This window comes from Mycoplasma sp. 4423 (genome assembly GCF_054353855.1).
The window spans coordinates 1-42,131 of record NZ_JBTHHJ010000010.1 but is presented as its reverse complement, the minus strand read 5'-3'; the positions used below and the strand labels follow the sequence as shown (position 1 = coordinate 42,131).

General features: G+C 26.6%; 37 protein-coding genes. 14 read left to right on the top strand and 23 right to left on the bottom strand.

Going from position 1 to position 42,131, the window contains the following annotated elements:
• The 5 genes from ACXYRN_RS02470 to ACXYRN_RS02450 all read left to right on the top strand — a co-directional run.
• Nucleotides 1-332: hypothetical protein (locus tag ACXYRN_RS02470; RefSeq protein WP_458607545.1), on the top strand; the 332-nt coding region annotated here is incomplete at its 5' end.
• A gap of 177 nt (nucleotides 333-509) precedes the next feature.
• The gene (locus ACXYRN_RS02465) at nucleotides 510-1,265 is read left to right on the top strand and encodes a hypothetical protein (protein ID WP_458597824.1); all 756 of its coding nucleotides are present in this window, start codon (nucleotides 510-512) and stop codon (nucleotides 1,263-1,265) included.
• Between the two features lie 211 nt (nucleotides 1,266-1,476).
• Nucleotides 1,477-2,196, top strand: a complete 720-nt coding sequence (gene pyrH / locus ACXYRN_RS02460) for a UMP kinase (RefSeq protein ID WP_458597822.1) — start codon at nucleotides 1,477-1,479, stop codon at nucleotides 2,194-2,196.
• Complete coding sequence (gene frr, locus ACXYRN_RS02455) at nucleotides 2,196-2,747, top strand: ribosome recycling factor (protein ID WP_458607544.1); 552 nt, start codon at nucleotides 2,196-2,198, stop codon at nucleotides 2,745-2,747. The genes pyrH and frr overlap by 1 nt, the downstream gene beginning before the upstream one ends.
• Nucleotides 2,748-2,835: 88 nt before the next feature.
• Nucleotides 2,836-4,701: a GmrSD restriction endonuclease domain-containing protein gene (locus ACXYRN_RS02450; RefSeq protein WP_458597819.1), complete on the top strand. Its 1,866-nt coding sequence runs from the start codon at nucleotides 2,836-2,838 to the stop codon at nucleotides 4,699-4,701.
• A gap of 246 nt (nucleotides 4,702-4,947) precedes the next feature.
• Here ACXYRN_RS02450 and der read toward each other — a convergent pair whose 3' ends face one another.
• The 8 genes from der to upp form a co-directional block, all read right to left on the bottom strand.
• A complete protein-coding gene (der, locus tag ACXYRN_RS02445; RefSeq protein ID WP_458597817.1) occupies nucleotides 4,948-6,255 on the bottom strand; it encodes a ribosome biogenesis GTPase Der in 1,308 nt (435 codons plus the stop codon).
• Nucleotides 6,248-6,916 (bottom strand): (d)CMP kinase, encoded by a 669-nt coding sequence (gene cmk / locus ACXYRN_RS02440; protein ID WP_435129571.1) that lies wholly within the window; start codon nucleotides 6,914-6,916, stop codon nucleotides 6,248-6,250. The genes der and cmk overlap by 8 nt, the downstream gene beginning before the upstream one ends.
• Nucleotides 6,906-7,328 (bottom strand): hypothetical protein, encoded by a 423-nt coding sequence (locus tag ACXYRN_RS02435; protein ID WP_435129568.1) that lies wholly within the window; start codon nucleotides 7,326-7,328, stop codon nucleotides 6,906-6,908. Before ACXYRN_RS02435 ends, cmk begins: the two co-directional genes overlap by 11 nt.
• 64 nt (nucleotides 7,329-7,392) lie before the next feature.
• A complete protein-coding gene (msrB, locus tag ACXYRN_RS02430) occupies nucleotides 7,393-7,833 on the bottom strand; it encodes a peptide-methionine (R)-S-oxide reductase MsrB (RefSeq protein ID WP_458597812.1) in 441 nt (146 codons plus the stop codon).
• Entirely contained in the window at nucleotides 7,803-9,293 is a 1,491-nt protein-coding gene (locus ACXYRN_RS02425) for an APC family permease (RefSeq protein ID WP_458607543.1), read from the bottom strand. The genes msrB and ACXYRN_RS02425 overlap by 31 nt, the downstream gene beginning before the upstream one ends.
• Complete coding sequence (gene lon, locus ACXYRN_RS02420; RefSeq protein WP_458607542.1) at nucleotides 9,293-11,983, bottom strand: endopeptidase La; 2,691 nt, start codon at nucleotides 11,981-11,983, stop codon at nucleotides 9,293-9,295. Before lon ends, ACXYRN_RS02425 begins: the two co-directional genes overlap by 1 nt.
• A gap of 8 nt (nucleotides 11,984-11,991) precedes the next feature.
• Nucleotides 11,992-14,307, bottom strand: coding sequence for a class I tRNA ligase family protein (locus ACXYRN_RS02415; protein ID WP_458607541.1), 2,316 nt, complete (start codon nucleotides 14,305-14,307; stop codon nucleotides 11,992-11,994).
• Between the two features lie 7 nt (nucleotides 14,308-14,314).
• Nucleotides 14,315-14,941 (bottom strand): uracil phosphoribosyltransferase, encoded by a 627-nt coding sequence (gene upp / locus ACXYRN_RS02410; RefSeq protein WP_458597804.1) that lies wholly within the window; start codon nucleotides 14,939-14,941, stop codon nucleotides 14,315-14,317.
• A 203-nt stretch (nucleotides 14,942-15,144) separates the two neighbouring features.
• Here upp and ACXYRN_RS02405 point away from each other — a divergent pair, with 203 nt between their 5' ends.
• Nucleotides 15,145-20,913, top strand: coding sequence for a coiled-coil domain-containing protein (locus tag ACXYRN_RS02405; RefSeq protein WP_458607540.1), 5,769 nt, complete (start codon nucleotides 15,145-15,147; stop codon nucleotides 20,911-20,913).
• A gap of 26 nt (nucleotides 20,914-20,939) precedes the next feature.
• Here ACXYRN_RS02405 and ACXYRN_RS02400 read toward each other — a convergent pair whose 3' ends face one another.
• The 12 genes from ACXYRN_RS02400 to ACXYRN_RS02345 form a co-directional block, all read right to left on the bottom strand.
• Complete coding sequence (locus tag ACXYRN_RS02400; RefSeq protein ID WP_458607539.1) at nucleotides 20,940-21,320, bottom strand: PTS-dependent dihydroxyacetone kinase phosphotransferase subunit DhaM; 381 nt, start codon at nucleotides 21,318-21,320, stop codon at nucleotides 20,940-20,942.
• Nucleotides 21,320-21,931 carry a dihydroxyacetone kinase subunit DhaL gene (dhaL, locus tag ACXYRN_RS02395; RefSeq protein ID WP_458607538.1) on the bottom strand — a complete coding sequence of 204 codons (612 nt, stop codon included), beginning with the start codon at nucleotides 21,929-21,931 and terminating at the stop codon, nucleotides 21,320-21,322. The genes ACXYRN_RS02400 and dhaL overlap by 1 nt, the downstream gene beginning before the upstream one ends.
• The gene (gene dhaK / locus ACXYRN_RS02390; protein ID WP_458607537.1) at nucleotides 21,922-22,905 is read right to left on the bottom strand and encodes a dihydroxyacetone kinase subunit DhaK; all 984 of its coding nucleotides are present in this window, start codon (nucleotides 22,903-22,905) and stop codon (nucleotides 21,922-21,924) included. Before dhaK ends, dhaL begins: the two co-directional genes overlap by 10 nt.
• 9 nt (nucleotides 22,906-22,914) lie before the next feature.
• A complete protein-coding gene (locus ACXYRN_RS02385; RefSeq protein WP_458607536.1) occupies nucleotides 22,915-23,673 on the bottom strand; it encodes an MIP/aquaporin family protein in 759 nt (252 codons plus the stop codon).
• A gap of 7 nt (nucleotides 23,674-23,680) precedes the next feature.
• A complete protein-coding gene (glpK, locus tag ACXYRN_RS02380) occupies nucleotides 23,681-25,198 on the bottom strand; it encodes a glycerol kinase GlpK (protein ID WP_458607535.1) in 1,518 nt (505 codons plus the stop codon).
• Between the two features lie 10 nt (nucleotides 25,199-25,208).
• The gene (locus tag ACXYRN_RS02375) at nucleotides 25,209-25,937 is read right to left on the bottom strand and encodes a glycerophosphodiester phosphodiesterase family protein (RefSeq protein ID WP_458607534.1); all 729 of its coding nucleotides are present in this window, start codon (nucleotides 25,935-25,937) and stop codon (nucleotides 25,209-25,211) included.
• Complete coding sequence (locus tag ACXYRN_RS02370) at nucleotides 25,930-27,078, bottom strand: MFS transporter (protein WP_458607533.1); 1,149 nt, start codon at nucleotides 27,076-27,078, stop codon at nucleotides 25,930-25,932. The genes ACXYRN_RS02375 and ACXYRN_RS02370 overlap by 8 nt, the downstream gene beginning before the upstream one ends.
• Nucleotides 27,069-27,320, bottom strand: a complete 252-nt coding sequence (locus ACXYRN_RS02365; protein ID WP_458597787.1) for a hypothetical protein — start codon at nucleotides 27,318-27,320, stop codon at nucleotides 27,069-27,071. Before ACXYRN_RS02365 ends, ACXYRN_RS02370 begins: the two co-directional genes overlap by 10 nt.
• A 9-nt stretch (nucleotides 27,321-27,329) precedes the next feature.
• On the bottom strand, nucleotides 27,330-28,478 hold the full coding sequence (gene glpO / locus ACXYRN_RS02360) for a type 2 glycerol-3-phosphate oxidase (protein WP_458607532.1): 1,149 nt from the start codon (nucleotides 28,476-28,478) through the stop codon (nucleotides 27,330-27,332).
• A gap of 155 nt (nucleotides 28,479-28,633) precedes the next feature.
• Nucleotides 28,634-28,855: an RNA-binding S4 domain-containing protein gene (locus ACXYRN_RS02355; RefSeq protein ID WP_458597783.1), complete on the bottom strand. Its 222-nt coding sequence runs from the start codon at nucleotides 28,853-28,855 to the stop codon at nucleotides 28,634-28,636.
• 1 nt (nucleotide 28,856) lies between these two features.
• Entirely contained in the window at nucleotides 28,857-29,975 is a 1,119-nt protein-coding gene (locus ACXYRN_RS02350; RefSeq protein WP_458597781.1) for a DNA polymerase III subunit beta, read from the bottom strand.
• Between the two features lie 135 nt (nucleotides 29,976-30,110).
• The gene (locus ACXYRN_RS02345; RefSeq protein WP_458607531.1) at nucleotides 30,111-31,526 is read right to left on the bottom strand and encodes a helix-turn-helix domain-containing protein; all 1,416 of its coding nucleotides are present in this window, start codon (nucleotides 31,524-31,526) and stop codon (nucleotides 30,111-30,113) included.
• Nucleotides 31,527-31,777: 251 nt separating this feature from the next.
• Between ACXYRN_RS02345 and ACXYRN_RS02340 the strand changes: the two genes are divergently transcribed.
• Genes ACXYRN_RS02340 through ftsH form a run of 4 tightly spaced genes read left to right on the top strand, consistent with a single transcriptional unit; the run spans nucleotide 31,778 to nucleotide 37,623 of the window.
• Entirely contained in the window at nucleotides 31,778-34,174 is a 2,397-nt protein-coding gene (locus ACXYRN_RS02340) for an ATP-dependent DNA helicase (protein WP_458597777.1), read from the top strand.
• 1 nt (nucleotide 34,175) lies between these two features.
• A complete protein-coding gene (gene pth, locus ACXYRN_RS02335; RefSeq protein WP_458607530.1) occupies nucleotides 34,176-34,736 on the top strand; it encodes an aminoacyl-tRNA hydrolase in 561 nt (186 codons plus the stop codon).
• 7 nt (nucleotides 34,737-34,743) lie between these two features.
• A complete protein-coding gene (tilS, locus tag ACXYRN_RS02330; protein WP_458607529.1) occupies nucleotides 34,744-35,598 on the top strand; it encodes a tRNA lysidine(34) synthetase TilS in 855 nt (284 codons plus the stop codon).
• 36 nt (nucleotides 35,599-35,634) lie between these two features.
• Nucleotides 35,635-37,623: an ATP-dependent zinc metalloprotease FtsH gene (gene ftsH, locus ACXYRN_RS02325; RefSeq protein WP_435129492.1), complete on the top strand. Its 1,989-nt coding sequence runs from the start codon at nucleotides 35,635-35,637 to the stop codon at nucleotides 37,621-37,623.
• Here the strand turns inward: ftsH and ACXYRN_RS02320 are convergent.
• On the bottom strand, nucleotides 37,620-38,225 hold the full coding sequence (locus ACXYRN_RS02320; protein ID WP_458607528.1) for a ribonuclease HII: 606 nt from the start codon (nucleotides 38,223-38,225) through the stop codon (nucleotides 37,620-37,622). The two genes, ftsH and ACXYRN_RS02320, sit on opposite strands and share 4 nt — an antisense overlap.
• Before the next feature lie 44 nt (nucleotides 38,226-38,269).
• Between ACXYRN_RS02320 and ACXYRN_RS02315 the strand changes: the two genes are divergently transcribed.
• Together ACXYRN_RS02315 and ACXYRN_RS02310 are read left to right on the top strand one after the other, a co-directional pair.
• Nucleotides 38,270-38,803 carry a hypothetical protein gene (locus tag ACXYRN_RS02315; RefSeq protein ID WP_458607527.1) on the top strand — a complete coding sequence of 178 codons (534 nt, stop codon included), beginning with the start codon at nucleotides 38,270-38,272 and terminating at the stop codon, nucleotides 38,801-38,803.
• A gap of 7 nt (nucleotides 38,804-38,810) precedes the next feature.
• The gene (locus tag ACXYRN_RS02310) at nucleotides 38,811-39,545 is read left to right on the top strand and encodes an MAG0110 family membrane protein (protein ID WP_458607526.1); all 735 of its coding nucleotides are present in this window, start codon (nucleotides 38,811-38,813) and stop codon (nucleotides 39,543-39,545) included.
• A 151-nt stretch (nucleotides 39,546-39,696) separates the two neighbouring features.
• Here the strand turns inward: ACXYRN_RS02310 and ACXYRN_RS02305 are convergent, their stop codons facing one another.
• Nucleotides 39,697-40,059 (bottom strand): hypothetical protein, encoded by a 363-nt coding sequence (locus tag ACXYRN_RS02305; RefSeq protein ID WP_458597764.1) that lies wholly within the window; start codon nucleotides 40,057-40,059, stop codon nucleotides 39,697-39,699.
• A gap of 139 nt (nucleotides 40,060-40,198) precedes the next feature.
• Here ACXYRN_RS02305 and ACXYRN_RS02300 point away from each other — a divergent pair, with 139 nt between their 5' ends.
• Together ACXYRN_RS02300 and ACXYRN_RS02295 are read left to right on the top strand one after the other, a co-directional pair.
• Nucleotides 40,199-40,876: a Fic family protein gene (locus ACXYRN_RS02300; RefSeq protein WP_458597762.1), complete on the top strand. Its 678-nt coding sequence runs from the start codon at nucleotides 40,199-40,201 to the stop codon at nucleotides 40,874-40,876.
• The gene (locus tag ACXYRN_RS02295; protein ID WP_458597760.1) at nucleotides 40,852-41,286 is read left to right on the top strand and encodes a hypothetical protein; all 435 of its coding nucleotides are present in this window, start codon (nucleotides 40,852-40,854) and stop codon (nucleotides 41,284-41,286) included. The genes ACXYRN_RS02300 and ACXYRN_RS02295 overlap by 25 nt, the downstream gene beginning before the upstream one ends.
• A 247-nt stretch (nucleotides 41,287-41,533) precedes the next feature.
• On the opposite strand, the gene ACXYRN_RS02290 is transcribed toward ACXYRN_RS02295, so the two are convergent.
• Nucleotides 41,534-42,022, bottom strand: a complete 489-nt coding sequence (locus ACXYRN_RS02290) for a hypothetical protein (protein WP_458597758.1) — start codon at nucleotides 42,020-42,022, stop codon at nucleotides 41,534-41,536.
• Nucleotides 42,023-42,131: the final 109 nt, after the last annotated feature.

Sequence of the window (42,131 nt, the reverse complement as noted above, 5' to 3'; positions counted from 1 at the left end):
ATATGCTACCTTATGGTAAAAATAGTAATTTCGAGTTTATGTATAAGGATGCTAACGAAAAACTTAATAACGAAGTGCTGGGGTGGTATACTGTGTTAGATGAACAAGATGATAGAAATTTAAGTTCGTTCTTGCCGGGGTATGATGTAGATATAAAAAATGATAATTTTAATGTTGCATCATATAACTATTTATTTACTTATTTAAATACTATATATGCTAAAAATAATTTAGATAAGATAAATAGAATTAATTATAGTGAGTATAAAAAAGAACTAGCTAAGAATAATAAAGTAAAGGCTAAAGAAATTATTAATAAGGTGCTGGTGTAATTTGTATAGTAAGTATAAGTGCATATTTCTTTTCCATAAAATTGCAGATATAAAAAGTTTAAATGACTTTTTATATCTTTTTCTAGATTACTTTCTTCTTTTCTTATAAAATAAAAATGTAAGAAATCATATAGGTAATTAATTTCTTACAAAATTTTATGATAAGGAGATATTATATTGAAAAATAAGATTAAAAAAATATTATCTATTTCTTCTGCTTCTTTCTCTTTACTTGTTACTTCTTGCTCATATTCACAAAAAGACTCTAATAAATATAATAAAGATGATATAGGCAATTTTTATTCATATATACTGTCTTATAAAAAAGACAATATGATTAAAGATATTAACGATAATTATTTTTATTATATGTGGAAAAACAATAAAGAAGATGCTGGTAAATTTGAATATTTATTAAAAAATAAATATTCATATATTAATTCAGTTGAAGAATTAAATAAACGGTTTTTAGATAAGTTTAATTTGTCTTTTGTCAAGAAATACTATAATTTGTTCAAAGACAAGGTAGTTTTTGATATAAATAATTTAACAGAAGAAAAATTAAAGGAAATTAATCTAGAAAAGTTTAAAGAAATTTATTTAAATAACCAAGATATTGTTGAATTCTTTAAAACGAAAAATTTATTAATGTATGAGGTTTGAGTAAACGATGATAAAATTCCAAATTTGGTATTAGTTCCTGACTATAAAAGTAAAGGTGAAAATAATTTGACATTTTTTGTTGTTGATTTTTATTTATTAGGTGAAAACCTTCCTTTGGATTATAAAAATAGAGACCCAAAATTGTTAATGAACATAAAATATATTGACAAAAGCAAATCAGTAACGATTAAAAAAGCTACAAAACAAGAAATTTTGAATCTTTATAAATATTTACCTTCAATTATAACAACTGATAAAGCTGATGTATAAGTTTATTATATAAAAACATAAAGTCGTAATATAAAAAGTTGAATTCACTTGTCATAAAAATACAAATAACTTTTATAAATACCTTAAAATTTTAATAAAAAATGATAACAAGAATTAATAAAAGGACATTTTTAAATGTCCTTTTATATTTAAATATAACAATTCATAAAATTTGTTTATAATATGATAAATAAATTATATTAGAGGAAAAATGATTAAATATAAACGAATCTTAATAAAACTTTCTGGTGAAGGTTTTGCTAACAAAGAAAAACACCTAGCAATTGATAACGAACTTGTTAAGAAAATTGCCATACAATTAAAAGAAATTGTAAAGCAAGGTGTACAAGTGTCTATTGTTATTGGTGGTGGTAATTTCTGAAGAGGTGCATCTGCTGAAAAAAATGGTATTCCTCGTAATCGTGCCGATTACATCGGGATGCTCGCTACCATAATGAATGGTTTAGCGCTTCGTAGTGGTTTTGAGCTTGTGGGACTTAAAGCAAGGGTGCAAAGTTCATTGAACATTGATGCTCGTGTTGCGGAAAACTATGTAAATGAAAAAACAATGAAATACCTTGAAGATGGAGAGGTTGTAATCTTTGTCGGTGGAACTGGTCGCCCTTATTTCACCACTGATACTGCATCTACATTATATGCATCTGAAATTGGTGCAGAAGTTATTTTAATGGGTAAAAATGGAACCGATGGGATTTATGATAGTGATCCTAAAACAAATCCGAATGCAAAAAGATATGATAAAATTACATATAATGAAATACTTGAAAAAAAATTACAAGTTATGGATTTAACTGCCACTAGTATGGCTCGTGATAACAATATTAATTTAATTATATTTAACTTACTCGAAGAAGATTCAATATTAAAAGTTTTAAAAGGACAAATAACACACACAGAGGTAATTAAATAATGGATATAGAAACTTATTTATTAGAACTACAAGAAAAATCTGAAAAAGCAATTAGTCATTTTAAATTTGAGATGTCAAAAATTTCTACTGGTAGAGCCAATCCACAACTTATTAAAGGGATTCGGGTAAACTATTATGATGTTCCCACTCCACTTGATGAATTAGCAAACATCTCAGTTCCTGAACCACAACAACTTTTAGTTAAGCCTTATGATATGGCATCAGTAAAAGAAATTGCTAAAGCTTTAGATAAAGCAAATCTTGGGATTCCCCCCGTTGATGAAGGTAATCAAATTAGACTTACATTTCCATCTTTAACAACTCAACGTCGTAAAGAGATGATCAAGAACTTAGCAAAACTAACTGAAGCAACTAAAATAGGAATCCGTAATGCTCGTCAAGAAATAAATAAGATGATTAAAGCAAATGAAGAACTTTCTGAGGATGAAGAAAAGAAATACTTAGATGCTGTTCAAAAAGAAGTAGATTTATTAATTGAAAAAGTCGTTCAATTAACCAAAGAAAAAGAAAACGAACTACTAAACAAATAACAAGCTCCGGTGCAAAAATTTGTGGTTTGTTTTTTTTTTTTTTTTTGTATATAATAAAGGAAATATTCACATTTATACAAGGAAGATTATGGAAAATAATACTAAATATGAACTAAAACAAAGAACAATTAAAGATATTATTTATGAACTTTCTCAGGATAAACTTATAATTCCCGAAATGCAAAGACCTTATGTTTGAAAAGACAAACAAGTAAGTGATTTGTTCGATTCCTTATATCATGGTTTCCCAATAGGTTATATAATAACAAACAGACCTCGTAATAATGATATAAAACGGAAGAGTTATGTTTCAAATGATGATTTTGAAACTGTTTTGATTGATGGTCAACAAAGGTTAACTGCTCTAAATGCAATAATTAATGGTTTAGAAGTCTTGGATGAAAATTATAAAAAAAGAAGAATAATTGTTTCTTTTAACCCCTTCCCTAAGAAAAATGAAGAGATTTTTAAAATACAAAATGCATATACAAAAAATAGTAAAAAATGAATATCTGATATTTCAGATATATTTAAAGGTCATTCTCATTATAAAGTTTGTCAAAAATATATTAATGATAATCCAGAAATAACTATGGAAGATATCGATAGCAAAATAGATAATTTAAAACATAAAATATGATCAACTAATATTGGGGTAATTGAAATAAAAGAATATGTTGATCTGGAAACGCTTACAGAAATTTTTATAAGGATAAATTCCAAAGGGACACCTTTAAAGCTTTTGGATTATTCAATAAGTAAAATTTCTGCAAATAAAAATTACGGAACAAATATAATTAGAGTTATGAATTATTTTTCTGAAATCCTAAAAACCGATAATAATATTTACAGAGAGATTGAAAAAATTGATCCAGATTTTTTTAAAACTGAAATGGGTCAGAAAATTACTTGACTTAGTAATATAAATAATAATGATTATATTTATAAACCATCAGTGAATGATATATTATTTGTTTCATTTTCTCATATTTTTGATAGAGCAAAAATGAGCGATCTTGTTGAATTATTATCTGGTAGGGATTTCGAAAAAAGAGAATATATTCCAGAAAATATACAAAGTAATTTTGAAAAAATTATTAATGGAATTTCGAGTTTTATAGACAAATATAATTTCAATACTTTTACACAAGCAATCAAAAATATAGGATTTAAAAATATAAAAATCAATAAAAATTCTGTTGTAATAAATATTGCTTATATAGTCTTTTTAAAGCTTAGAAAACTTTCTCGTCTTGGTATGGAAGAAGTTAAAAAATACACTGTTAAATGGTATATAATGTCTTTATTAACAAAAAGATATAAAGATAGTTATGTTGATCAAGTTATTAATGATTTAAGAAATATAAAAGAATTAGGAATCGAAGTGATATTAAGAAAAATAGATCAAACAGAATTGACAACTGATTTTTGAGAACTAAGACTTCCTGAACTCTTAGATACAAGTATACAAGAAAATCCTTTTCTAAAATGTTATTATGCCGCCTCAGTTGCTAACGGCAATAAAGGATTTCTTACTCCTTGATTAACACAAGAGGATATGTTAAAAAATTTAATCAGTGACAAACACCATATTTTTCCCAAACAATATTTAATTAATTCTTCTAATGAATTTAATGAATATTCATTTTTATCTGAGAAAAAATGATACAACCATTCTGCTAACTTAGTATATTTAGAAAAGAATATAAATATTAAGATCAAAGACAAAGCACCTAATGTATATTTTAAAGAAATAATTCAAGATATAAAAACAAATAATTCTCTTTTCCTTGGTAGAAAGATTTCCTTAGAAGAATTGGATGAAAATCTCGATGAAAACTGTATTCCAAAAGATATAATAAACTGAACATATAAAGATTATAAAGATAAATTTTTGCCTGAAAGAAGAAAATTAATGGCGAAAAAAATTAAAAAATGATATGAGAATATTTAGATTTTAAAGTATTATGTAAATTTTCTTTCTTTAATACCACATTAATAAATAAAATCCTTATACTATTCATAAGTAGGACGCCTAAGGGACCACTCGGCGTCTTATTTTAAAAATATGCCGTTTTTTTTGCTAGGTTAAAAACAGCAAAAATTTAGGTTCTAATCAATGCCACTATAACCTTCTACTTTATTTTAATTATTTTTCTTAAAGAAAATGTTAACTAACTCTAGTTTTTATCAACCAATTTTACTCCAACCCATTCTTATTCTTAAAATACATCTTAATTGGACAACCTTTGAAATTAAAGGTAGCTCTCAATTGATTTTCTAAAAACCTTTGATATGAAAAGTGTAAGAATTTTTTATTATTTACAAAGAATGTAAAAGTAGGTATTTTTGATAATTCTTTACGAACATAATAAATATTTAATCTTCCACCATTAAACGGTTGTGCTGGTTGAATAAGTTGTGTTTCAAGCACTAAATTAGAAAGCAACGACGGTTTTATATCTCTTTCCATATTTTCACGAACTTCTGATAAAGTTACTATCAACTTATTAATTCTTTGATTAAATTTTGCTGAAATAAATACAAAAGGAACTCATGGAACAAAATGAAATTTATTTCTCATTTTCTTTTCATAATCAGCCATTGTATTTGTTTGTTTTTCAACTAAATCTCATTTATTTATTACCACAATTATTGGTTTTTCATTCTCTAATGCATATCCTATAATTCTAGAATCAAAATGTGATACTTCTTGTTGTGTCGCATCGATTACTATCAAAGACAAATCAGCTTCTGATAGCGAATTCATTGCTCGCATTAAAGCATAATGATCAACACTTTCAATTAATTTTGATTTTTTTGTTATTCCTGCTGTATCAATCACATTATATAGTTTATGGTCTATTTCAACAGTTGATTTAACACTATCTCGTGTGGTTCCTGCAATTTCTGAAACAATTGAACGATACTCTTTAGTTAAATTATTAAGTAGCGAACTTTTACCAGCATTAGGTTTTCCGATAATCGCTAAATTAAAATAATCATTTTGGTCTTCATCGCTGAAATCAAGATATTCTAAACACTTATCTAAAACTTCACCAACACCTTCACCATGTAATGCAGAAACAGGATAAATATGTTCAACTCCTAAAGCATATCATCCATAATCGAATTGCTGGTTGTTTTCTAGTTTGTTTGCTACAGCAATAATAGGTTTATTACTTTTTCTTAAAATATTCATTATGAATAAATCATCATTACTTATTTCGTTTGTTCCATCAAAAATAAAAACAATAACATCTGCTTCTTCAATCGCTATTTTTGCTTGAATCTGGATTTGTTCTTGAAAAGGTTTATTTTCAATTTCAATTCCGCCGGTATCAATTAATTTGATTTCATGACCTGATCAAGTAATTTTTTCATACAATCTATCTCTTGTAACACCTGGTTGGTCATAAACAATTGATATCTTTTTACCTATAATACGATTAAATAAGGTGCTTTTTCCTACATTAGGTTTTCCAATAATTGCAACTGTATTATGCATCTTTTGACCTTTCTTTAACCAAATCCATAATCTTTGCTATCACTTCTTCTATCTCTAAATTAGTACAATCAATAAATACTGCATCTTCAGTTTTATGTAACGGATCAACTTCACGATTCATATCTTGTTCGTCTCGTTTTTTTACTTCATAAAGCACTTCTGCAAAACCTGTATTATAACCTAATTCCTGATTTTGCTTCATTCTACGCTTTGCTCTTTCTTCTTCTTCTGCTCATAAAAAGATTTTTACTTCAGCATGGGGCATAATTTTAAAAGTTGTATCCCTCCCATCGATAATATATCCTTTACGTTTTTTAGTAAGTTGTTGAATATAATCAACCACGAACTCTCGCACTGCAGGAATTTTAGCTACAGACGGAGTTATTTGTGAGATATAATCGGCCCTTATAGCTTTTGATACATCAATTCCTTTTAATTCAATTCTGTCATTTTCTAGCAGTTTAATCATACCTTTTTGTAATGTCTTAATAACATTTTCTTGATCACGAGAATCAACACCATTATCAATGGTGTTTTTTGCGATTGCCCGATATACACTACCACTATTTATAAAAGTGAAACCATATCTGCTTGCTATTTGCTTACTTACTGTGGATTTACCTACTCCAGATGGCCCATCTATTGCAATATTAACTTTCATCACTACCTCCAAGTTTCTTTTTCTTTATTCTTACTTTTGTAGTATTTGATATATTGTGTTCTTCTGAAGCTAATGTATCAATTAAATATTGTGCTTTATCTTTTTCAATAAATTCTATATCATCTACATATGAGTCGTTTTGTTTATCGAATTTAATTTTTAAGTCTATATAACCTTGTAATAATTCTTTATACAAATAATTAAAATCGAAATCAAAAACTTCTTGTTTTTCTATTAATTTGGATTCGATACTAACATTTTGCTGATATTTATAAGCTGAATTAATGTTCTTTTTGAATCATTTTTGCTCTTTTTTTAGTTCATCATTTCCTGATTGAGATAGCAGAATTAGGTTATCTAAAACATCCTTATCTTCGTTTGAATCATCTACTTTTGAACCATTAAAATTCATATAGTTATTTTACTTTATTTTTTATATTTTGAAATAACAAAAAGCACATTATAGTGCTTTACAGTTATTTTTTAAATAATTCAAGGTATTCTTCATAACCTTCATCTTTTAATTTATCTACGGGAATAAAACGCAATGATGCAGAATTAATGCAGTACCGAAGTCCACCTAATTTTCTTGGACCATCTTTGAATACATGTCCTAAGTGTGAATCGGCATTTTTACTTTTTACCTCAGTTCGAATCATATTATGTGAATAATCGCTATGTTCTGTTACAACATCTTCATCTATCGGTTTACTAAATGCTGGTCACCCACATCCTGAATTAAATTTATCTTGTGATTTAAAAAGTGGTGTTCCATCAACGATATCCACATAAATTCCTTCTTCAAAATGTTCATCATATTCATTTGAATATGGATGTTCTGTATATCCTTCTTGAGTTACTTTATATTGTAATTCTGTAAGTTCTTTTAAACGTTGTTCTTTTTTCTTTTGTTCCATATTTCCTTTCAAAAAATTATCTTTTTTAAATTGTTCGGTTTCTTTTGTTTATAAATTCACATTCATTTTATTATAAATCCTATCAAAACAAATGATAGATATACAACTACAACAAAGGTGTTGGTCTCATCTCAGTTGTTACCTAATATGTTTGGTACTAAGAAAAATAAAATTAAAGTTGAAATTCATAAAATATTAACTATATATATTGTTTTTTCTCATCATGGGATTTTAGATATTTGTTTCTTTTTTTCTAAAATTAATGCTACAACAGCTGTTAAAGTATCTTCAATTAACAGTGCTAAACTATTTACTTTTATAACAGCTGTAAAGAACGGGTTATCATTATCTTTTGTTTTGCTTAAAAGGGTTGGTACTAATCATAAAACAAGCATTGCTATAAATGTAATAACTGCTGTTAAAATGATTGCATTACGGTATTCACCGTGTTTATTATGATCTGCATATTTTGGATTAATATGATTATCTAATGCAAGCGGAATTAACTTTCTTGCTGTAGATACCGTTTGTGTAATTTTATACCCTATATCATTAAATATAAATCCAATAATAAACACAATCGTTCCTGTAATATTCATTACAAGATAATAAATTTGTGAAAATTCATTGTTATTTGAATCAAACTTTATTGCTAAATAAACACTATAAAATGCTAGGTAAACAAATGCTACAATTCCTAGGGAAACAAATAAAATTCTTTTAAAATTTTTAAATTCTGCGTCTTTTGCCATAGAAGCCATATCTTCAATTCCTGCAAAAGCAAAAATAAAAACTAAAATACTTCCAAAAATCATTGTAGATGTTGCTTTTTTTGTTGTTTCATAAACAACTGTATATCCACCTGGTTTTATAACCGAAAGATATACTAAATTTACAAAACCTATCAACAAAAATGCTCATTTTACAGCAGATGTTAAAAATACAACTTTTGTATTAAGTGATAATCCTTTGGTTGATATCAATATCAATGCACCAAAGAAGATAAATGCAATGACCCTTATAATCCATATTATAGTTATATAATTTGAAATAGTTTTAGGTATTACTAATTCAAAAGTTTGCGCTAAAAACAAAGGTGACACAGATGATAAAACAGGTGATTGTAAGAATTGATTTCAACCAATGAAATAACAAAAGTTCTTTACAAAACCTTTTTTAAATTTATATCATTTGTTTTCAACATTTGACTGTTCTTCAAACAAGGTTGAATCAAGGTGTCTTGCATAAGCATATGAACCACCATAATGTTCTTTAAAAGCATTCCCTAAACGAGCAAATACTAATGCAGTTCCTATCATTGTAAGCAAACAAAGAGCGATAACTAAATATCCGTAAAATCCTATATTTAGTATTTCTGAAAAAGTTGTAAGGAAACCTAAACCAACAATAAAGTTGATAGTGAAAAAAGTAAATGATTTTTCACTAAAATGTTTTTTCACTATTGATTAAACTCTAATTGTTTCTTTGGTTTCTTCTTCTCAAAAACTACCTCATATATTTCTTCATAATTAGATACAGGAATATAAGTTAACTTTTCTTTAATTTCCATAGGAACATCAATTAAGTTTTTTACATTTCCTGTAGGTATAAAAACATATTTTAAGTTTTTAGAAGCGGCAGCAAATGATTTTTCTTTTAGGCCACCGATATCTAAAACATTACCTCTAAGAGTTATTTCACCTGTCATACCTATTTCAGATGATACAATTCGTTGTGATAATGCTGATATTAATGCAGTGGTAAATGTCACTCCTGCACTTGGGCCATCTTTTGGTACTGCTCCTTCAGGCACATGAATATGAATTGTTGTTTCATCAAAATTAAAGTCTGTAATACCATATCTAGCAGCATTTGCACGCACATATGAAAGTGATATATTAGCAGATTCTTTCATAACATCTTTTAATGAACCTGTTAATTTAATTTCTCCTTTTCCTGGATAAGTATTAACTTCAATTTGCAAGGTTGATCCACCAACTGATGTATATGCTAAACCATTAACTACACCAGGGGTTTTGTATCCATCATTTTCATTATCTTTAAATTTTTCGGGTCCTAAAAGTTCTTTTAAATCATTTATTTTTACCTCGAATTGTTTATTTTTTAGTTTTGGTAATTCGAGTTTTTTAAGCACGAATTTGCGTGCTAATTTATCTAAGACACGTTTTAATCCACGAACTCCGGCTTCTTTGGTATAGTTTTGAATAATGTATTTCATTGTGTCTTCAGAAATCTGCATAAAGTTGCTACTTGCCCCAACTTGTTCTGTTACTTTTGGCATCAAGTGTTGCTGTGCAATTTTTAATTTTTCAGTTAATGTGTAAGCAGATAATTCGATAACTTCAACTCGGTCTATTAAAGCATGAGGAATGTTTTCGTAATAATTAGCAGTCGCAATAAAAATTGCTTTAGATAAATCGTATTCATGTTCTAAGTAGTGATCTTGAAACTTTGTATTTTGTTCTGGATCTAAAACTTCTAACATCGCAGATGCCGGATCCCCTTTATTTGTTGAAGCCATTTTATCAATTTCATCTAATAAGATAACTGGATTAGAAACAGAACATTGTGAAATAGCTTTAATAATCTTTCCCGGCATTGCTCCTACATAGGTTCTTCTGTGTCCACGGATTTCGCTTTCATCATGTACTCCTCCAAGAGAAATTTTTACAAACTTTCTGGATAATGATTCTGCAATTGCTTTAGAAAGCGATGTTTTTCCTGTCCCAGGTGGCCCAACTAAACAAATAATAGGGACATTATTAAATGTTTTATCATTTTGTTTATTAGAATCCTTAAACAAATTCATATCAATCTCATAATTTTCATCATAAGGTAATTTATTTTCTTTTTTCTTTTTATTTCTTTCTGTATTAATAATAACAGCGATATATTCTAAAACACGTTGCTTAACTTCTTCAAGTCCATAATGATACTTAGAAAGAGTTTTTTTAGCATGATCTAAATCTAATAACTCTTTTTGTGTAAGTCTTCATGGTAGTCTTTTGAGATGATTGACATAAGTTTTTGAAATATTTGCTTCTGGTGATGTAGCCATCATTTCGTTCGCTCTCTTTGTTTCTTCAGCAATAATTTTTTTTACTGATTCAGGGTAACGGAAAGATTTATTTTTATCTTTTAACTCTTTTGCATAATCATCATCATCGCTTGGATCAACATTCATTCCTTCTAATTCATCTTGTATATATTTTAATTTTTCACGAAGTACATATTCTTTATGTTGACTTGCCATTTTATCTGTCATCTTTTGAGTCATTTGTGATTCTATATCAACATTTTGACTCATCATACCTGTTGCGGATGCAATTAATTTCATTAAAGAAATAATGTTAAATTTATAAAATGCAGCAAACTTTTCATTTATTTCGGGTGATAAAAATGATAAAAAAGTAAATAAAAACTTAATTTTTTCTTCTCTTGTTTTTAATTCAAAGTTCGGATAATATGAATTAATAAGTGCAGAAAGGTCATCGGTTGTATATGGTTTTTTTGTTATCGGATTATATTGAAAAATAATATTAACTGATTGTGTTTCTTTTATACCAGGGATTTTTTCAGTATCCCTTATCCCTTTTAAAGCAGAAAGCATTGCATCTAAATCATGATTTTGTGGTAATAAGTCAAATTTATAAACTTCATTTGTTTCATCAGAATTAGGTTCTTCAGGAACAAACTTTACTTCACCCGAACAAACTCTGACTAATTGTTCTTCATATAGTTTATCTCCATCTCCTTCTTTAACAGGTTGATAAGTTTCTAACAAAACATAACCATCTTCATCTGTTTCAGCGAAACCATATTCTTTTATGTTAAAAAAACCTAAAACTTCATATGTCAACATACATTTTTGATCTCGTTCTGAATCTTTTACAGGAGGTTCAAGTGGTTCTGCCTTTAAGAATTTAACAAATACTGCTTTACTTTCTAATTCATGCTCATTATTTGTAAACGAAACAACAAATTTATGTTCTATATTTGTTTTAGGAATAACTAAAGCACCAGATGAATACAAATTAAATGCATCTGTTTCTATTTGATGAATACCTTTTGGAAAAGACATTCAGTTTGTATCAACAACTAATAATGGGTATATGTTTTTATTTTTCATTATTCTCCTTATTTTATGACAAAATTAATTAATTTCTTAGGTATAAATATTTTTTTAATAATTTGTTTTCCTTCTAATCATTTTGTAACTTCTTTTTGTGCTTTTTCTAAAACTTCTGATTCGCTTGAATTTATATCAACCAATATTTCTCCACGGACTTTACCATTTACGGTTATACCATAACTTAATTCGTTCACAATTAATGCTGATTCATCTATACTAAAATCTTTTAAGTTTTTTAAATTAAAATATTTTTCTGAATATTCTCAAGCAAGGTGTGGGGCAAAAGGTTCTAAAATATTCAAAACGACATAATACATCTCTTTTAATAAAGCAACATCTTTAATCGTATCGTACTCATTAAATGTTTCCATTACTCATGCAATAACAGTATTAAATGCATATTCATTTTCTCTTTTGTTAAAGACATCTAAATATTTTTGCATTCCTTGATAAAGTTTTCTTCTTGCATTCTTTTCTTTTGAAGATAACTTTTCTATATTTATTTCATCTAAGGTTGTATTTTCAGGCAATTCATTAATCCTATCACTTAGTCGATTCAAAAACTTAAAACATCCATTTAGTCCTGCATCACTTCAATCTAATTCTTTTGCTGGTGGAGCAGCAAAAAAAACAAACAATCTGGTTGCATCTGCACCATATTTTTCTATCATTTCTTTTGGTTCAACTACATTACCTTTTGATTTCGACATTTTTGCACCATCTTTTAACACCATTCCTTGTGTTAAAAGATTTAAAAAAGGTTCGCGATAATTTATTAAACCAAGGTCAGCAAGTGCTTTAGAAAAAAATCTAGCATATAAAAGGTGTAAAATTGCATGTTCTATACCACCAATATATTCATCTACTTGATTTCAGTAATTTATATTTTCTTTGATAAACAAGTTATTATCCCTGAAAATTTGTGGTGTTGTATATCTCATTCAATATCAACTTGATTCAAAAAATGTATCAAGTGTATCTGTTTCTCGTTTTGCGTCCATACCACAACGATAGCATTTGGTCTTTAGTCATTCATTGTTTGTTAAAATAGGATTTCCTTTTCCGATGAATTCAACTTTTTCAGGTAATAATATAGGTAAATCCGATTCGGGAACTGGTATAGTTCCACACACTTGACAATGAATTAAAGGAATTGGTGTTCCTCAATATCTTTGCCTCGAAATTCCTCAATCTCTAAGATTATATTGAACTACCTTTTTTAGTTCTTTTTCTAAAACAACATAATTTTTAATTTTGTTTTTTACACTTATGCTATTTGCATTCATAAATGATAAATGACTTTCATTCTTACTTGAAGCAAATTGTGCTTCTTTTGCAGAAAAACTTGCGAAATCTGTTATATAAACATCTAAAAAATCATGAGTAACTGGATTAATAACTTGAAATGGTGTTTTTATTGACAATTTCTTACCAAAAATTTTGTTAATCACACAATTATTTATTTCATCAAGTATTTTTTGTTTTTTTTCGTTCAAAAATCCCTGATTTTTTAGTTTTTTCACAAGTGGGTGTTTAAAATTTATAGCCAAAAAGTCTGCATTTACAATATTTTGATAATCTTTTTCAAAAACAACTATTTCAAAATCTTTATTTGCAGATTCTAAGATAATTTTATATACTTCTTCTCTACCAATTCAATTTTTTTGCATTGTCAAAACTTGTTGGGGTCAATGATTTTCTAATATTTTCAAATCATTTAAAAGTTCATCAGCATACTCAGTTATTTTTAAATAATATGTATCCATTTCTTTTTGCACAACATTTTCATTGCAACGTCAACATTTATTATCAACTACTTGTTCATTTGCTAAAACTGTATTATCATTTTCGCATCAATTAAGCAAACTATTCTTTTTATAAATCAAACCTTTATTTCAAAGTTGAATAAATAAAAATTGTTCCCATTTTGTATATGTTGCATCTGCTGTAATACATTCTTGATCTCAAGCAAAAGATAAACCAAGTCTTTTTAACTCAGCATCCATATTTTTAATATTTTCATAAGTTCATTTTTTAGGATGAATATTATTTTTTATTGCTGCATTTTCAGCAGGTAAACCAAACGCATCTCACCCAAATGGATGAAATACATTGAACCCTTGACGACGATAAAAACGTGCCATCGCGTCACTTATAGCATAATTTTTAACATGTCCCATATGGATTTTCCCACTAGGATACGGAAACATACTAACTATGTATTTCTTTTGTAATGTAAAATTATTTGAAGGTTCAAAATTTTTAGAATCAAGTCAATATTTTTGTCATTTTTTTTCTATTTCTTCAAATTTATAAGACATTCTGCTCCTATTTTGTTCCAAAAATTCTATCCCCTGCATCACCTAAACCAGGTTCGATATAACCTTTATTATTCAACCTAGCATCAAGTGCAGATAAATATATATGAAAGTCATCTCCAAAATGACTTAAAACATTATTAACACCCTCTTTAACTCCAACTAGACACACTAACTGTACATTTGTATAACCCTCTTGATAAATCCGTCTAATCGCATCGACTGCTGAATTTCCTGTAGCAAGCATCGGATCAACTACTATAATTAAACTATCTTTTGGAACATTAGGCATCTTAAAAAAGTATTCGTTTGGTTGTAAGGTTTCTTCATCTCGATACATTCCAATGTGTCCTACTCTTGCTTGTGGAATTAAATCAAGTAAACCTTCTGTCATACCTAATCCAGCACGTAAAATGGGTACCAAAACTATTTCATTTGAAAATGTATCACCAACAAAGTCCTGTCCTAAAGCAGTTGTAATTTGTTTAGGTTTTGTTTTATAATTTCGCATAATTTCATAAACCATTAGCGAACCTATTTCATTTAAATTACTTCTAAATTCTTTGTGTGATGTATTTTTATCACGTAATTTAGTAAGTTTTATTTTAATAAGTGGGTGTTCTAAAATTTTAAGCATCATTTCTCCTAATTTCACATTATATAAATATTTTTATATTATATACTTTTTTATATTTTTCTAATTATTTATAAATGCAGTTGCATTTTTATTATTTATTTTTATCGAAAGAGAACCAAAAAAAGTACTAAATGCGAACTTTATAAGAAATTTCATTATATTTTTAAATAATCTAAAATATAAATATATAAATATAGGTAATTATGAAAAAGAAAACAAAAATAATTATAACTGCTGCTACATTAGCATCTTCTGCTGTTTTAGCAACAGCAGTAGGTTTAGGAGTGGGTTTAACTCATAATAATTTAACATTAGAATCACAAAAGAAATATCAAAATCATTCTGTTATTAAAATAGAACAAACTATTGAATGAAAAGGTTTACCAACACAAACAAACGCTTATAAACCTGATTTAAAAAAGATTATAAAGAGTGTAAAAGAAAAAGATTTCGATAAGTTTTTAACATCTTTTAAAAGTTATTTAACTGACTGAAAAAATACTTTTTTAAAGGTTTCACAGTTAAAAACATATTTATCAGATGCAAATAGTTCCAAATATTTTACGTTAATCAATTCAAATATAAATGTAGATGAATCAATTAACCAGTTGCTTAATCAATTGAAAAGTGTGAATTCAAAAAACATAGATGAATATAAGGACAAAATTATTAATGAAGATGCTCAAATTAGTTCTACCATTGATAATTATGTAAAATTTAAAGCAAAATATGACACTTTTTTACAAGAAATAAGTAAATTTTCTTCATATTATGATTTATCAAATGATAAATTTTTGCAAATTTTACTAAAACAAGATGGAATTAACGGTTTTAATTCTTTTTTGACTATTTTACAGTCAAATAAATTTGTTTTTGATGAAATTTCCAATATCAAAAATTCTCATGAAAATGTTTCGGAACTCAAGCAATATTTTGAACAATTCAACACTTTAAATATATCAATACAAAGATTTGATGATATTAACAAATTAACTATACAATACCAAAGTATTTTAGAGCAAATAAATGCTGAAATTGATAGTTTAAAAAACAAAAATAAATCAAATACTCAACTAAACAATCTTAAAAATCAAGCAAAAAATCAAATAACTTCATTCAATCTTTTAACAAACGATACTAAATCACAATTTATTAATGCTATTGATAATGTATTAATTTCCAATGAAATTAATACACTTTTAAGTAGAGCAAATAAATTAAACAAAGAAAAAGAAAAATTAAATATACTTTTAGATAAATATAATCAATTAAAAACAGATAATGATATTAACTATATAAACAGCGATAATAAAACTAAATTAGATGAACAAATTTCAAAAAATTCATTTGATGATGCTTCTAATTCAAAATTATTAAAAAACATTGAAAATATAGCCACAGATAACAATTATCTAGAAAAACTAAATACATATATAAGTTTAATTTCTTCTTTTTTAAATAATATAAATGGTAATCAAGTTTACCAAAATGCTTTATCTGAGTTTAACAAAATCAAAGATAATAATAATTTTTCAGATGATTTAAAAAAGCAACTTGATGAATATATATCAACACAAAAAATAGCTGCTGATATTAATCAAAAGACCAATCAATTAAGTTCGTTTATAGATATTTTTAACAAGTTGCACATAACTTATAGCACTCAATCACAGTTAGATAAATCCAATATCAGTCAAGATGATTTAAATCAATTAAATTCACTTTCTGCTGCTGTTTTAAGGTTTTTTACTTCTGATTTAAAACTTAAAACATTCGATCTAAATCATATCTTGAATCTAAGGGAAACACTTATTAATAACTTAGCTCTATGAAAGCAAAAACTCGATTCATTATTAGATAAAAAAGATAATCAAAATAACAATGATTATCAGAAACAAGCACAAAAACAACTTAATGTAAAACTTGATGATCGACTCTCAAAATATGATTTAAATCGTTATTTAACTTCTCTTTCTTTTAATCTTAAAAATACAAAATTATGGTTACAAGAGCCAAAAAGTAATCAATTTAACTATAAATTAACTGATATAAATTTAAAAGATGATAATAAAAATACTTTGATTTTAACATATCATGCATCTGCTAAAAATAATGTCTGAAGAGGTGATGTAACAAGTGAATTAAGCATTAATAATACTGAAAAAGATGTAAATAACATTATTAATGAATCGTCGATTAAAAATCTCGATGAAATCTATAATATTAATTATTTTAATTTAGGTCTTTATAAAAAAAGTGCTATTACATTACAAATTCTTAAAGATAACTTATCTATCAAACAAACATATATTAACAACTACTTTAAATTTAAAATCAAAGAAAATTCAACTACTTTCTTTGATTTAAATAATAAATTAAATTTGAATATAGAACTACTATTTAATAATCATATAATTAAAACATTAAATGTATCAAGTTTAAACTCAATAGATTTTTTACCTGAAGATAATCAAACTTTTGATGCTTCTATTTCCTTAAATAATGCTTTCAAACAAAGCGATTATTATAAACCTGTAAATCTTTATGTTAACCCTATTTATTTAGGTAACACAAAATATTACAACGAAACAGGAAGCAATGGACAATACAAAGAATACCACAATGCTTTTACAAAAGCAGGTTTATTTAGATGATGATTTTGAAAACATAACATTGAACCTTTTTATGAAAAAATAAAGAGTCAATTTAATAATAAAGATTTTTTTGTTGAACCAACAACAAAAAACAACGAGAAAAATTTTCCTTTACTTGATGATGCAGCAGATCATTCAAATAAACTTTCAGCAATGCAAATAAAAAACATTGTTTTAATGTGGTTTAAAGAAAACAATCCTTGAGTTAATTATAATATATCTTCTGATACTACTGTCGATTTAAAAACCACCAATAATCATCTTTTTGAAATCGATCCAGGAGATCCAACTAAATCATCTGCTATATTTAATTTCATTGTTACAAAAGGACAATTAAAAAAAGAAATCTCGCTTCGTTTTACAACACAAAATTTTGATAGAATTGATAATTTAACACAAAAACAGCAAAAAGCACTTGATAAGATTTTTGAAATTTTTAAGGATAAATCTGGTTCAAAACTCTTTAACCTTATAAAAATCAAAAACCTAAATAACACACATAATAATTATTCAATTATCCAAAGGAACCCTGAAGATACATTTAATGATGTCTATATACTTCCTAAAATAGGTGAATATCAGATATATGCTAAATCATCCACTATCGAATCGGCAGGTAAGCATTTTACCAATAATGCTTTAATTACTTTTTCAATTAAAGATGGAAATGGTAATGAAATCAAATTAAATCAAAGTGATTATGATAATTTAACGCTAGATATCAAATATTGAAAACCTATTCAATATCGCGATATTAAACCTAAAAATAATAACAAATTTACTGATGATGACTTTAAACCAACACCTTCACGAAGAGAAAATAACGAAATTGATCAAAAAGATAAAGATACCATTAATAAAATTAATAGTAAAAACTTTGAATATCGCAAAGTCCTTGCTGAATTTACAGGACACAGCGAAGTTAAATACAGTGTTTTAGATCCAACTGATATAGTGAGACAAAATGCACAGATAATGCTTAATTACTTACTTACTTTTAAAAACACTACGGCTGTATCTGTTGAAAAAAACGAAGAATTTAAAGATGAAAGTGATAATTTCAAAAAAGAAAATGTCAACAAAAACGAATACAATCACGATGATATATCTTTATCAACAGATGTTTCAAATAATTTAAATTTGAATGAAATAAATAAAAAATATTTTATTTATTTCTACGATGTTCAAAATCCTGAATACGGAAAGATGATATTTAAATTAGGATTTATAGATAAAACAAACACAAACAAAAGATATCATATTAATCACTCTATCACATTGGTTAATTTAAAAAACGATTATAAAGATAAATTATATCCTGAAGTTATATTAAATAATATTAAAAAATCCGATTTAACTTTATCAAGCAACTTTGTTGCTAAAAATCTTTCTGCAAGCAATTTTAATCAATTTATTACCATAAATCCAAGAGCGCTAACATACAATGATTATACGGTTGCAAAAGATTATATTAAACTTGATAAACTTGTTCATGCGGGCGATAATATCTATATAACCTTAAAATACGAGAAACCAGGAAGAACTATTTTCGGTAGAACATGATATTTATTAGGAAACTCTAATAATGAAGTTAAAGTTGATTTAGATATTTCAAAAGAAAAACCTTTAACAACTGTATACAAGAAAAATTCAATTTTTAGAAGTAGGGAAATTGAATTATATTATAAAGATGCATTATGAACTTTTGACAAGGAAAATAATGCTGCTCATTGAACTTTAAAATCTAAATATCTTGCTAAAACTTTTGAATCCAATAATTCAAACCATCGAAAAATATATTTACATCTTTTTGGAAATGTTTTAGTTCAAAACGCAAAAAGAAAATCAAGAATTTCTGATAGAGATCACCAAAATAAAGGTGGATATGATTTTGAAATAGATTACGATAAATTAAAAACCAAAAAAACCATCACTATAAATTCACATACATCGAATGTTTTTTATGAAAAAGTTTCAAAAGAACTTCCTCATATACCTTTTTCATTGACCACTACATTAAATGACTCAGGTGATATTAATTTTGTTTTCGAGTTAACTGATGCAAAGTATAAATTAGTTGTTGGTAACTTATTAAGATACTTATATGGAATCGGTGATGCGAAATTTTATAACAGTGATAAGTTTGATGAATTTGATCCAAACAAGGCATTTCTGCTTGCATCAAATGCTGCTGCAATACATATTGAATATGAAAACAATGTTGAAGAAAATTTTGGTGTAAAAACAAATATTTTTGATTATACAAAATTAGATTACAACCAAGAAAACGAACCGATAACATTCATAAGTGATCCGAAAGCATACGATTTAAGTTGATATAATCCAAACCAAAATGTTGATTTTAAACTACATGATGGGTATTTGCAAGATAACGAATTCTTACATCGTAGTTGAAAAGAAAATGATGTAAATATAGATTTAGTTAATAATGCAAAATCTAGAACGTTTGGTTATTCTCGCGGAACTGCTACAATGCTAGCAAAAGTAAATGATGATCCAAACAGTGGTTTATTTTACATTATTACTAACAACCATGTTGAAGGTGGTAATAAATTCGATATAGATTCGCTGCAAGGAAACAATTTACCTAATCGTTTTGAAGCAGGTAGATATATGAATATCGCTTTAGATAACTATTCAAACAATGTTGATGCTGGTCAAAACGATGTTTATACACCAAAAAACATTAAAGCCGCTATAGTTTGAACAGGTTTGAAACAACTTGATTTAAATGGACAAAATCCTGCATTTGCTGATATGACAGTTGCTATCGTTGATATTAAACCTGTAATCGAACAAGCCTATAACAGTGGACTATACGTTCGAGCAGCATGGTTTGAAAACTGATATAAATTACCTCCATTAAAACTTAATACCAATGGGCAAAATCTAGAATTCTTCACCTCAGTTCGGGCTCAGTTTGCAATGAATGGTTATCCTTATGCAAAAGAAAATGGATATTTATTAAATCGTGCTATCTTTAGTGATCAAAATGTCGGATTTAACCGACAAGATGGATATACACCTGCATATTTTAATGCCGGTAATTCTGGTACAGGTGTTATGGGTGCTGATAATAATTATATTTCTACTATAAATTCTGGTGCTCCTTTAAGATTTTTACAAAGTTGAACCTATAGCAAAAACTTTTATAATTATTTTGGGATCAACTGAGATGGACAAAATCCATTAATATTAAACAACACTAGATCTCTTGCTTCATATATGATGAAAATAAATGCAATAAATCCAAATATGTACCCACTTCCTTGGTTTTTTAAACCATTTGATAATTAATAAAACCAAGTTTTATAAACTTGGTTTTATTTTTGTAAAGGTGCTAAACTTGCTTGACAAACAGATTCAAAGTCTGCACCTGCATTGGCTAAAACATATGCAGCAAATGTGTTTTCAACAATTGCTCCCTTACTGATAAATACTTTTTTATCCTCTATCATAGGTATCATTGATTCAGCTGATAATACAGCAGAACCTAAATCAGGGAAGATAAATATTTCACTTATATCAGGATTAGATTTGATTACTTCTAAAATTTTAAAAGGATCTGTACCTAATTCTTCATTTATCCCACCTATTGCTTCTATTTTAACATTTTCATTTTTTATAGGTAACATTTTTAACAAGTATTCTTTAATAGTTTGTGCGAGTTTTAAATAATGACTAACAATAATAAACAATTTCATTAAAGCACCTTAATTAGGTTTTTAAGTATTAAATAACTTGAATAAGATCCTGGATCAACAGTTCCAATCGATCTTTCTTTTAAATATGATGCTCTTCCTTTGTTTGCTTGCATTTGTTTAGTTTTATCTGAAAGCGATTTGACAAACTCTGTTAAGTTATCTTTTTCTTTTTGCTGCAAGTTATTTTTATTTTCTAAATAACTTGCAAGTGGTTTTCAGACATCATACATTGTTTTTTCATTTAGTATAACTCGTCCAAGTTTTTCAAGTGAAGCTGCAAAGGTTTTAATTAAGGTTTTAAATTCAACAAAGTCAAACTTCTCACTTCCTCTAAGTGTATTTCCACTTTGTAAAAATGCCATACCATACAAAGGTCCAGAAGCACCTCCAACAACTGACATCAAAGTTCTACCAACTTGATTTAAATAACCACTTAAATCAAGGTTATTAGGTCTAATTTCAGCAACTTTAACAAAACCCCGCACCATATTAAATCCATGATCACCATCACCTATCGCTTGATCTAGCGAAGATAAATAATCTTGATTATCTTGCAAATCTATATTTATCTGATGCATTGCATCAACTAAGTTCTGATATTTTACTTCCAATTTCTTACCTCGGTTGGTGCATCAAGCATTTCTTTTAGTTCAGAATCTAATTTAAGTAGTGAAATAGAAAATCCTTGCATCTCTAAGGAAGTCATAAAATTACCTAAATGACTGCTATAAATATTTATATTCTTTGTTTGTAGATAATTATGAATATCATTAGCAGCAATATATAATTCCATTTCTGGTGTTCCACCAAGTCCATTTACCATTAAAGCTACATCAGAATTGCTATAATCTAAATCATTTAATATTAAATCTAACATTTCTTTAACTATTTCTTTTGATGATTTAATTCTTTCTCTTTTTACTCCAGGTTCTCCATGAATCCCTAATCCAAATTCTATTTCGTCTTCTTTTAAAGAAAACGATTCTTTACCTGTGGTGGGGATAAAAATTGAATTTAGTGAAATTCCAAATGATCTTACATTTTTAACTACTTTTTCTGCGATTCTTTTTACTTCTGATAAATTTAATCCTTTTTCAGCTGCCGCACCTGCTATTTTATGTACAAAAACTGTTCCAGCAATTCCGCGACGACCAATTGTCCAAGTTGAATTTTCAACAGCAACATCATCGTTAACTAAAACACTTTCAATGTTTTTTCCATTTGCTTGTGCAAGTTGTTGAGCTATTTCAAAGTTTAATTTATCACCTGTATAGTTTTTGATAATCAGTAATGTTCCTGCTTGTGAGTCTATTTGGTTGATTGCTGCTTCAACTTGATCAGGTGTAGGTGATGTAAATACTTCACCAGCAACCACTGCTGCAAGCATTCCATGTCCTACATATCCGGCATGTGCTGGTTCGTGTCCTGAACCACCACCAGAAATTAAAGCAACTTTGTTTTTATCAAAGTTTGGATTATAAATAACATTAAATCCAGTAACTCTTTTAACATTTTTGTTAACTTTTACAAAACCCTCTAACATTTCATCAACTATGTTTTGTGGGTTATTTAATATTTTCTTCATAATAACTTTCTAATGAATTAACGCAAACAGTCCAATTATTGCTCCTGCTAATGATGGTGCTATCACAGGTAATCATGAATATTTTCAGTTTGCTCCTATATGTTCACTTTTACGTTTTTTAAGCATTATCGATTCTAAGAATCAATAAATTATTCTTGGTCCAAAATCACGTGCCGGATTAATAGCATATCCTGTTGAAGCACCGATAGAAGCACCGATACCTACAACTAATCAAGTTACAGGTAAAGGACCTAAACTAGCAACATCTTTTGCTGCTGCACCACGATTAAATGCTAAAATAACTCCAACCAACATTAATGTTCCTACTAATTCATAAGAAAAGTTAAAAATTAATGCTTTGTCTTTTTTGTTATCATATGCTGGTCCGGTGCAATGTGAACTTCGTATAGCAGATAATTCTGTTTCTTGAATGTGTTTTCAATTTATAAAATCTAAAACTATTTGCCCTACCATCGCACCTAATAATTGAAACGGTATATATATCAATAAGGTTGCATCCTTATTGCTTATCGCACCATAGATACTTACAGCAGGATTTAAATGTCCGAAACCATCAAGCGATCTTGAGACTAAAACACCTGCCATAACCGCTATCCCTCAACCGAAAATAATTACTGTTCATTTTCCTGGTTGATTTGCAAACATTTTTCTTGCAGACACAGAGTAATTAACACCATTACCTAAAATAATAAGCACCATTGTACCTAAAAATTCTGATAATACCGTTAATCAAAAATGATAATCCATATTTCTCCTATTCTATATCTTTAGTTCAATTTAATGTCTTTTTAACCGCTGTTTGTCAACCTTTAAGCAAGTGATTAATCTTTTCTTGACTAAATGATGGTGTAAATACACGGTCAATTTGATTTATTTGTTTAATTTCTTCTAAATCTTTCCAGTAACCTACCGCTAAACCAGCTAAATATGAAGCACCTAAGGCAGTTGTTTCAATATTTTTAGGTCTTTCAACTTTTAAATTTGAAATTGAAGCTTGAAACTGCATCAAGTAGTTAGAATTAGATGCACCTCCATCAACTTTTAAAGCCACAATTGGTTTACCTAAATCTTTTTGCATCGCCGAAATCAAATCATTTGATTGGTAAGCAATAGAATCTAATGTTGCCTTAATAATATGTTCACGTTTGCTTCCACGTTCTAAACCAAAAATCGCTCCACGTGAATATGAATCTCAATATGGTGCTCCTAAACCAGTAAATGATGGAACCACATAAACTCTTTGATCATCGTTTACTAATGAAGCAAAAAAGTCTGATTCTGCTGCGTTATATAACAATCCAACCGAATCACGAAGTCATTGAATCGCTGCACCGGCAACAAAAACCGAACCTTCAAGGGCATAAACAACTTTTTGATCACCTAGTTTTCAAGCAATAGTAGTAAGAAGTTTGTTTTTTGAATCAACTGCCTCATTACCGGTATTTACAAGTGTAAAACATCCTGTACCATAAGTATTTTTAACCATACCAACTTCAGTACATAATTGTCCAAATAATGCTGATTGTTGGTCACCAGCAACGCCTGTAATAGGAACTTGCCCTAATGCTTTATTTGATCAATGGTGTGGACTTACCACCCCAAAGTGTCCTGATGATGATTTCACTTTAGGAAGAATTGATTTTGGTATTTCTAATAAATCTAAAATTTCTTGATCTCAATCAAGTGTATGAATGTTGAATAACAATGTTCTAGAAGCGTTAGATACATCAGTTGCGTGTACTTTTCTGTTTGTTAATTTTCATATTAGTCATGTATCAATTGTTCCTGCAAGCAATTTTCCTTGTGCAAGTTTTTCTTGAGCTTCTTTAATATTTTTTAAGATTCAACGAATTTTTGTTCCTGAAAAATATGGATTAATAATTAATCCTGTTTTAGAACGAAACATTTCTTCTTTACCATCTTTTATTAAAGTGTCACAAAATTCAGCTGTTCTACGATCTTGTCAAACAATTGCATTATATACAGGTAATCCTGTTTCTTTATCTCATAAAACCACTGTTTCACGTTGGTTTGTAATTCCTAACGCTGCAATATCATGAGATTTAATTTTTGCTGCATGTTTAGCACTTTGCATAGTTGAAAGTTGTGTATTTCATATTTCAAGTGGATCGTGTTCTACTCAACCTGATTTAGGAAAATATTGAGTAAATTCACTTTGAGCACTTGCTTTTATATTCCCATCTTGGTCGACTACTAATGTGCGACATGATGTGGTACCCGAATCAAGTGTAATAATATATTTATCTGTCATATAACCTCTATTATTTCTTTTCGAATTTATAGTTACTTATTTGAGCATAAACCAATGAATCATTAGCATATTCATCAAATTTCTTCTTGTCTTTTAATGTTCATAACATCAAAGGTAAGTTGATTTTTTTATATTTTTCTTTATCTTTATCATATAAAACCCATCAAGGATTTAAGAATTCGCAAATTTCTTTAATCTCTGTAACAGAAATAGAATTAAATTGTGTTTGTGTTCAAAAAAGAAATCCTAAACGGTATTTTGAAGAAATTTTGTGCATATTTCTTAAGGTTTGGAAATTAAATGATGAAAATACTATTTTTTCAAAGTATTTATCACCATATTTTTCGGATAATTTATGTAATTTTTCTTCAATCCCTTTATACTCTTTTTGATCGGTTTTAATTTCCACATTAATTACTTTAAATTTGTCTATATATGCATCTAAAAATTCTTCTAAGGTTAAAATTGTTTGTGGTTGAGTTTTAAATTTAAAGAATTTTGAATGATCATCTTTACGAAGATCTGCTAATGTTGTAAATTCAATTTCTTTCGATGTCAATGATGTTCGATTTGTTGTTTCATCATGGATGATAACAAGTTCTTTATCTTTTGTTAAATGAACATCAAGTTCAACTCCATCAAAATTAAATTGATATGCCATTTCAAATGACAACTTTGTGTTTTCAGGTGCAATACCCGAATAACCTCTGTGTCCTAAAATTAATTGTTTACTAAGCATTTTCTAATGTTCTCCATCTATAATTTGTTTTTCCGTGTTTCTTTAGTTCTTTACTGTTAGCGATATGAACTATAACACCTGCAATTATTCCGATAATCGCTATTGCAAGTGTAATCACAAGAATAATTTGATATCCTGTTTGAGATGTATTTGTCGAATTATTTTCTGTATATCTTTTACCCACTGCAGCTGTTACATTATATAATCAAGCATCTGTTGAAAATCCAATGAATGATAAAATCCCAATCGATGAAGCATAAGAATTCTTTTCAATATGTATTTCACCAACTTGTGTATATCTTAATGTAACCATAGCCCAAGATAAAATCCCTGCTAATAAGTATAAAATACTACTTATCACTATCACAGCAATAGAGGCTGATTTAGGTGCAAATCCCAATAGAATAATAATTCCTAAAACAATAATTCCTATTCCTGTTGTAATTAATAAGAATAATATATAACTTCTGAATTTGTCTGCTCAACGACCTATAAATGTTGATACAATCGTTCTAAGTCCATATGTTCTTAATCCACCCAAAACAGTTACAAGTATTACGGGTGCTGAATATGAATTTTGAATCAATTGTAACAAATAGTAAGCAAAGACACTTTGGAAAGTATACATACCCATTACAAATAATGATAAAGCTCATAATTTTCAGTTTTTTAAGGCTTTATAAACCTCAAAAATGTTCTTTTTAACCTTTGCTCAAGAAAGTTTATCATTATTCTTTTGCATTGGTTTTTCAGGAACTAAAACTAATACAAGCACTGATGTAACCACTAAAAATGATGCTATTAAGAATGCATAAGTTGAAAATGGTATATGTGAACTAACATCCTTTGGTGCTCAGTATGTAGTAATCATAATTCCAATAAAGAACACAAATAATAATCCGATTAAACCGTTTGCTGTTCCTTGTATCCCGTATGCTAAACCTTGATTTTCCTTAGTTGTTTGTTGGGAAACAAGTTTTCATAAGGGTGTTCAGAATACTAATGTTGATGAAACACCTCATAATCCAAATATAATTGAATATTGAATAAACACACTTTCTTTTGAATATGTACTTGAGTTTCAAATCACCCCACCAAACCAAAAAGTTATTATTCCTGTTGAAAATACTGCTATAAACAACAATCATCTTGAACTAAATTTGTTGGCAAGGACCCCCCCGGTAATTGAGTAACTAAGGTAACTCATCCTATTATCGATGTAAGGGAAGCAACTTGATCTTCACGTATATTCAAATATGTGTGTAAATTAGGTATTATATTTTTGATATAATATGGAGCTGCAATTACAAACACATCACAAGCTGCTAAAATAACTAAAGCAATGATTTGTTTGTATGTAAGTCCTTTAAATTTACTAATCATATCTTCCTTTTAAAATCTAACTTTGTATTTAGGATTGAAATGTTCTTTTTTTTCTAATTCCAATCCTGCTTTTTCTACTAATTTTGCTATTTCTTGTGCAATAGCTGGAGCAGAAGCAATAGCTGGTGATTGCATTCCTGCTGCATTTATAAATCTTGCATTTTTCTTTGCTGGTCTTATAACAAAATCATTTGTTTCTATGTCAATTGGACGCGATCCGGCAAGTGTCATAATAGTACGATCTAAACGAAGTGAAGGAATAATTTGTGTTCCTATTTGACCGATATAATCAAATTTTTCTTTTGTCACAACCCGAGTTTGATCTTTTGGAACACCCTCTTCCGCTGTAGGTCCAACCATTACATGCCCATCTAGCATAGGTGCAACGATAACGCCTTTTCCGTGAATTGTAGGAACTTTAAAGCATATAGAATTAACCACACCACCTTCAGAACGTGCAAGAATTCTATACTCACCACGTCTGGTTGTTTGTTTAAAATCACCATAACCTGCTTTTTCGGCTAAAATGTCTGCATAGTGCCCGGCGGCATTAATTACAACAGAAGCAGTTATTACTTCTTTTTTATTTATATGAATTTTAAAATCTGTTTCATCAAACTCGATGTCCTTAACTGCTGCATTATTTCTTAATTCAACACCGTTGTTTTCTGCTGCACCTAAAAACGCATATGTTGCTCGAACAGGATCTATTGCTCATGAACTTGTACACAAAAGAGCTCCACGAACTTCTGGGTTTACATTAGGTTCTTTTTTAAGAACTTCTTCTTTTGTAAGAACTTTCATGAATTCTGCTGGAACTTTATTTATAATTCCACGTTCATAAAGCATATGTACATGTTCCATTTCTTCTTCATTAAAGGCTAAAATTAACGAATCAACTTGTGCTCTAGGAAAATCTAAATATTTAAATATTTTTTCTCTTCATAATTGATTACCTAAAACATTTAATTTTGCTTCTACTTTACCTGGTTCTGGATCAAAACCTCCGTGGATTGCTCCTGAATTACCTCTAGATGTTTCATCAGCAAAAACTGGATTTTTTTCTAAAAGCAAAATTTTTAATTTATATTGTGATAGTTCATATGCTATCGAAGCACCGATAATACCACCACCAATAATAACAACGTCATATTTCATAATATCCTCCTATAATATTAATTATAGAAAAATTATTTATTATCTTTATTAATTAATAATAAAAACTGAATTATTTTGTTTTTAAAAGAAATTATTTCCGTATTTTTGCCATAAATATGAGTTTTTTTAAATAAAAACCAAGATTTTTTTAGATTTTATATTTCTGAATCGATACTTGTTATTTTGTATACATCATTATTTACTCAAACAATATCATTTATATATATTTTTGAACTTCTTCCTTCCGGGGTTTTTCCGTTTATTTTTATGTTATTTTCTTGTAAATATAATTTTGCTTGTCCACCTGAGTCTATTTCTTCTATTTTTTTAAGAAATTGTCCCAGTTTGATAAACTCACCTTTTATTTTTATATTCATATTAATACCTTCTTATAGGAGTAATTAGTTGTATATGATTTTTGTTTTCATCTGAAAGAACAAAAATACGATCATTTGTCTCGTTTATTTTTAAGTATATTTTTCCGTTTGGTAATACAGAAACAGCATCTTTAATAAATTGAAAATCTATATCCATTTCTAAAGGTTTTCCATTATAAGTAATATTTTTTGTTGATGCTTGAGATATACCAAGTTCAGGGACTTCAAAACTTAGTTTTAATTCTTCTTGATTTATAAAAAATGATAATCTACGTACTTTATCAGAGTTATAAAAAACAACCTTATTTATTAATTTTAAAAATTCTTCTTTTTCTATACTTAATGTTTTAGAAAAAACAGGTGTTATAAAATTATTTATATCAAGATAATTTAGTTTTGTTAAATTAGTAAAAATAACTAAGTTATCAGCAGATATACCAATTTTTTCTTCATCAAAAAACACTACAATTTCCTCTGGCATATCTTTGAAAATAAGTTTTTTTAAATTTTTTGCCTCAATAATAACATTTATATTTATTTCTTTGTTTATATTTATTAATAAACTTGATAATCTAAAACTATCTGTAGCTGTCAAACGTAGTTTATTTATATCAGTATTTTTTATATTTATACATTTATATAAAAGAGCAGTTAATCTTTCGTTTGTTCCTTGTGAAGTAGATATTGAAACATTATTAATTGCTTCTTCTAAAATTTTTGATTTTATAGTAAATTGATTTTTCTTTAAATCGAAATTGATAAAAGGATATGAATCAGAATTTAATTGTGTTAATGTATATTTAGTTGTTTTGTCATAAATTTTTATATTTTGTCCATAACTTTCAAATGTTATTCTATTATCCATTTTTTTAATTATGGTTCTTAATATGTTTGAACTAATTAAAAATATTCCTGCTTCATCTACTGATAAATCTTTTTCATCTACATTAATTATAATTCTAGCTGCTAAGTTATTTTTTGCTGAAATCAAAACAAGTTTATCAGCATCTATTTTAAAATAAATACCACGATACGGAACAAAAGCATCATTATTATCGTTATAAGAACATAAAAAATCTATATTATTATCAATAACATTTTTTGATATTGTAAATTTCATAAATTCCCTCTTATTATTTATATAATTTCTTGTGAATAAGTGCTTTAAAAACTAAAAAGCATAAAATAAGCTATAAAAACCTTAAAAATTTAACTTTTTGAACTATTAACAACTTATTTATTTATGTATAAATGTTTATTTTAAACCACGGATTTCCCGAGAAAGTTGTTCGATAGTTTTTTGAATTGATTTGTCATATCCGTCATTGTTAATTTTTTTAATAGCATTTAATATGGTTGTGTGATCTTTGTTGAATATCTTTCCTATTTCTGTGGATGAAAGAGAAAGAAAACTATTCACTAATATGATAGCTATATGTCTTGCAACAACTATTTCTTTTTTTCTAGATGAACCATATATATCTTTTTCAGATATTCGATAATATTTAGCAACAGCCTTAATAATACTTTCTGAATTAATTTCTACTTGTTGTCTAACAACATCAGCGAAAATTTTTTGAATAACATCATAAACATAATTTGTATTAATAAGTTTGTTTCGAGAAAAAGAAACACGTTTAGCTGCACCCAATAAAGCACGAATTGAACTAAAGTGATTTTTAACTATAAATTGTTTTGAATTTTCATCTAATATATGAAAATCAAAACCTTCTAAATTAAGAACAAAACCCAATAAGTTATACATTTCTTTTTCGTTTGGATTTTTAATTTTAGTAATTAAACCAGATTCCAATCTTGTTATAAGTCTGTCATCAAATTTATTTTCTAAGTCGTGTATATTAAGTTCAGCAGCAACTACTGTAAGTTTATTGCTTTGGATTCTTCCATCTATAATCTCGTATATGAAATTTTTAGTTTGTTTTTTTTGTCCATCACCAAAAAGTTGAAAATCATCAAAAACAACTAAATCTAATTCTGTAAAAAACTTAATTAAGTTAGAAATCTTTAAAGATTCATTTGACATTAATAAAGAAGAAATTTGTCTTGTGAAAGAGTTTGGAGAAATATAATAACCCTTTTTACTTGCTTTAACAAATTCGTTTCCTATCGCATGTAAAAGGTGGGTTTTTCCTATACCAGAACTACCAAAAATATATAAAGTATTCAAACCAAAAGGATTGTTAATTAAATTTTGACAAATTTCAACAACTTCTTCATTAAAACCATCTTTTAAATAATTATCAAATGTTTGATTTCAAACAAAGTTGTTTGATAATTTTTTCTTTTCTTCTTTTGTGATAACTTTAGAATTGATTTTTCTTTGTTCTTCTTCTGTTTCTTTTTGATATTCTGTTTTGTTTTTTATTGTTAATTTATAAAAAACTTGTGTTCCAAATATTTCCTTTATTGCTTTATCAAAAATTTCTTTATAAAAACCATTTAATCCTAAAAGTGATTGCTCTTGTTCTAGTGGTATATATATAACTAATATGTTTCTACTAAAATCAATGATTTTCATCTTAAAAAAGAAAGACTTTCAAATAACATTGTCTGTTATTTCGTTCCTTAAATAACTTTTAAGTTGTTCAGTCAATGAATCGAGTTTAACATCTTCATAATTGTTTATGTTTTTAACAACTTCATTATTCATAAATTAAATTATAAAGTAAATAATATACACTTACAAGAATAATTAAAAATAATGATAAAATACCAAGCAAATATAAAAGTTATTCACAACTTCTACTGCTAAAATATACATATATTAATACTTATTAACAACATTTTTTTAAATTGTTAATAACTTAATAAAAAATCGAATATATTATGTTGATAAGTCTATTAATAATTAATCTTTAAAACCATTTAAATATAAAATAAAAAAGTATAATTTAATAATATATGAAAGAAAAAAACGATTCAATTTATAAAGAAACAGGGAAGTTTGTAAAAATAATTTCTGGTGGTTTTAGTCAAGGATGAGCTTTTATGATTTTTGAATCAACAGAAAAAAAACAAAAAAAAGCAATTTATGCAAGAAAAAATGTTCCTGAGTTATATAAAAAATATGAAATAACTTATGAAATATCAAATTACAAAGATAATAGACAAGGAATAAAACTTACATCATATATACCTGTTATTGAGTATGTTGATATAGATGTTGAATTAAAACAACATATTGAAAAAATACCTAAAGTAGGAAAAATAACAGCAAAAAAAATATTTGAACAATTTGGAAGGAAGTTTTTTGACTATTTAGAAGATCCAGAAAAGAATAGCAAAATTTTAAAAAGTGTTCTTTCAGATGTTCAAATAGAAAATTCTGTTAAATATTATAAACATAATAGTGATTCAGTAAAAAAAGTGTTAAATGCCGCATCTGTCGATTCAGAAGAATATAGAAAAAATATTGAATTTTTTTATGGTAATGATTTAGTAAATTTATATACTTTTCTAAAAATTAAATATCAAACAGATTTAGAGGATTTTATAAAAAAATATAAATTACTTAATCCGTATAAACTTTACCTTGAAGATTCGTACAATTTATATGACATAGATCGTTTTGCGATTTTGCTTGGTTGAAATCAGTTGTGCGAAGAAAGATTAGATGCTTTTATTCATACAGCATTTATAGATTTAGAAGACAATAATTCGACTTATATAAATTCAAAAGAAATTGTTGATAAAACACTGACTATGATGTCCTTAGAAAAATTACCAGATTACCAAGAAAAGGTAAAAAACAGGTTAAAAGAACTTACAAAATTAAAATATTTAATTAATGATCATTTTATGTATTGTCGTGTCGAAATGCAAAAAAAAGAAGAATTTATAGTTGATAAATTAGTTAAAATAGATAAAAAAGAACCTTTGATACTAAAAAAAGAATCTGAAGATAAATTAAATTATTTATCAAACGAACAAAGAGACGCATACTTTGCTTTTATAAATCATAATGTTTCAATTATTTCGGGAAACCCCGGAACAGGTAAAAGTAGTTTGATAAAACATTTTTATAATACCTTAAAACAAAACGATTATAAAATTGAATCTAATTTTTTTATTTTAGCACCAACAGGTAGAGCGGCTTCAAATTTATCATCTAAAGGACATTTTTATGCAAGAACTATTCATAGTTTTTTAAAAATAAAAGATGATAAAGAAGAAGTTTTAGAAAACGAAGATGCAGAAAAAGCAAAAGTTATAATAATTGATGAGTTTAGTATGGTTAATATAAATTTGTTTTATAAACTACTTAATAATTGTCCAAATTTGGAAAAAATAGTATTGTTAGGCGATAAGGATCAACTTCCTGCAATAGGGCCTGGTTATATATTAAATGATTTAATAAATAGTAAAAAAATAAAAACAACAGTATTAGAAAAATTTTATAGAAGTGATTCGTTAGAAATTAAATCATATGTCGATTTTATAAATTTTCTTGGTAATTATAAAGATATCAGGTATATAAAAAATATAAAAGAATATATTAAAGAGTTATTTAAAAGAAATTATATAAATGAACAACTCTATGAAAAGGTTGTATCAACAGATTATTTACCTTCTGAAACAAATATATTTAATAAGATTCTAACATTTGAAAATAACTGAAATGATTGAATGGGATATTCGATAAAGAAAGAAAAAGTTAATTTTGTTATTTATAAAAACTTCGAAAAAGATATAGTTAATATATATAAAGGAATTCTAAATAAATATGGTATTAATGATTCTATAATATTGTGTCCTATGTATAAAGGCTTATATGGGATAAACAAAATAAATAATTTGATACAAAAACTTTATAATCCAAAAGGAAGAATTATTCATTGAACTAATTTTAATGATAATAAAGTTATTTATAAAATAGGTGATAAAGTAATTCAATTAGTTAATAAGTATGATAAAAATATTTCAAATGGTGATATAGGATATATAACTGATGAAAAGATAATTGATGGTAAGAGTCAAATAACAGTGACTTTTAAACAAGGAAATAAAAATATAAAAATTATTTATAATAAAGAAGAATTTAATGCTGAAATTAATTTAGCTTATGCTATAACAGTTCATAAATTTCAAGGAAGTGAAACAAAAGCAGTAATGTTTATAATAAATAATAATTTTAAACATATGTTAAACAGAAAACTTGTTTATACAGCGGTTTCACGTGCAATAAATGAAATATGAATATTTTCTCCAACTGAATTTTTATATTCACAACTTTTAGTTCCGCAATTTACAAAAGAAAAAGAAATATATACAAATATGCAGATTTTATTGAAGGATTAATATGAAATTAATAGTAGGTTTAGGAAACCCAGGGATTGAATATAAATATACAAGACATAATGCAGGTTTTTTAGTAATAGATGAAATTTGTAATAAATTGAATATATCATTAAATAAAACAAAATTTAATGGTAATTTTGTAAAAATCGATGATTTAATTATTGCAAAACCAAAAACCTTTATGAATTTATCAGGTAGCTTTGTTTCTTCAATGTGTAGTTTTTTTAAAATATCACCAGAGGACGTAATGGTAATTCACGATGAAAAAGATTATGAACTAGGAAGAGCAACTATTAAAATAGGTGGTTCTGGCGGAAGTCATAATGGTGTTAAAAATATAATTGACCAATTAGGGACTCAGGAATTTAAAAGACTTCGTATAGGAATAAAAACCCCTTTTCAAGGAGAATTAAAGGATTTTGTACTAGGAAAATTTACAAAAGAAGAATTTGAAATATTAAAACCTATTTTAAATATTTCAGCACAAGCAGCAATCTCATATGCGTTTAATGATATAAAAACAGTAATGAATAAGTTTAACCAAAAGAACAATGGAATATAAAAAAATTTTGTTAGCCGTTAGTGGCGGACCTGATAGTATGTATATGTTAAATAAGTATAAACATTTAGATGTTGTTGTTGCGTATATTAATTATAATCAAAGGGAAGATAGTTATTTAGATGAGCAAATAGTTACAGATTTTTGTAATAAAAACAAAATTAAATTAGAAAAACTAGTTTTAAATAAAAGTGATTATATCTCAGGGAATTTTCAAGATTGAGCAAGAGAAAAAAGATATTTCTTTTTTAAAGAAATTTATTATAAATATAATCGTAATATACTTTATATTGCACATAATTTAGATGATTATTTAGAAACAGCACAAATGCAATTAGCAAGTAACAGAACATTTTCTTTATTAGGGATAAGAAAAAAAAGTTATTTATTTAATATGAATATATATAGACCATTTCTGTTTCGTTATTTTAAGGAAACTATACTAAAAAAATGTAAAAAATATAATATACCTTTTCATATTGATTATACAAATAATCAGAATAAATATTTAAGAAATATTCAAAGAAATAAAAATAAATTATTGTCCAAATTTCAAAAAATACTAATATTAATTAATATTTATTTAAAAAACAGAAAAATACACAAAAATAATCAAATAACTGAAAAAGAATATAAAATATGATTAGAATCAAATTTTGCTCAGGAAATATTTCGTTTTTTTTTAAACAAACAAGAATTAATATATAAATTTATACATTTAAATTTTGATAATATTGAATTATCATCCAAAAAGATACAAGCGATTGAAAAATTTATACTCTCAAATAACAGAACAAGTGAATTTAAATTAAATGATAAAAACAAACTACGGAAGAAAAAAGGAAAAATAATTGCAAAAGAATAAAGAAAAACAATTTATAATTTAATATAAAGGAGAAAAATGTTTTCAAAAAACAGAAAATCAGTATTTTGAACGATTATAAGTATTATAATAATCGCAATCATTCTTTATTTTCTAATAACAAGTTTTTTAGGTTCTAAAGAAAAAACAATAAGTTTAACTCAATTAGCTCAAAAAGTAGTTGCAGCTGCTTCTGATAAAAACCACTCAACTTATTTTACACAAATGAGAGTTGATAGTTTTTCTAATACAATATCTGCAACTTTTAATCAAAAAGTGGTTGATGGTTCTATTATACAAAGTAATTATGTTATCTATGGAAGTTATAACTTATTTGAATCAATTTTAAAAGATATAAACTCTAATATTAAATTATCAGATGCATTTTTTGGTGACACATCACAAGGGATAGTGGGAGTGCAGGCACCAAAACCAAATGTTGCTTTAAATTTATTTATTAGTTTGATTCCAACATTGTTATTGATTGGAATAATATATTTTGTATATCGAGCTCAAGCAAAAATGATGTCAGGTCAAGGTGGAGCATTTGGAGAAAAAAATCCGGCTCAAATAATCAAATCTGATAAAAAATTTAGTGATATAGCAGGAAACAAAGAACCAATAGAAGAAATTTCTGAAATAGTTGATTATCTAAAAAATCCCAAAAAATATCAAGATTCTGGTGCGAGAATGCCACATGGCATATTATTAGGTGGACCTCCCGGAACCGGAAAAACTTTATTAGCAAAAGCTACGGCAGGTGAGGCAAATGTTCCGTTCTTCTTTGTTTCTGCTTCTAATTTTGTTGAGTTATTTGTTGGTATGGGTGCAAAAAGGGTAAGACAAGTTATAGCAGAAGCAAGAAAAAACGCACCAGCAATTATATTTATAGATGAATTAGATGCAATCGGTAGAACACGTGGATCAGGTATAGGTGGTGGACACGATGAAAGAGAGCAAACATTAAACCAATTACTTGTTGAAATGGATGGGATAAAAGAAAACTCAGGACTTTTATTTGTTGCTGCAACAAATAGGACTGATGTTCTAGATCCTGCTTTAACTAGACCTGGTCGTTTTGACCGTGTTATAACAGTTGGATTACCTGATATAAAAGAAAGAGAAGAAATTCTAAAACTTCATGCAAAAGGAAAGAGATTTGCATCAAATGTATTGTTTTCAAACATCGCAAGAAGAACTCCGGGATTTTCGGGTGCTCAATTGGAAAATGTTGTTAATGAGGCAGTCTTATTATCTATAAGAGAAAAATCAGATTTAATAACTTTAGAAATTATAGATGAAGCAATTGATCGTGTTATGGCTGGACCTGCTAAAAAATCAAGAACAATTACTAAAGAAGAACTTACAGCAGTTGCCTATCACGAAGCAGGGCATGCTGTTGTAGGGATAAGAATTCCAGGAGGTAATAAAGTTCAAAAAATTACCATTATCCCACGTGGGCAAGCAGGTGGTTATAATTTAATGATGCCTGAAAATGAAAAATATAATTATACTAAAGAAGAACTTTTAGCATCTATTGCTTCATTTATGGGTGGTAGAGCAGCAGAAGAATTTATTTATGGAAAAGATAATATTTCAACAGGTGCTTCTGATGATATAGATAAAGCGACAAACATTGCTCGTCGTATGGTAACAGAATTTGGAATGAGTGATTTAGGTCCGATAAAATATCATGAAGAAAATGGAAGTCCGTTTTTAGGAAAAACCCTTGCTACAAATTCATCTTTATCTAACCAAGTAAGTCATGAAATTGATTTAGAAATAAGAAAGATTATTTTAGAAGCACAACGTCGCGCATATCAAACAATTTCAGAAAATACAAAATTATTAGAATTAATCAAAACATTATTGCTTCAAAAGGAAACAATTATTGCTGAAGAAATATCTTATATAGCTGAACATCTTGAATTACCACCTGAACATAATAATTCATCAGAAAGTGATTCAAGTGATCAAAGTGTTGATGATTTAATCTTCTCAACAGAGCAAGAAAAAGAACAAGATTAGTTCTTTTTTTGTATTAAATTTAGAACAGGTTTATATTTAATTCGGTGATAATCTTTTAATATACCAAATAATTTCAAGGCTTGCAAATGTTCTTTAGTAGGATATCCTTTGTTTTTATCAAAATGATACTCAGGATGTATTTTATGTAAATTCATCATATATTTATCTCTTGCAACTTTTGCTAGTATGGATGCAGCAGCGACACAGAGAGCTTTATTATCACCTTTAACCAAGTTTATTTGTCTAATATCAAGATCAATTTTTTCATAATCTGTAATCGTTATCTGGGGTGTTTTTTTAAATGATTCAATACATTGTTTCATTCCGAGTTTTGATATTGCTTTTGGATTTGAGTTATTTATATCAAAAACATCATAAAATTTTATTTTATATTCTATAGCAATATCTTTAATAAGATTAGATAGTTGAATTCTTTTGTTTGGTGCAATTTGTTTAGAATCTTTTATATCTTTATTAAGATAATTTTTTGGAAGCATCACACAAGCAACAACTAAAGGTCCGGCGATACAACCTCGACCGACTTCATCGCAACCAGCAATATAATCATATTCACCAAGATGTTCTATTTCAAAGTTTAACATAACAATATTTTATAATTTATTATATAATTACAAAAGGAGAAAAAATGGCATCATATGTAACTGCAAAATGTAACAAATGTGGTCGAACATCTCATTATATTTTTGGTTTTTCTGAAGACTTAAGATTATTCGATTTATTTTTAAGTGAGTATAAAAAAGTACAAAAGGACTTGTTTAAAGAAGAAGAGTTTTATAAATACTTTAATGATTTATTTAATAAAGATATTGTAGAATATCAAAAATTAACTGATCAAGAAAAGAATGATATATTAAAACATAATTATCAAAATATTCTTAATTTCTTTTGAGAAGAAGAAATAAAGATGATAAAGAAAAATATATTAACAGGTTATGAGTTAGAACTATATCCTGTGGTTATTCTATCCAAACCTGCTGAAGAACGTGATATTCTAAATGTTCCGCTGTTAAAAGTGAAATTTTTAGACGGAAGTGAATATAATCGTAGATACAACTCACAACAATCACAATATGTGCAATTTAGCAAGGATCAAAAATTATTAACATGTCCATATGAATTAAAATTAACAGCTGAAAATATTAATGAAGAAGAAAGGTAAGGGTAATATGAACGATATAAATTTAAATGCATCAGGAATCGAAATAGATATAAATATTGAAAGAAAAAAGAAAGCAAAATTATGAGGAATTTCCTTAGCGGTATTAGGTTTTTCTTTTGCTTTTGTTATAACAATTTCGTTAGTGATTCAATATTTTTTAAGAAGAAATAATAACCCCCAAATAGCACTTATAATGTTATGAGTAGGTTTAGCAGCATTGTTTGTTTTATCGCTTGTATCAGGTTTTTTATATAAAATTAAAAGTAAATTTATTTATTTTTATTATTTGTTTCAGTTAGGAACTTGGATACTAATATTTACGGGAATTTTATTTTTCTTTTTACAAGTTTATAAATTAGATACAGTTAGATTTCTAGGAATAAGCTTATTACCAATTTTAATTATTGGAGTTTTTGGATTAATAGGTTATTTTGAAGTAATTAAAATAAAATTCATATATGCTTTCATAGGTGTATTATCAATTGCTTTAATTGTAATGTTTTTTATATCAATATTTGCTTTTGGTATTACTTGATATTATTCAGCTGTTGCTATTGTATTGATTGCAGCGATGACAGCAGCTGATATATATCAAGTACGTAAAGAATTAAATTATGTGGTCTATACAGATTCTAATTTTCAATTTAAATATGCATTAAGTGTTGGTATAAGATTATTTGTTAATGCAGCATCGATATTATTACAATTATTAATGTTAATAATGGGAGCAAGTAAAAAATAAGTGGTTATACTTATTTCCAAAATGCAATCTAAAAAGCTACACAATAACTTAATTTTTATAGTGTAGCTTTTTAGATTGCATTTTGGTTCATCACATTGTGATGTTTTATATTGCTTTTTGTTCAAATGGTTTTGATTTCTCACTTAAATTGTTAGTTTTTATTAATCTTAGTAGATAACATAGTATTTAATATTGCTACAGGGATAATAAATAAACCAAATAAAACCGGAACAAGTAAAGTAAGAACAAATATAGATATAGAATAATAAGTTATATCTTGTTTTTCTTTGTTATTAATTTGGTAACCAAATATTATTGTATTTAAAACAAGCACTGGTATATAAGTTAATATAGATAGAATAACAAAAACCAAAAACACAATATATACATATGGAAAACCGCCAAATATCATTGCTAAGTAAAAGACAAAAACAAGTGTTATAAATAAGATGATAACATAACTTAATATCGTAGATGTTAATGATAAATTATAAGTTTTAGATATTTTTTTCATTTTTCCTTTCTTTATAACTTAATAATACAAAAAAAAAAAAACTGAAGCAAAATATTAAAGAATGACGCTCGGGAGCACCACCCCGACGTCCTACTTTACTGCTTTATTATTAAATATTTTTATATATAATTAAATAAAGATGAAAAAAAACAAAAAAGAAATTGAAATACTCGCTTTAAAATTAACTCATAGTTCTTGCGTGATAGAGAATAATACATTTACATATCAACAAACAAAGGAATTATTATCACAAAAACAAATAAATTTTAATGAATACAGTACTAAAAAACTAAGAGAAGTGTATGAGTTACTAAATTTTAAAGAAGTAATTTTATATATTTTGGATAATTATAATAATTTAAAAATAGATAATGAAACAATAAAACTAATTCATAGTATTATAATGAATAATATTATAGAAAATAAAGGATTATTTAGAAGACATAATGTTGCAATTAGTGGTTCGTATGTTAGACTTTGTGATTATTCGGTTGTAGAATATAAATTACAAAACTTAAATGCTAAATTTGAAAATATAATAAAAACAACAACCGAAAAATTAGAAAATATTTTAGAATATCATTGTAATTTTGAAAAAATACATCCTTTTAGTGATGGAAACGGAAGGACAGGAAGAGCAATATTATTCTTGATGCAACTTCAACATAATTTGGATATTTTATATATAGATCCAGATTATAAACAAGAATATTATCAAGCATTAAGTGAGTATGATATTAGAGGTGATATTAAACCGCTAAAACGACTTGTTTTAAAAACTAAAGGTAATATATGTTTAAAAGACAAGATATTATAGAAGATTTAGTAGTTAAATATATATATTTTTATGAAGTAAAAGATAAAAATAATTATAATTATCGGTTTGTTTCTGAACTTTTAAAGGAAGAAATGATATATACTAAACCCGACTTTAAAATGAATGTTAATTTAATTTTAAAATGGGTGAAGATGTATAAAGAATCAGTAAAACTTTTAAATATAAATAACATTAGAATAATTTATAAAAATCATTTTGATTTATATAAAAAAGTCCAAAATTATAAATTGAGTAATTATAAGAGTTTTATTTTATATAATCAAATATGTTTAAATAACTATAAATCACCATTATACCAACTTAATTTTAATAAGAATTTCTCTAACAAAAAAGAATTTGATTCTTTTTATAAGTATGAGTATTATGACTTTAATTTTTTAACCAAATAAAACAACACAATTTTGTGTTGTTTTATTTGGTCTTTTACTATTCTATATAGACTTTAATTGTTTGTATTATATGTATTTTTTCAAACTTAATATTATTCTAGGATAGTCATTTATATTATAACTAAACCAAATATCTAATATCTTGTGTATAAATATTAAATATAATCAAAACAAAGCAATTTATCAAGAAATACTTTGTTTTGATTATATTAAAGCAAAAATGCATAAATACTAAAATTGAGCAAAATTAATTTCTACTATGCCAAAACTTTTTGAAATGCATCTTTGTTGTTGTCTTTTTGAATGTCTGTTGCTTAATTATATCTTCTAATTCTATTGATGATATAAATAACATTACTGTAATAGCAATATGAATAAACATAGCTGATAAAGAAATCATTGGGATTCAAGCAAAAAATTGTGAAAAAATTATTAATCCAAGGTTAACAAATATCATAACTTTTATATTTCCGATTTCAGAAGCTTCCTGACTAAATGATAATATAAAAATTATTATAATTAAGATGAATATTACTAAATAAATAACTACATTTATTACAGTTATAGAAGCATAAGTGGGAATAACATTAAACATATTTATGAATAATGCATTGTATGTTCTACTATCAATAACTTGTTTGATAGGATATAAAATAGTTGTTAATATTCATAAAGTTATAGTAATAACTGACAAAATAGCAGCAGATAAATTGAGTTTTTGCAAAGCTTTAAGCATTATAATCCTTTCTTTATTTAGAATACAAAAAAAAAAAAAAAAAACAAAGAAATTTAAAGTAGGACAAAAAGATTAACAATTAATTCTGTTAATCTTTTTGTTTTATTAA